Annotated in this window: 52 protein-coding genes (1 of these 52 running past the window's edge); 29 read left to right on the top strand and 23 right to left on the bottom strand. The window is 43.5% G+C overall.

The window, feature by feature from the left end; genetic code table 11:
- The 4 genes from M1L62_RS28135 to M1L62_RS28120 all read right to left on the bottom strand — a co-directional run.
- Positions 1 to 940 carry the 5' portion of a DUF6056 family protein gene (locus M1L62_RS28135; RefSeq protein ID WP_254562973.1) on the bottom strand. 476 nt of this gene lie to the left of the window's left edge, so 940 of the gene's 1,416 nt are visible here — the first part of the coding sequence; its start codon is at positions 938 to 940; its stop codon lies off the left edge, out of view.
- The gene (locus tag M1L62_RS28130) at positions 933 to 1,883 is read right to left on the bottom strand and encodes a glycosyltransferase family 2 protein (RefSeq protein ID WP_254562972.1); all 951 of its coding nucleotides are present in this window, start codon (positions 1,881 to 1,883) and stop codon (positions 933 to 935) included. The genes M1L62_RS28135 and M1L62_RS28130 overlap by 8 nt, the downstream gene beginning before the upstream one ends.
- Positions 1,884 to 1,998: 115 nt before the next feature.
- Positions 1,999 to 3,075, bottom strand: coding sequence for an LptF/LptG family permease (locus M1L62_RS28125; RefSeq protein ID WP_254563021.1), 1,077 nt, complete (start codon positions 3,073 to 3,075; stop codon positions 1,999 to 2,001).
- A 19-nt stretch (positions 3,076 to 3,094) separates the two neighbouring features.
- Complete coding sequence (locus M1L62_RS28120) at positions 3,095 to 3,757, bottom strand: metal-dependent transcriptional regulator (protein WP_254562971.1); 663 nt, start codon at positions 3,755 to 3,757, stop codon at positions 3,095 to 3,097.
- Positions 3,758 to 3,907: 150 nt separating this feature from the next.
- Between M1L62_RS28120 and M1L62_RS28115 the strand changes: the two genes are divergently transcribed.
- The 3 genes from M1L62_RS28115 to M1L62_RS28105 all read left to right on the top strand — a co-directional run bounded on the left by M1L62_RS28115 (position 3,908) and on the right by M1L62_RS28105 (position 9,605).
- Positions 3,908 to 5,257, top strand: a complete 1,350-nt coding sequence (locus M1L62_RS28115; RefSeq protein WP_254562970.1) for an Nramp family divalent metal transporter — start codon at positions 3,908 to 3,910, stop codon at positions 5,255 to 5,257.
- 94 nt (positions 5,258 to 5,351) lie between these two features.
- Positions 5,352 to 7,295, top strand: coding sequence for a KUP/HAK/KT family potassium transporter (locus M1L62_RS28110; protein WP_254562969.1), 1,944 nt, complete (start codon positions 5,352 to 5,354; stop codon positions 7,293 to 7,295).
- Between the two features lie 108 nt (positions 7,296 to 7,403).
- The gene (locus tag M1L62_RS28105; protein ID WP_374760329.1) at positions 7,404 to 9,605 is read left to right on the top strand and encodes an alpha-galactosidase; all 2,202 of its coding nucleotides are present in this window, start codon (positions 7,404 to 7,406) and stop codon (positions 9,603 to 9,605) included.
- A 75-nt stretch (positions 9,606 to 9,680) separates the two neighbouring features.
- Here M1L62_RS28105 and M1L62_RS28100 read toward each other — a convergent pair whose 3' ends face one another.
- Positions 9,681 to 10,202 carry a phosphoribosyltransferase family protein gene (locus tag M1L62_RS28100; protein WP_254562968.1) on the bottom strand — a complete coding sequence of 174 codons (522 nt, stop codon included), beginning with the start codon at positions 10,200 to 10,202 and terminating at the stop codon, positions 9,681 to 9,683.
- A gap of 115 nt (positions 10,203 to 10,317) precedes the next feature.
- The gene (locus M1L62_RS28095; RefSeq protein WP_254562967.1) at positions 10,318 to 11,025 is read right to left on the bottom strand and encodes a glutamine amidotransferase-related protein; all 708 of its coding nucleotides are present in this window, start codon (positions 11,023 to 11,025) and stop codon (positions 10,318 to 10,320) included.
- A gap of 272 nt (positions 11,026 to 11,297) precedes the next feature.
- Between M1L62_RS28095 and clpB the strand changes: the two genes are divergently transcribed.
- From clpB to M1L62_RS28055, 8 genes are all read left to right on the top strand, one after another.
- Complete coding sequence (gene clpB, locus M1L62_RS28090; protein ID WP_254562966.1) at positions 11,298 to 13,904, top strand: ATP-dependent chaperone ClpB; 2,607 nt, start codon at positions 11,298 to 11,300, stop codon at positions 13,902 to 13,904.
- Positions 13,905 to 14,138: 234 nt separating this feature from the next.
- On the top strand, positions 14,139 to 14,690 hold the full coding sequence (locus M1L62_RS28085; RefSeq protein ID WP_254562965.1) for a type 1 glutamine amidotransferase domain-containing protein: 552 nt from the start codon (positions 14,139 to 14,141) through the stop codon (positions 14,688 to 14,690).
- 180 nt (positions 14,691 to 14,870) lie between these two features.
- Positions 14,871 to 16,376, top strand: coding sequence for an ATP-binding cassette domain-containing protein (locus M1L62_RS28080; RefSeq protein ID WP_254562964.1), 1,506 nt, complete (start codon positions 14,871 to 14,873; stop codon positions 16,374 to 16,376).
- 126 nt (positions 16,377 to 16,502) lie between these two features.
- On the top strand, positions 16,503 to 16,850 hold the full coding sequence (locus tag M1L62_RS28075; RefSeq protein WP_254562963.1) for a type II toxin-antitoxin system RelE/ParE family toxin: 348 nt from the start codon (positions 16,503 to 16,505) through the stop codon (positions 16,848 to 16,850).
- Positions 16,834 to 17,136 (top strand): helix-turn-helix domain-containing protein, encoded by a 303-nt coding sequence (locus tag M1L62_RS28070; protein ID WP_254562962.1) that lies wholly within the window; start codon positions 16,834 to 16,836, stop codon positions 17,134 to 17,136. The genes M1L62_RS28075 and M1L62_RS28070 overlap by 17 nt, the downstream gene beginning before the upstream one ends.
- A 38-nt stretch (positions 17,137 to 17,174) precedes the next feature.
- Complete coding sequence (locus M1L62_RS28065) at positions 17,175 to 17,636, top strand: pyridoxamine 5'-phosphate oxidase family protein (RefSeq protein ID WP_254562961.1); 462 nt, start codon at positions 17,175 to 17,177, stop codon at positions 17,634 to 17,636.
- 10 nt (positions 17,637 to 17,646) lie between these two features.
- Entirely contained in the window at positions 17,647 to 18,360 is a 714-nt protein-coding gene (locus tag M1L62_RS28060) for a hypothetical protein (RefSeq protein WP_254562960.1), read from the top strand.
- A 22-nt stretch (positions 18,361 to 18,382) separates the two neighbouring features.
- Positions 18,383 to 18,979 (top strand): HEAT repeat domain-containing protein, encoded by a 597-nt coding sequence (locus M1L62_RS28055; protein WP_254562959.1) that lies wholly within the window; start codon positions 18,383 to 18,385, stop codon positions 18,977 to 18,979.
- On the opposite strand, the gene M1L62_RS28050 is transcribed toward M1L62_RS28055, so the two are convergent.
- Both M1L62_RS28050 and M1L62_RS28045 read right to left on the bottom strand, forming a co-directional pair.
- Positions 18,980 to 20,947 carry a cytochrome c peroxidase gene (locus M1L62_RS28050; RefSeq protein WP_254562958.1) on the bottom strand — a complete coding sequence of 656 codons (1,968 nt, stop codon included), beginning with the start codon at positions 20,945 to 20,947 and terminating at the stop codon, positions 18,980 to 18,982.
- Positions 20,948 to 21,040: 93 nt separating this feature from the next.
- Positions 21,041 to 22,519 (bottom strand): hypothetical protein, encoded by a 1,479-nt coding sequence (locus tag M1L62_RS28045; protein WP_254562957.1) that lies wholly within the window; start codon positions 22,517 to 22,519, stop codon positions 21,041 to 21,043.
- Positions 22,520 to 22,657: 138 nt separating this feature from the next.
- Here M1L62_RS28045 and M1L62_RS28040 point away from each other — a divergent pair, with 138 nt between their 5' ends.
- Together M1L62_RS28040 and M1L62_RS28035 are read left to right on the top strand one after the other, a co-directional pair.
- Positions 22,658 to 23,461, top strand: a complete 804-nt coding sequence (locus M1L62_RS28040) for an AraC family transcriptional regulator (RefSeq protein ID WP_254562956.1) — start codon at positions 22,658 to 22,660, stop codon at positions 23,459 to 23,461.
- 58 nt (positions 23,462 to 23,519) lie between these two features.
- Positions 23,520 to 24,047, top strand: a complete 528-nt coding sequence (locus M1L62_RS28035) for a dihydrofolate reductase family protein (RefSeq protein ID WP_254562955.1) — start codon at positions 23,520 to 23,522, stop codon at positions 24,045 to 24,047.
- Position 24,048: 1 nt separating this feature from the next.
- Here M1L62_RS28035 and porQ read toward each other — a convergent pair whose 3' ends face one another.
- Complete coding sequence (gene porQ, locus M1L62_RS28030) at positions 24,049 to 25,068, bottom strand: type IX secretion system protein PorQ (protein WP_254562954.1); 1,020 nt, start codon at positions 25,066 to 25,068, stop codon at positions 24,049 to 24,051.
- A gap of 122 nt (positions 25,069 to 25,190) precedes the next feature.
- Between porQ and M1L62_RS28025 the strand changes: the two genes are divergently transcribed.
- From M1L62_RS28025 to rbp, 10 genes are all read left to right on the top strand, one after another.
- Entirely contained in the window at positions 25,191 to 26,750 is a 1,560-nt protein-coding gene (locus M1L62_RS28025; protein ID WP_254562953.1) for an acyl-CoA carboxylase subunit beta, read from the top strand.
- Positions 26,751 to 27,019: 269 nt separating this feature from the next.
- Positions 27,020 to 27,892, top strand: a complete 873-nt coding sequence (locus M1L62_RS28020) for a cytochrome c (protein ID WP_254562952.1) — start codon at positions 27,020 to 27,022, stop codon at positions 27,890 to 27,892.
- Positions 27,893 to 27,992: 100 nt separating this feature from the next.
- The gene (locus tag M1L62_RS28015) at positions 27,993 to 28,997 is read left to right on the top strand and encodes a ScyD/ScyE family protein (RefSeq protein WP_254562951.1); all 1,005 of its coding nucleotides are present in this window, start codon (positions 27,993 to 27,995) and stop codon (positions 28,995 to 28,997) included.
- Between the two features lie 299 nt (positions 28,998 to 29,296).
- Positions 29,297 to 30,934, top strand: a complete 1,638-nt coding sequence (locus tag M1L62_RS28010) for an aminopeptidase P family protein (RefSeq protein WP_254562950.1) — start codon at positions 29,297 to 29,299, stop codon at positions 30,932 to 30,934.
- Between the two features lie 304 nt (positions 30,935 to 31,238).
- Positions 31,239 to 32,189: a DUF2167 domain-containing protein gene (locus M1L62_RS28005; protein WP_254562949.1), complete on the top strand. Its 951-nt coding sequence runs from the start codon at positions 31,239 to 31,241 to the stop codon at positions 32,187 to 32,189.
- 95 nt (positions 32,190 to 32,284) lie between these two features.
- On the top strand, positions 32,285 to 32,788 hold the full coding sequence (locus M1L62_RS28000) for a rhomboid family intramembrane serine protease (RefSeq protein ID WP_254562948.1): 504 nt from the start codon (positions 32,285 to 32,287) through the stop codon (positions 32,786 to 32,788).
- 274 nt (positions 32,789 to 33,062) lie between these two features.
- Entirely contained in the window at positions 33,063 to 34,337 is a 1,275-nt protein-coding gene (locus M1L62_RS27995) for a Gfo/Idh/MocA family oxidoreductase (RefSeq protein ID WP_254562947.1), read from the top strand.
- An 82-nt stretch (positions 34,338 to 34,419) separates the two neighbouring features.
- Positions 34,420 to 37,869, top strand: coding sequence for a DUF1080 domain-containing protein (locus M1L62_RS27990; RefSeq protein WP_254562946.1), 3,450 nt, complete (start codon positions 34,420 to 34,422; stop codon positions 37,867 to 37,869).
- Between the two features lie 145 nt (positions 37,870 to 38,014).
- Positions 38,015 to 38,848, top strand: a complete 834-nt coding sequence (locus M1L62_RS27985; protein ID WP_254562945.1) for an SMP-30/gluconolactonase/LRE family protein — start codon at positions 38,015 to 38,017, stop codon at positions 38,846 to 38,848.
- 45 nt (positions 38,849 to 38,893) lie between these two features.
- Positions 38,894 to 39,406 (top strand): RNA-binding regulator, encoded by a 513-nt coding sequence (gene rbp / locus M1L62_RS27980; RefSeq protein WP_254562944.1) that lies wholly within the window; start codon positions 38,894 to 38,896, stop codon positions 39,404 to 39,406.
- Positions 39,407 to 39,837: 431 nt separating this feature from the next.
- On the opposite strand, the gene M1L62_RS27975 is transcribed toward rbp, so the two are convergent.
- From M1L62_RS27975 to M1L62_RS27945, 7 genes are all read right to left on the bottom strand, one after another.
- Positions 39,838 to 40,206: a DMT family protein gene (locus M1L62_RS27975; RefSeq protein ID WP_254562943.1), complete on the bottom strand. Its 369-nt coding sequence runs from the start codon at positions 40,204 to 40,206 to the stop codon at positions 39,838 to 39,840.
- Positions 40,203 to 41,393, bottom strand: a complete 1,191-nt coding sequence (locus tag M1L62_RS27970; RefSeq protein WP_254562942.1) for a nucleoside permease — start codon at positions 41,391 to 41,393, stop codon at positions 40,203 to 40,205. The genes M1L62_RS27975 and M1L62_RS27970 overlap by 4 nt, the downstream gene beginning before the upstream one ends.
- Positions 41,394 to 41,447: 54 nt before the next feature.
- The gene (gene mutS, locus M1L62_RS27965) at positions 41,448 to 44,069 is read right to left on the bottom strand and encodes a DNA mismatch repair protein MutS (RefSeq protein WP_254562941.1); all 2,622 of its coding nucleotides are present in this window, start codon (positions 44,067 to 44,069) and stop codon (positions 41,448 to 41,450) included.
- 95 nt (positions 44,070 to 44,164) lie between these two features.
- Positions 44,165 to 44,725, bottom strand: a complete 561-nt coding sequence (locus M1L62_RS27960) for a pseudouridine synthase (protein ID WP_254562940.1) — start codon at positions 44,723 to 44,725, stop codon at positions 44,165 to 44,167.
- Positions 44,726 to 44,846: 121 nt separating this feature from the next.
- Complete coding sequence (locus M1L62_RS27955; RefSeq protein ID WP_254562939.1) at positions 44,847 to 45,176, bottom strand: Uma2 family endonuclease; 330 nt, start codon at positions 45,174 to 45,176, stop codon at positions 44,847 to 44,849.
- A 78-nt stretch (positions 45,177 to 45,254) separates the two neighbouring features.
- Positions 45,255 to 46,019 (bottom strand): exodeoxyribonuclease III, encoded by a 765-nt coding sequence (locus M1L62_RS27950; RefSeq protein ID WP_254562938.1) that lies wholly within the window; start codon positions 46,017 to 46,019, stop codon positions 45,255 to 45,257.
- Positions 46,020 to 46,040: 21 nt separating this feature from the next.
- Positions 46,041 to 46,676: a hypothetical protein gene (locus M1L62_RS27945; protein ID WP_254562937.1), complete on the bottom strand. Its 636-nt coding sequence runs from the start codon at positions 46,674 to 46,676 to the stop codon at positions 46,041 to 46,043.
- 350 nt (positions 46,677 to 47,026) lie between these two features.
- Here M1L62_RS27945 and M1L62_RS27940 point away from each other — a divergent pair, with 350 nt between their 5' ends.
- Complete coding sequence (locus M1L62_RS27940; RefSeq protein ID WP_254562936.1) at positions 47,027 to 47,527, top strand: DUF4494 domain-containing protein; 501 nt, start codon at positions 47,027 to 47,029, stop codon at positions 47,525 to 47,527.
- Between the two features lie 11 nt (positions 47,528 to 47,538).
- Here the strand turns inward: M1L62_RS27940 and M1L62_RS27935 are convergent, their stop codons facing one another.
- Both M1L62_RS27935 and M1L62_RS27930 read right to left on the bottom strand, forming a co-directional pair.
- Positions 47,539 to 48,276 (bottom strand): hypothetical protein, encoded by a 738-nt coding sequence (locus M1L62_RS27935; protein WP_254562935.1) that lies wholly within the window; start codon positions 48,274 to 48,276, stop codon positions 47,539 to 47,541.
- A gap of 58 nt (positions 48,277 to 48,334) precedes the next feature.
- The gene (locus M1L62_RS27930; protein ID WP_254562934.1) at positions 48,335 to 49,705 is read right to left on the bottom strand and encodes an OmpA family protein; all 1,371 of its coding nucleotides are present in this window, start codon (positions 49,703 to 49,705) and stop codon (positions 48,335 to 48,337) included.
- A gap of 169 nt (positions 49,706 to 49,874) precedes the next feature.
- On the opposite strand from M1L62_RS27930, the gene M1L62_RS27925 reads away from it, so the two are divergent.
- On the top strand, positions 49,875 to 50,684 hold the full coding sequence (locus M1L62_RS27925; protein ID WP_254562933.1) for a UDP-2,3-diacylglucosamine diphosphatase: 810 nt from the start codon (positions 49,875 to 49,877) through the stop codon (positions 50,682 to 50,684).
- Positions 50,685 to 50,696: 12 nt separating this feature from the next.
- Here M1L62_RS27925 and M1L62_RS27920 read toward each other — a convergent pair whose 3' ends face one another.
- The 5 genes from M1L62_RS27920 to M1L62_RS27900 all read right to left on the bottom strand — a co-directional run bounded on the left by M1L62_RS27920 (position 50,697) and on the right by M1L62_RS27900 (position 54,557).
- A complete protein-coding gene (locus M1L62_RS27920) occupies positions 50,697 to 51,431 on the bottom strand; it encodes a carboxypeptidase-like regulatory domain-containing protein (RefSeq protein WP_254562932.1) in 735 nt (244 codons plus the stop codon).
- Positions 51,432 to 51,575: 144 nt separating this feature from the next.
- Positions 51,576 to 52,325: a carboxypeptidase-like regulatory domain-containing protein gene (locus tag M1L62_RS27915; RefSeq protein WP_254562931.1), complete on the bottom strand. Its 750-nt coding sequence runs from the start codon at positions 52,323 to 52,325 to the stop codon at positions 51,576 to 51,578.
- 183 nt (positions 52,326 to 52,508) lie between these two features.
- Positions 52,509 to 53,342, bottom strand: a complete 834-nt coding sequence (locus M1L62_RS27910) for a phosphatidate cytidylyltransferase (RefSeq protein ID WP_254562930.1) — start codon at positions 53,340 to 53,342, stop codon at positions 52,509 to 52,511.
- Positions 53,314 to 53,535 (bottom strand): putative signal transducing protein, encoded by a 222-nt coding sequence (locus M1L62_RS27905; protein WP_254562929.1) that lies wholly within the window; start codon positions 53,533 to 53,535, stop codon positions 53,314 to 53,316. Before M1L62_RS27905 ends, M1L62_RS27910 begins: the two co-directional genes overlap by 29 nt.
- Before the next feature lie 68 nt (positions 53,536 to 53,603).
- Positions 53,604 to 54,557, bottom strand: coding sequence for a CPBP family intramembrane glutamic endopeptidase (locus M1L62_RS27900; RefSeq protein ID WP_254562928.1), 954 nt, complete (start codon positions 54,555 to 54,557; stop codon positions 53,604 to 53,606).
- Positions 54,558 to 54,678: 121 nt separating this feature from the next.
- On the opposite strand from M1L62_RS27900, the gene dusB reads away from it, so the two are divergent.
- From dusB to frr, 4 genes are all read left to right on the top strand, one after another.
- The gene (dusB, locus tag M1L62_RS27895) at positions 54,679 to 55,668 is read left to right on the top strand and encodes a tRNA dihydrouridine synthase DusB (protein ID WP_254562927.1); all 990 of its coding nucleotides are present in this window, start codon (positions 54,679 to 54,681) and stop codon (positions 55,666 to 55,668) included.
- Positions 55,662 to 56,189: an acyl-CoA carboxylase biotin carboxyl carrier protein subunit gene (locus M1L62_RS27890; RefSeq protein ID WP_254562926.1), complete on the top strand. Its 528-nt coding sequence runs from the start codon at positions 55,662 to 55,664 to the stop codon at positions 56,187 to 56,189. The genes dusB and M1L62_RS27890 overlap by 7 nt, the downstream gene beginning before the upstream one ends.
- A 63-nt stretch (positions 56,190 to 56,252) precedes the next feature.
- Positions 56,253 to 56,972, top strand: a complete 720-nt coding sequence (gene pyrH, locus M1L62_RS27885) for a UMP kinase (protein WP_254562925.1) — start codon at positions 56,253 to 56,255, stop codon at positions 56,970 to 56,972.
- A 27-nt stretch (positions 56,973 to 56,999) separates the two neighbouring features.
- Positions 57,000 to 57,560, top strand: a complete 561-nt coding sequence (gene frr / locus M1L62_RS27880; protein ID WP_254562924.1) for a ribosome recycling factor — start codon at positions 57,000 to 57,002, stop codon at positions 57,558 to 57,560.
- The last annotated feature ends 111 nt before the right edge of the window (positions 57,561 to 57,671 follow it).

Raw genomic sequence — 57,671 nt, 5'->3', positions numbered from 1 at the left:
ATACCCCGATGTAAAGTAGCACCGCAAACCATACGGGCATTGAAAAATATTTCCGCGCTCCGACAGATATCTTGGAAAGCACGATAACCCATGCCAGAGAGAAAATCAGTAAAGGCGTTTTAAAAGTCCAGTCGAAGCTCAGCAAAGCCAGTTTTTTAAACGAAGAAACCACAGAAAAAACAATATTTCTGCTTAAAGGATTTCCATCCAGACGTGCCTGATTTCCGGGAGCGGTAAAAAAGATATAACTGGATACCGCCGCTACGATCAGCAAACTGACCATTAAACCGTCGATTTTTTTATGAAATACCAACTTGTAAAACCAAAGTGCTGCAATGAGTAAAAGGATAATCAGCAGGTTGGTTTCACTGCTTCCGATGATCGCAAAAACAAAGAAATTTGCCAGTATGGCAAGCAGCGGTTTTTTGGTATCCTGACGGTACCAATCCAAAACCACAGCCACCCACAAAAGCGTGAAAATATTGGGAACTGTGTAGGTAACAAACGAAGCCATCCAATAAAACCCTTCCACGATACTGGCCATTTTCAGGATATACAGGAAGAAAATCACCCCTGCAAAACCCAGATGGGCAATGCGTGACAGTGTTGGCGTTAAATGCCTGAACAGGTTATACAGTGCAAACAGCAGGCCGGTAAACAAAACCACCGGTATTACTTTAAACCCGGTAATAGAATGAAATAACAGCGGATTCGAGTGGTTCAGGAAGATACCGAAATACCGTCCGGTCCATCCTGAGTAATAAAAATTCATCGCTTCCAGCCAGCTGTATTTGAACACCGTATCGATATAACAGTAGTCGTCGGCGGGAGAAGGATGATTGAAATAGGAAAGTGCCAGCAAAGGCAAAAGCACGCTCAGTAAAAGCAGCGTGTTGATGTAGTTACCAACGGTTCTGTATTTCTTATAAAATCTATTCATTAACTGTTTTTTCAATAATGTAACGTGGACGGCCCTTTACTTCTTCGTAAATTTTGCCAATATACTCTCCTATCAAACCCAGGGCCATCATATTGGAACCGCTGAAAAAGGTAAGAGGCAGCATGGTTGACGTCCAGCCCGGAACAGTATGCCCGATTAAAAATGATAAAAAGATATAAGCCACGATCACCATCGCGACCATAAAATTGAAAAAGCCAAAATAAAGCACAAGCCGCATCGGAAAGGTAGAAAAGGATGTAATCCCGTTCCACGCAAAGAGCAACATTTTACTTAACGGATATTTGGTTTCGCCGGCTACACGTTCCAGACGGTTGTAAACAACCTTATCATTTCTGAAACCTACCAACGGAACAATGCCACGCAGAAACATATTGATCTCCTTGAAATTGCCCAGTTCCTGAAGAACCCGGCGGTCCATCAAACGGAAATCTGCGTGATTGAATACAACCGGAACGCCCATTTTCTGCATTAAAACATAAAATCCTTCTGCCGAAAACCGTTTGAACCAACTGTCAGAACTTCTGTCACCGCGCACACCGTACACCACCATAGCACCTTCCTGATGTTTTTCGATCATGGAAGTGATCGCATTGATATCGTCCTGCAAATCGGCATCAATGGTAATAAAGCAGTCAAAGTTATCTATATGTTTTTCAAGACCGGCCATGATAGCACTCTGGTGGCCAAAATTTCTTGAAAGTTTGACACCGATGATCGTGTCGTCCTGTTGGCATAAGTCTTCAATGATATCCCAGGTTTTATCCCGGCTTCCGTCATTGACAAAACAGATTTTGCTGTCCGCAGCAATAAGTCCCCGTTCTTTAATACCAGCGTAGTAGGTTTTGAGCGTCGAATAGGTAAGATTCAAAATCGCTTCCTCATTGTAACATGGTACTACTAAAAGCAGACGAGATGGATTCATGTTGTGTGGTTTGTTGACGCGACAAAAATAGTAGTAATAAGTTAATTAAGTAGTTTTCGGCTGTTTTTGAAAAATTCTTCCACTTTTTAGCTTTACATCGTTTCCAGTAAAACCATCACCGAGGCAGTGTTTTGTAAAGTAAAACCCCAATGCTTGCAAACACCATATTAGGCAGCCAAACCGCAAACAGCGTGCTTACCGTTCCAGCTTCCGCCACTCCTTTCGACAAGAGGAAAAACAGGATGTAAACGAAGGCAAGCATGAAACCGAGGGCAATCTGCCAGCCCACTCCGCGCCTGCTTTTACGCCCCGAAACGATTACCCCTATGGCCGTAAGGATCAGAATCGCAAAAGGCTGGGTAAAACGTACATATTTTTCAATCAGATAAACTTCAAGTCCATCCGCTCCCCGGCTTTTCAAAAGATCGATATACGCATTCAATTCGGGCAGCGTGAAGGTCTCATACAAATTGTAATTACTTTCAAAATCCTTCGGATATAAATTGATCGTAGTATCAATATCTTTGGGATAACTGATGGATTCACGCAGACTGTCGATGGTCCTTACCTGGATATTCTGAAGTGTCCATTTCTGCTTTTTAGGCTGCCAGACGATCTTATCCGCTGAAAGTTTCTGCAAAAGCTTGTTGCCTTTGATGGTTTCCATCGTGAACTTATTCCCGGTTTTTGTCGCATTATTATAACTTTCCAGATAGGCGTACACATCCGGTGCAATGGTGATATGCACGTCTCGCCCGCTGAAAGTAAATTCATTTTTCACATAAGCTTTTTCGAAGGTATTCCGGATTTTATTCGCTTTTGGAAGTATCCAGCCAACCTGAAGAAAAGTAATGCAGCCGAGTACGGTAGCACCGACCAGATAAGGCAGTAAAATTCTGCTGAAACTCATCCCACTGCTCAGCATGGCCACGATTTCAGTTCGGGCAGCGATCCTCGACGTGAAGAAAACCGTGGCAATAAATACCATCAGCGGACTGATATAATTGATCCAGTACGGTATCAGGTTAAGATAATAGTCAACCAGGATTTCGTTGATAGGCGCTTTCTTTTCAAGAAAATCATCCACCTTTTCTGTATAGTCGATCATACAAATGATCAGTACGATCACAAAGGCAACGAAGAAATAAGTAATCAGGAAATTCTTGATCAGATAACGATCCAATATTTTCAATCTCATGGCTGGGTAAGTCTCATCGGCGTTGTACTAATAAATTTTTGGAAACCTCAAGACTTATAAACAACGTATGGTTTTCATTAATCTGTACAGACGCTGACTTATCATATTCGTTAATTTCTGTTATTTCTATCAAACAGCCAAGTGTTATGCCGGCTCTGTCCAAATGCTGAAGAAACGAGGGCGCGTGGTCAAGCACACCCATCATCCGCACTTTTTCACCAATCTGAGCTTCGGTCAATATGAAATAATCCGGCTCGGTAAGGTTCCCTTTTGCATCAGGGATGGGGTCTCCGTGCGGGTCAAACCGCGGATGTCCCAGAAATGCATCGAGTCTTTCCACCAGATGATCCGACGGGATATGTTCAAGTTCTTCTGCAATGTCATGTACCTCATCCCAGCCGAAACCCAGTTTCTCAACCAAAAACACTTCCCATAACCGGTGTTTACGGATTACATTGATGGCAACTTTCTCACCAGCTTCCGTAAGTCTTACACCCTGATACTTCTTGTAATGTATCAATCCTTTCTCTGCGAGCTTGCGCAGCATATCCGTAACGGACGCAGCGCGGGTTGAAGTACTTTCCGCCAATGCGTTTGTACTCACCTCTAGCCCTTCACGCCCTGAAAGAGCGTGAATAATTTTCAAATAATTTTCTTCTGTGAAGGAGTTCTGCATCGTATGTTTATCCCAAAACCTCAATATTTCAGCAAAAGTACAATTTACTAATCGTATTTAAAAAAATTTAGATTAACCTAAAAATAGATTTAAAGTTTTACATATCTTTGTTTTCAATAAACCAAATTGTTTATTTTAGACATTCGAAAAATGTTTGACAATTTAATAGCCAAGGATTCATTGCTTAAAAATATCACGGACGACTCCAATAAGCTTGCTTCATTATCGGAAGTACATTCTTCAATCGAAGTGCCGGAAGGTGCTGGTTTTTGGAAAAAGTTAATGGCTTTCACTGGCCCGGGACTCATGGTTGCCGTCGGATACATCGATCCGGGCAACTGGGCTACTGATATTGAGGGGGGTTCCCGTTTTGGCTACACATTGCTGACCGTTATTCTGATCTCCAATTTGTTTGCCATGTTATTGCAGCACCTGGCGCTGAAACTGGGTATTGCCTCCGGGCGCGATCTTGCACAGGCCTGTCGTGATTACTACTCCCGCCCCGTTTCAATGGTATTGTGGGTGCTGTCAGAAATTGCCATCGCAGCGACAGACCTTGCCGAAGTGATCGGGTCGGCCATTGCGTTAAATTTATTATTCGGTCTGCCTTTGACCGTCGGAATTGTCTTTACTTCACTGGATGTACTGCTCGTTTTATATTTTCAGCAAAAAGGTTTCCGGATTATTGAAAGTATCGTGGCGGCACTGATGAGCATCATTTTGTTAAGTTTCCTATACGAAATGATCGTTTCGCAGCCATCACTTCCGGGTATTTTAACAGGACTTTTGCCAAAAACAGAAATCGTCACCAATCCCGGAATGCTTTACATCGCTATCGGTATCCTTGGCGCCACCGTGATGCCTCATAACTTATACCTGCATTCAAGTATCGTCCAGACCCGGAATTTCAAACGTGACGAAACAGGGAAAAGAAGCGCGATCAAGTTCGCAACCATTGACTCTACCCTGTCGCTCGGACTTGCCTTTTTTATCAATGCCTCCATTTTAATTCTTGCAGCTGCGGCCTTCCATCAAAATGGCCACAAAGAAGTCGCAGATATCACCGACGCCTACCACCTGCTTGACCCGGTTTTAGGGGTTAGCCTGGCCGGAATTTTCTTTGCACTGGCCTTATTGGCGTCCGGACAGAGCTCCACACTGACAGGAACACTCGCCGGGCAGATCGTTATGGAAGGATTTTTAAATATTCGTCTAAAACCATGGCTGCGGCGACTGATCACACGAGGAATTGCTATCGTTCCGGCACTGATCGTAACCTCATTTTACGGTGAAAAAGGTATGGCCGAATTGCTGGTTTTCAGCCAGGTCATCCTCTCCCTTCAATTGAGTTTTGCAGTAGTGCCTTTGGTGCTTTTTACGGCAAACCGCTCCATTATGGGGAATTTTGTAAATTCAAGAAGCATGACAATCCTTAGCTGGGTTATAACGCTAATTATCATATTATTAAACGGTTACCTCCTTTTCCGGACACTTTTTTAAGTATACGTAACTTGGGTTAAATTAAATTTCGGCTTACAAGTATCTACTTTGCCTGCGGTTTCCTAACTTTCGCCGATTTTAAGAAACGAAATGAATGGAATCCAAACACAATTTTGACAAAATTTCTGCTGCCGGTATTCTTATTGCATTCGGAATTATTTATGGTGACATAGGTACATCTCCGCTTTATGTAATGCAAGCCATTATCGGCAAAGAAGTAATCACAGAAGAAATAATTTACGGTGCACTTTCTTGTATAGTCTGGACACTGACCCTGCAAACCACTGTAAAATATGTAATCCTGATTCTTCGTGCAGATAACCGGGGTGAAGGAGGGATTTTTGCACTCTACGCACTTGTTCGTAAACACGCCCGCTGGCTTACTGTTCCGGCTATTATCGGGGGAAGTACATTGCTCGCTGATGGTATTATCACACCGCCTATTTCAGTTTCATCTGCCGTTGAAGGACTCCGCATTCTTTACCCGAACATCCAGACTATCCCCATCGTAATCGCGATCCTTACGCTTATTTTCATGATTCAGGCCTTCGGGACTAAAATCGTGGGACGTGCATTCGGGCCAATCATGATCACCTGGTTTTCAATGCTGGGCGTTTTGGGACTATATCAGATTTTGGATCATCCCGGGATTTTCAAAGCCTTAAACCCGATCTACGGTTACGATCTGCTTACAAAACATCCGGGCGGATTCTGGATGCTTGGCGCCGTTTTTCTTTGTACCACGGGGGCAGAAGCACTTTATACGGATCTTGGACACTGCGGCCGCGCAAACATACGGATCAGCTGGATTTTTGTTAAAATATGTCTCGTTCTGAATTATTTCGGACAAGGTGCATGGCTGCTTTCAGAGGTTGGTAATTTGCTTGACGAACGTAAACCATTCTACGAAGTAATGCCCGACTGGTGGTTGCTTCCTGGTATCACGATCGCCACATCAGCCGCTATCATAGCCAGCCAGGCTTTAATTTCAGGATCTTTCACGTTAATATCCGAAGCCATTCGTCTGAATTTCTGGCCGAAAGTTCGTCTTGTTTATCCAAGTGATCAAAAAGGACAGTTATATGTGCCGAGCGTCAACTGGCTTTTGTGGCTGGGCTGTATGGTCGTTGTATTTTATTTTAAAGAATCTTCCAACATGGAAGCCGCATATGGTCTGGCCATCACGATGACGATGGTCATGACAACGATTCTTTTCTCCTATTACCTCTACTTAAAACGGGTAAATCTCTGGATCGTGATCGGTTTCATGCTGCTTTACTTGTTCATTGAAGGTCTTTTCCTTGGTGCCAACTTATTGAAATTCACACACGGCGGCTGGTTCACAATTCTGGTGGGCGTATTGGTTGCCGGTTTGATGACCGTTTGGTTAAGAGCATTTTACATTAAGTTACGTTTAACGGAGTACACAAAGCTGGAATCCTATCTTCCGGCCCTGCGTGAGTTAAGTCGCGACATCAGTATTCCAAAATATACCACACACCTAGTTTTCATGACCAACGCGTCGCGTGTTTCGGAAATTGAAACCAAAGTGATTTATTCGATCTTCCAGAAGCGCCCCAAACGTGCTGATATTTACTGGTTTATCCACGTCGACACCACCGATGATCCGTACACAATGGAATACAAGGTGAACACGATCGACGACGACGAAACGGTTATTAAAGTTAATTTCAAACTTGGTTTCCGGGTCGAGCAACGGATCAACCTTTTCTTCCGGAAAGTTGTGGAAGATATGGTGATGAACAAAGAAGTGGATATCACCAGCCGTTATGAATCGCTCAGCCGCCAAAATGTTACCGGTGACTTCCGTTTCGTTGTTTTGGAGCGTTTCCTTTCCTTCGAAAACGACCTGCCTTTCATTGAGCAAATGATCATGAAAGCCTATTTCTTCGTGAAAGACTTCACGACACCGGAAGACAAATGGTTTGGTCTGGATAGCAGTTCGGTGAAAATCGAAAAAGTACCGCTGATCATCCGTCCGGTCGAAAATGTCAAACTAAGAAGAGTTTACAGTTAGATCATCAGGCCTTTTTTATAACTTGAAGGACCAATATTTCTCAGTATGATTGAGAATATTGGTCCTTTTGTTATTTCATCCGTTTTTTCTTTATTAATCTTAACCGTTGTGCATAAAAAAATTGTCCGCGCCCTGCTTTTTGTCTCCATGGGAACAGGGGCCTTTGCCCAAAATCAGCCTGCTATTATCCCGATAGAAACCAGTCAAAATGCGCTGGTACTGCAAACAGATAGCGAAAACCATCTTGGCATTACCTATTTCGGTAAAAAACTAAGTAATACCGCAGAATATAAAAGCATCCCCCTACAAAGCCGCCAGCGCGACAGTAATGCGGGAATATACAATTCGGCCTACACCCCTTCCGGAACCTGGAGTGTTTCAGAACCAGCCCTTCAGCTTACGCACGGAGATGGGAATAAGTCACTGGATCTGGTTTATGTAAGTCATAAAACGACTAAACAGGATAACAATGTGAGCATTACCAGCATTGTCCTGAAAGATCCCGTTTACCCGGTGGAGGTAACATTATACTATAAAATCTACGCCGCAGAAAACGTGGTTGAGCAATGGAGTGTGATTAAAAGTGAGGAAAAAAATCCGGTAACCTTGCAGAAATATGCTTCTGCAAACCTTTATTTTAACGCAAAAGACTATTATCTGACACATTACAACGGAAGTTGGGCAAAAGAAATGGGACCGGAAGAAGAACTGCTGACGGCAGGCATCAGGGTATTGGATTCCAAACTGGGAACACGTTCCAATCTTTTCCAGCCACCAAGTTTTTCATTGTCTTTTGATAAACCTGCCACAGAAACGGAAGGCAAAGTTTTGCTGGGCACACTGGCCTGGTCGGGAAATTTCAAAATGGAATTTGAAGTAGATTCTCACCATAACCTGCGCCTGATTGCGGGAATCAATCCCTACGCGTCAGAATATCCGCTGGCTTCCAAACAGGAGTTTAAAACACCTTCATTCATTTATACTTTCTCTGAAAACGGGAAGGGCGAAGCCAGCAGAAATTTACATAACTGGGCGCGAAAATACAGGATTCTGGATGGTGAAGGATCCCGGCTTACCCTTTTAAATAACTGGGAAGCCACCTATTTTGACTTCAACGAAGAGAAATTATCGGAGCTTTTTAAAGACGGTAAAAAACTGGGTGTCGATCTGTTTTTGCTGGATGATGGCTGGTTTGCCAACAAATATCCAAGAAACAACGATAAGGTAGGGCTCGGCGACTGGCAGGAAAACGTTAAAAAGTTACCGCACGGCATCGGTTATCTGGTAAAGGAAGCCCAAAAAACCGGGATAAAATTCGGGATATGGGTGGAGCCGGAAATGGTGAATCCCAAAAGTGAATTGTATGAAAAACATCCGGACTGGGTTATTAAACAGCCTCAGCGCCCGGAACATTACATGAGAAACCAGCTTCCGCTCGATTTGTCCAACCCCGAAGTGCAGGATTTTGTATATGGTATTCTGGATAAATTATTTACCGAAAACCCGGATATCGCCTACATCAAGTGGGATTGTAACGCCATTACCTTCAATGCTTATTCGCCTTATCTTGAAAAAAGTAAACAAAAGCAGTCGCAGCTATATGTTGATTATGTGAAAGGATTGTATAAAGTCCTTGATAAAATGCGGGCTAAATATCCCAAAATCCCGATGATGCTTTGTTCGGGCGGCGGCGGCCGGGTAGACTATGAAGCGTTAAAATATTTCACAGAATTCTGGCCGAGCGACAATACGGATCCTTTGGAAAGAATTTTCATGCAATGGGAATATTCCTACTTCTTCCCCGCCATCACGCAGAGCGCGCACGTAACGGACTGGGGAAAACAACCGCTGAAATTCCGTACGGATGTTGCCATGATGGGAAAACTGGGTTATGATATTGTGGTAAGCCATTTGAATGAAAAAGACCTCAAATTCAGTCAGCAGGCAGTCTCGACTTACAACACAATCAAAGATGTGGTTTGGCAAGGCGACTTGTTCCGCCTGGTTGACCCGAAGAAAAATGAATACGCAGCGCTGATGTTCGCAACAAAAAACAAAAACCGTGCAGTACTTTTTTCGTATCTGGTGAACAACCGTTACGGAGCGGGCTCAGACACACCCTTCAGGTTACAAGGTCTGGATGCCACAAAAAAATACAAGGTTAAAGAATTGAATTTATACCCCGAAACGAAGACAGCTATAAAAGAAGATCAGGTTTATTCGGGAGAGTATTTGATGACGGTCGGTTTCAATCCGGCTGTAAATGCGAGAAGAACAAGCGTAATTGTTGAGCTACAGGCAACGGAATAATCTTATTTGAGTCTCCCCCCGATTTGCAATCGGGGGGAAATGGTTTCGCGTTTATAACGCGCTTCAATGGTTTTATTACTTTAAATAAACCCCCTCTTCCGACGGACGGCTCAGTATCACCTCTACTCTTTCGCTGATCGTCGTGCTCAAAGAATATCCCACATAATCCGCTGAAATTGGAAACTTATGGTGTTCACGGTCTACAATTACAGCCACCTGCACCTTTTTCATCTGAACTTTCAGAAACGGTTCCAGCGCAAATGCCAGGGTACGGCCCGTGTTCAGCACATCATCCACAACCACGACAACCTGGTTTTCCACCGGAACGGACTGGTCGTCAAAATGGATTTCACTTTGCTGGTTCAGGGACTTATCAAATTTCAGTTCGATCAGTTTTACTTCAAGCGGCGATATCGACCGCAGCTCCTGATTCAGTTTTTTAGCAAACTCATACCCCTCACCGGCGATCCCGGCCAGAATGATACTGCTTTCTTCAAAATTCTGTTCGTATATCTCAAAGGCAATCCTGCGGATTTTCTGCTGCGTTTGTAACGAAGTTAATATCTGCCGGTGTGTGATTTCGTTCGTATCTATCATGTGAATGTTGGGTTCTAAATCTCGGATTGTACTATAACTTGTTACTGTTTGTCTATTCTTTTGTAAAAATCCTATAATCTTATGTGACAACAAAAAATTATAGCATGTTTCACAATTATTTATTCGCTTCTGCAAAATTGACGATCCATTGGGCCACGGCTTTTTCTGCCGTCGGCAGTTCCAGACTCATGATACCCATTTCGACTTTTCGCTCTCCGATCCTGTCCACACGCAGTTCCATCAGTGCCTTATCATAACTTTTAGGAAATTCCGGGTGCGCCTGAATACCAAGCATATTTTTGCCAATCTGAAACATCGCGTGCGGACAATCCGGTGTCTGCGCCAATAAAGTACTTTCGGCCGGTAAGGTCAAAACCTGGTCCTGGCACATCATCAAAAGATTGAACGACGCCATAGCAGGACGCATCCAGCTTGCCTGTACAAGGGTTTCGAAAGGGTGAACGCCAACACACCAGCCAACCTCAGATTTTTGCACTTTTCCACCCAAAGCTTCGCCCAGCATCTGATGCCCGAAACAAACGCCTACGAAAGTTTTTCCAGTTTTGTGCAAATCCTGAATAAAGGTTTTCAGCCGTGTAATCCATGCTTCATCGTCATAAACAGAGAATTTCGAACCGGTGCATAGGTAAACATCACAGGCGTCAGCGGATTCGGGAAAATGGTTATTGCAAACATCAAAAAATTCAAACTTCCAGTGTGGGGCTATCGGGGCAAACAAGGCAGGGAACATTTGCCGGTAATCTCCCGCAATATGCAGTAATTCTTCGCGAACATGGTCGCATTCCAAAAGACCGATTTTCATTAAAATTTATCTTAAAAATTAACTTTTCCCGCAATTTCAGGCTCCAATATTTTGTTAAATTTATAACATTTAGGGCTAATTAAATAGACGGCGGAAGTGGAAACAGTTTCAGCCATTTCTGGTGAGCGTTTCACTAAAATCATCTCCCAAACTGACTATTTGACGTATACTCACCAAAAAACTTATCAAACAGCGACATAATTTCCGGTTTTTCTACCCGGCATACTGTTTGAGAAAGAATACATGTTACCAAATTTCAACTAAATACCGCCATGAACTTTAACCAATATACCATCAAGGCGCAGGAAATTATACAACACGCCGCCCAAATGGCGCAGGGAAACCAGCAGCAGGCTATTGAAACGGGGCACGTTGTTAAATCCATTTTGGAAGAAGATCCAAATACGTCGCAGTTTATTCTTAATTATTTAAACATAAGTGCAGATATTTTAAATAACCGTTTGCAAAAAATACTGGACAGTTATCCGAAGGTGACAGGTTCAAGCCAGTCTTTTCTTGGAAACGACCTGGCTGCTGCCACGGCCAAAGCACAGCAATATCTGAAAGAATTCGGCGACGAATTCATCAGTATTGAGCTTCTTTTATTGGGGATTGTAAGTGGAAAAGATTCCACAGCCGCCATGATGAAGGAAGTCGGGTTTAAAGAAAAAGAGCTTATTAACGCCATTAAAGAACTTAGAGGAAAAAATAACCCCGTGAAAGATCAAAACGCAGAAGCAAAATATCGTTCTCTGGAACGGTACAGCAAAAATTTAAATGAACTGGCAAAGGCCGGAAAGATAGATCCCGTTATCGGCCGGGATGAAGAAATCAGGCGTGTTTTGCAGATATTAAGCCGCAGGACCAAAAATAACCCGATTCTCTTGGGTGAACCGGGTGTTGGTAAAACGGCGATTGTCGAAGGACTTGCTCAAAGAATTGTTCAGGGTGATGTTCCGGAAAACCTTAAATCAAAAATTATCGCTTCCCTGGATATGGGTTTGCTGATCGCTGGTGCCAAATATAAAGGTGAATTTGAGGAACGTTTGAAAGCCGTTATCAAGGAAGTGACAGATTCGGAAGGTGAGATTGTGTTGTTCATTGATGAAATTCACACGCTTATCGGAGCTGGTGGCGGTGGCGAAGGAGCCATGGATGCAGCCAATTTGCTAAAACCGGCATTGGCCCGTGGCGAATTGCACGCGATTGGTGCGACCACGCTGAAAGAATATCAGAAGTACATGGAGAAGGATAAAGCTTTGGAACGTCGTTTCCAGGCTGTTATGGTCGACGAACCGACGATCCCCGACGCCATCAGTATTTTGCGCGGTATCAAAGAAAAATATGAATTGCACCATGGTGTGAGGATCCAGGATGACGCTGTGATTGCAGCGGTTGAACTTTCGACACGTTACATCAGCGACCGTTTCCTGCCCGACAAAGCGATTGACTTAATGGACGAAGCGGCTTCTAAACTTCGTCTGGAAATGGATAGCGTTCCGGAAGAGCTGGACGAGCTGAACCGTAAGATCATGCAGCTTGAAATTGAGCGCGAAGCAATTCGCAGAGAAAACAACAAGGAAAAAGAGTCGATTTTAAATAAAGAAATTGCTGACCTAAGCGAAAGAAGAAACAGTCTGAAAGCGCTTTGGGAAAATGAAAAAGGTAAGGTAAACGAAGTGCGTTCGCTGAAAGAACAAACCGAACAGTTGCGCCTCGAAGCTGAACAGGCTGAGCGCGCCGGGGATTTTGGCAAAGTAGCCGAGATCCGGTACGGACGTATCCCCGAAGTAAACAAACGACTGGAAGAATTGCAGGCTTCTGAAAATGAAGAAAGTCTGATGCAGGAGGAAGTTACGCCGGAAGAAATTGCGGAAGTTGTGGCAAAATGGACCGGTATTCCGGTGAGCAAAATGCTGCAAAGTGACAAGGAAAAACTCTTGCACCTGGAAGATCACCTGCATCAGCGCGTTGCCGGTCAGGAAGAAGCGATTACGCTTGTTTCGGATGCGGTTCGTCGCAGCAGAGCCGGTTTGCAGGATTCCAAACGTCCGCTGGGCAGTTTCCTTTTCCTGGGTCCGACCGGTGTTGGTAAAACAGAGCTTGGAAAAACCCTTGCGGAATACCTGTTCAACGACGAAAATGCGATGGTGCGGATCGATATGAGTGAGTATCAGGAACGCCATGCAGTAAGCCGTCTGGTTGGAGCGCCTCCGGGTTATGTGGGTTATGATGAAGGCGGTCAGCTGACTGAGGCCGTTCGTCGCAAGCCTTACAGCGTGATCCTTCTGGACGAGATAGAAAAGGCGCATCCGGATGTCTGGAATATACTTTTGCAGGTTTTAGACGAAGGTCGTTTGACTGATAACAAAGGGCGTGTGGCCAATTTCAAGAACACGATTATCATCATGACCTCGAATATCGGAAGTCATATCATTCAGGAAAAATTTGCCGAGGATGAAGGATGGAATCATACACTGGTAGTGGAAGAAGCGAAACAGGCCGTTTTGGATCTTTTGAAAGCATCGGTGCGTCCTGAGTTCCTGAACCGGATTGACGAGATCGTATTGTTTGAACCGCTTTCGATGAAAAATATCCGCAAAATTGTGGATATCCAGTTCAAAGGAATTCAGAAAATGTTGCAGGAACAGGGCGTAACCCTGGATGCAACCGACGAAGCACTGACGAAACTTGGCGAAGATGGTTTTGATCCCGCATTCGGTGCACGTCCGCTAAAACGTGTGTTGCAACGCAAAATTTTGAATGAACTTTCAAAAGGCATTTTAAGCGGTCAGGTCGCAAAAGACTCGGTGATTATGATGGAATTAAATGCCAATGGCGAGCTAATTTTTGAAAACGTCGGGAGCGTAGAGATTTAAATTTCTGAATAATATTTTTTGCCGCGGACAGCCAAAATTTATGGCTGTCCGCTTTGTTTTACCATGAAAAATTTGTAATTTAACAACAGAGAAATTCTGCACCACACTGTGGTTCGTTCACCACGTTCCAATTTCAATTAAGTCTTTTTGGGGAGCCTTTCGCACTGGCATATTATTTGTATTTATATATTTTATTAAAGAATATCCGGTAATAATTCAAAAACTATCCACAACATGGACTCGACATCAAATGCAATGAGAGTGGCTATTTTAGTAGCAGATGGATTTGAGCAGGTTGAAATGACTTGCCCGCGTGAAACTTTAAATCAGAATGGTGCGACAACCCATATAATTTCTCCCAACAAAGACAGTGTTAAAGGTTGGAACCATGTTGATTGGGGCGTCACACATAAAGTGGATGTGCCCATAGAAAATGCAAGAGCTGATTATTATGACGCTTTGGTTTTGCCTGGCGGTGTGATGAACCTTGATACCTTGAGAACAAATCCCAAGGTGGTTCAATTTGTCCGTTCATTTTTTAAAAATCATAAACCCGTAGCGGCAATCTGCCACGGTCCGCAAATCTTAATCGATGCAGATGTAGTACTTGGCAGAACGTTAACGTCGAACGCAGCAATAAAACTTGATCTTGAAAATGCAGGGGCTATCTGGATTGACCAGGACGTGGTCACTGATAATGGTTTGATAACAAGCAGAAAAACCGACGATCTTCCATCTTTTATCAGACATATGATGAAAGAATTTAATCTCGAACTTCATCAATAATATTTTATAAAGAATAAGTGTTACTTATACGTCTGTTATTCGCGTTAAACCGGATAGCAGACGTATTTTTTTATCTTATGCCAGTCTTTCGATTCCCGCCAAAGTTCACAATCTTTGTTAAATGAATGTAACCGGCAGCTTATACCACCGATTTTAGTAACACCGATTGAGTAAATGAGTATGAATCAGATAACACTTGAAAATGTTTTTGTCAGAAAATACGATACAACCGTTTTAAGCGGAATAAACTGGGAAATAAATACGGGACAACACTGGGCTGTTATCGGTCCGAATGGATCGGGAAAAACAACGTTGCTCGACATTGTTGCAGGAAAATGGCCGGTCTGGAAGGGCAAACTGCACTATGGATTTACAGGACCGGTTCGCGAAGCCATTGAATTTGTACCCAATGATTATTCCTTCAACCGCATCGTAAGCGCCGGTGCAGAATATTATCAGCAGCGTTTTCATGCCTATGAAGCCGAACGTGCTCCGACTGTGCGTGCCATTTTAACCGACCAGTTAAAACCGGTGGGAACAGTCAATGAAAATTCTGTGCATCTGGAACCTTCAAAGGTGGATCATACGCAATTGGAAAAAGTCAGTGCGCTGTTATCCATCACCCATTTACTGGATCACCCTTTTGTAACCCTGTCTAATGGAGAAACCCGCAGGATGCTGCTGGCCAAATCGCTTCTAAAACATCCAAAAATACTTTTACTGGACAATCCTTTCAGCGGACTCGACGTGCATTCACGGGAGGTTTTGAGAAATGCATTAAGTGAGCTTGCCTTATCCGGTGTGACCATAATCATCGGAACGATCGCAACAGAAATTCCGAGTTGTATTACCCACGTGTTGGAAATGAATCACGGCAGCATCGAAAGGCTTTCTCCGGTCACAGACTTTAAAACAACAAACCACCAGAGCCCGGAAGCTTTTCCCCAGCCAGATCCGCAAAAATTGGAACATTTCGGGGAACCCAATTTTATTGATTTTGAAACGGCGATTGACCTCCGGAATATCAAAGTAAAATACAACGAGGACGAGATTTTAAAAGGCATTAACTGGACGATCAAAAAAGGAGAGAAGTGGGCCTTATCAGGAGCAAACGGATCCGGTAAATCTACTTTGCTGAGCATCATTACGGCCGATAATCCGCAGCGTTTTGCCAATGATTACGACCTATTTGATAAGAAACGAGGTGGTCTGGGCGCTTCCATCTGGGATATCAAGCAAAAAATCGGACACGTTTCACCGGAGCTGCATTTGTATTTCCCGAAAAACACTACGGTTTTTAAAACCATCGCATCCGGCTTTTTTGATGCTACCGGAATATTTTTCAAAAAACTAACCGATGTCCAGGTTGAGCGTGTGCATGAAGTGGCGGAATTATTACATGTGCATCCTCTAATCGAAAAAGACTTTTCGCAGTTATCCAAAGGAGAACAAAGGTTGGTTTTGCTGGCAAGAGCTTTGGTGAAAAATCCGCCGCTGTTGATTCTGGATGAACCTTGCCAGGGATTGGATACCGTATCCATCGAATATTTTAAATCCGTTGTCGACTCAGTTTGCAAAACACCTGAAAGAACATTGATATACGTATCACACTACCTGAACGAAATTCCCTCATGTGTAACCCGGTTTTTGAAACTGGAAAAAGGAGAGGTTTTGGAGAATAAGTAGACCTTTTTAGCTTCCGTCGTTTTACGTTACCTAATCAGCCAATAAACGTCTGATAAACAGCGGGTAATTAATCAATCATCGATTACCCACTGTTTCACTTTCGGACAACTTTCCTTATCTTTGCTGGTGAAAGAACAACCTAAATATCGAACGGTAATTTTCTATAAAGATTATTTCAGAAAATTCTTTGCAAAGCAACGGGATAAAGTACAGAACAAAATTGTCTGGACCTTAACGTTAATCGAAGAAGTTCAATCCATTCCTGAAACATATCTCAAACATATTGAGAGTACAACCGGGTTATTTGAAATCAGAGTGCAGCAGGGCAGCGATATATTCAGGATATTTTGCTTTTTCGACGAGGGAAATCTGGTTGTTTTAATGAACGGATTTCAAAAGAAAACGCAAAAAACACCGGCCAAAGAAATTGAAAAGGCACTTAGGGTAAAATATGAGTATGAAAACGAAAAATAACACGATATCGCTGAGCCAGTTTAAAGACGAGCACTACGGGAAGTCAGGCACATCCAAACGGGATGACCTTGAAGCCGGGTACGAAAGTTTCAAAATCGGTGCGTTAATTCACGAAGCCCGGTTACAAAAAGGCCTGACCCAGGACCAGCTAGCCGCAAAAGTGGGTACAACCAAATCGTATATTTCAAAGATCGAAAACAATGTCAAGGAAGTCCGTTTCTCCACTTTACAGAGAATAGTTGAACTCGGTCTGGATGGACAATTACAACTTTCGATCAAGCTCTGATGAGCCATTGCATTTGATACTATATTTTCGTTTTCGACATGCTTACCCCGGAAATCAAACAATACATCGACAAAAGTGTGTTATGCTGGCTCGCAACTTCCGGCCATGACAACATGCCCAATGTCTCTCCGAAAGAAATGTTCACATACCTGGGAGATAACACATTTCTGATTGCCCATCTAGCTTCCCCCAACAGCATTGCCAATATTCTGGAAAACCCGTTGGTTTGTGTCAGTTTCGTAGATATTTTTATTCAGAAAGGTTTCAAAATAAAGGGAACTGCATCGCTGTCTTTCAAAAGTGATCCGGATTTTGACGTTTTCCTGAAACCCATTACCGACCGTTTTAGTGACAAATTCCCCGTCAAAGCAGTAATTCGTATTAACGTGGAAAAGGCAGAGCACATCAGCGCACCAAGCTATTTCCTGTTCCCGGAAACAACCACGGAAGAAAGCCAGATCGGCAGTGCGATGAAAACTTATCGGGTGCGGCCGGTGTAAAATTTAATTTGTGGAGTCTCACGATATTAAAACGAACCTAACAATAGGTAAAAATATCTTTGAAAATATCCCTGTCGATATCCAGCCAGGATGGAGTGGGCTTGTCCTGTCCCGTTTTGATCATCATGTAAATTCTGTTCCATCCTCAATTAAGGCATTGCATCAGATAATTGATAATCAAACAAGATGGAAAGAAGCGCACGCTCAGTTCAACAGAATACGCAAATTTAACCTCGCCAATCCGAATTATGTTTCAAATTGTTATCTGAGGCTGGCTGAACAGGTAGCGAAAGTAACATATAATGCCTCGGGAGACCCCGCTCCTTTTGATATGGACAGCGGATGGTATATTCCCTCAATTGCACTGAAATTGGCTGCCGGTTTTGAAGACGATGTATTGGAAGAAGAAGTAAAATCAACGGTTTTAATCTTTAACCGAAACAAAAAGATGAGAAAATATCCTGGTTCGGCAAAAGACTTTTTATTGTACAAAAAAATTGATGACATCCTGTGGTTTGACTGGGATCCACTAGGTATCAATGGCTTTGCTCCCCGGGATGAATATCAAAGTTATGTACCTCAGATTTTACGACTAAAAATTGCAGATGCACCGTTACAACAAATTGCAGATCTGCTTTTTAAATTAGAAAAAGATGTGATTTCTATGGGAAAAGGATCGGTTCATTGTTACCAGGTAGCAGAAAAGATTAAAAACATTACTTGATAAAATTGTTATCATATTCAATATGCAACAAATCCTCTCCCACCTAACCCAAACCGAACACGGCTTCAAGCATATCATCGCTGCCGGGGATGATATGCTTGGGGACAATAGTCTCAATCATTTCGATGTAGCCCAACAGCTTATCAAGCACGAAACGTACCAGGGCAGAATGTTGGGAACGTATTTACTGGGTGACATGGCTGCCCGTAATCCTTCTGCGTTTGATGTGTTGAAAACAACCGTTTCACGAGATGATAACTGGCGGGTTCAGGAGATGCTTGCGAAGGCATTTGATCGGTATGCCAAAACAATGGGTTACGAAGAAGCATTACCAGCAATTGCCAACTGGCTTTCAGACAGCAATCCCAATGTCGTAAGAGCCGTTATCGAAGGGTTGCGAATTTGGACAAGCCGTCCTTACTTCAAAGAAAATCCCGCGGTTGCCGTAAGCCTGATCAGTCAGCATAGCGCTCATGAAAGCGAATACGTCAGAAAATCTGTTGGCAATGCACTCCGGGATATCCGACGAAAGTATTCTGATATTGTCAAACAGGAAACCAGGAACTGGGACATTGCCGATCCCCGGGTTCTATTTACACACAAACTCGTATACAAGTAATTACATAACCTTCATAAAAGCCACCAAAGCCTTTTTCTCCCGATCTGTCAGATCCAGTTTATCAAATGGTAATGTCTGGTTTTCCAGATTAAAACCAAGACCATTGCCTCCACCCTTGTTATAAAAATCGACAACCTCTTCCAAAGTTTTAAAAACACCGTTGTGCATGTAAGGTGCTGTCTGGGAAATATGTCTTACGGTTGGCGTTTTGAAAGCATAACGATGCGGCTCGCGTTTGGTAAGGATAAACTTGCCAACATCGGAATCAACTTCCTTGCCNGTTTTAAAAACACCGTTGTGCATGTAAGGTGCTGTCTGGGAAATATGTCTTACGGTTGGCGTTTTGAAAGCATAACGATGCGGCTCGCGTTTGGTAAGGATAAACTTGCCAACATCGGAATCAACTTCCTTGCCTTCAACCGTTGCAGGTGTGCCCAGTACTTCGCTTTCGGTTTCCTGATAAGCCGGCGGAACAGTGCCATTGAACAGTGGAAAAAAGTGGCAGGTAGCACATTTCCCTTTCCCCATGAATACATTAAATCCAAATTTCTCCTCAATCGTCAGCGTCCGATCATCACCACGAAAATATCCGTCCAGTCTGGAATCGAAGGTATTCAGAGAACGGATATAACTGGCTATGGCATTTTTAAGCGTATGTTCCGTGATACCATCTTTGTACGAGCCGGCAAACAATTTCTGATATTCAGGAAGTTCTTTTAATGCTTTCACCGCCTCGGGTAGCGAGCCGTGCATCTCCTGCTGATTTTGGATAACGTCACTGGCCTGATCTTCCAGAAAAGCAACGCGGGAATCAGCAAATTGAACCGCCTGAAAAGCTGCATTCAAAAGTGTAGGCGCATTCCGGTTGATCCTTTTACCATCAAAACCGACAGCAAAACTCTTCGTTTCCCCATCCGTAAATGCCTTATCAGGCTGGTGACAGGTGGCACAGGTTCTATCACCATTGCCAGACAAAACCGGATTAAAAAACAACATTTTCCCCAATGCAATACGATCGGCAGTGGAATGCTGCTCGTCAAGATTTACAAAATAGTCAGGATTGAAAACACCTGAATCAGTTAACGTCCTGGCGGATGGTGACAGCAATCGATTTTCAGTAAAAACCGGGATTTTTAGTGATTTTTGGGCATCAAGCAACAAACCGCTTATGGTATTGGCATGCTGACGAATAAATTCCAGACGGTCAAATCCGTTAAAATCGTCCGCCTGTTTCAGCTTGTTAATGGCCAGATCAAACGCCTGCGTGAGTTTCTGCGCGAGGTTATCATCACGCTCCTGCAAATCGTAATGCGCCAGTTGGTCCCTTACACTTTCCAGAGAACCGGCCGCTTCCGGCAAGGAATGAAACGCAACCGGCGAATCAAAGCCGGTAATCCCCTGCGATACAATGCGAAAAATTTCCAGACGCATCGCGTCAAAAACGTGACTATCCGTAAGTTCATTACCTGCTGATATTTTCCGAAGGCGATTGACATTCGATCGGATCACCGCTGCCAGCTCTATCGCTTCCGCATGCCCTGCCGAATCAATTTCCGGAAAAACCAGCTCTTCCAAAACCTGAAATCCCTGCGGCGGATTAACCCGGAGATCATCATCAACTTCGGGAATGTTGGGACCATTAAGCGCCTTGGTGGTTTCCGGGCTGTAATAGGCGGAAATAAATTCAACACGCTTATAAGCCAGTCGGGCTTCACGAAATGACGATTGAATGGCCGACGCAGATTTGTTTGCCTTTAAGTCGCGCTGCAACTGGCTCACGGCACTATCCAACCCGTCAATGTCCTTCATAAACGTTTGCTTCACAACTTGAACAGGCAGCGTATCCGGTTTTGAACAGGACCAGAATAAACCACTCGTCATCAGAACCAGGGAAGACAAGGTTAACCACAACATATTTTTCCGTCCGGACGGGCGGATAATGGCACTTGATTTTTGCTCAAAAAACATAACAGTATGGACGCAGAAAAGCGGATTATAAATTCATGCAAAAAACGCCTGACAGGAATTTTGCTCCCATCAGGCGTTTTGTAAAGAGTTAAATTAACGAGGTAACCCTTCGATCAGGATCAGCTGACTGGCCTGGTCTTCCGACTTACGAACCGAACCGCCGTCAACACCCTTATATTTGGCGCCTCTCCACGTATGTGCCTGTATGCCCAGCATGAATGTATTCGGACGGCCTGTTACATCAGACACGTCGATCATACCACTGCTTTCCCATGAACCCAGCTTTGAAGTACCGCCAACGTTGTATTTTGCTGCATCAGCTTCTGTTCTGCGGTGATCGATTTCAATAACCGGCGTTAACTGTCTTGTATTCAGGTTAAACTGATAAACATAACCATCGTGTTTCTCATCACCATATCCATTCGGATCTTCCATGATGTACACATAATTTGTTGTAACACAAACGTTATCAGGATCCTGGAATGTTTTAGCGATACCCGTACGATCATCACCATCCAGCAAAACTTCAAGTTTACCTTTTGTCGGATCTTTTTCGTCCATTACCAAACGATAAACGCGGCCATATTTTGAACGCGAATAATCTGCATTAGCGCCGGAGTTATCCTGGCCAGTTACGGCGAAAATCACCTCGCGACCGTTCGCACCACCACCTTTACGGTAATCAACGTCTTCAACGCGACCAAATTTCATACCTTTTAAGTCATTTACTTTTGCGTTGATCTGCGCTCCCGTCAATGTTTTATGGTTCTCGATTTTGGCAAATTCAATATCATAAATTGAACCCACTTTCATATCCATTTCCTTCTGATTGTTGTCAGCGCGTTTCAGCATGTACAATGAGCCATTGTCAAGATCACCAACCGTGTTCGAAACATACATGGCCAGCTGACCGCCGTTTACATCCGAATCATCATCTCCGATCATGATAATCGTCTTTCCAGGAAACGCTGTTTTTGGCAGAGGAAGCGCATTCTCTGCACTCCAGCGACCAAGTCCTGCCATCTCACGGGAGATATTGGCCTGGCTTACATTGGCATCAACTTTCAATGCATGCGTACGTGACTCTTGTCCGCTTTCACCCGAAGTAAGGAAAACCGGCCCAAAACCATGTTCCAGCGGCGTAGCAAGCGTTGCCGAACACAAACGCCAGGTTCCACCATCTGAATTCAATACGTATTCTCCCTTTACCGGCTTGAAAGTTTTGTCCAATGTGATGCGGGAAACCGCGAAGTTATCTTCATTGTTCACAAGAATCGTGTAATTTCCGTCAGGATTCTGGAAAAGACCGGCTCCATCGGCAGAACCACCGAAAACGAAACTTGGCGATTGTTCCAACACATCATCACTGCTTAGCAACGAGTACATTTTAACGCTGCTCGCACCGATGCGGCCGTTTGTAGCACCCGGCAGCAATTTTGCCAGAACAGGCGTCACCGAACGGTTTGTTACTGTAATGTCAGGACTATCAGACATACGATGGTCCTCACAGCCTGCCAGCAAAAGCAGACTCAAAAGAGAAGAAGATGATAGTAAAAGTTTTTTGCTCAACATGGTCATGGTGTTTGAATAATTTCTACAAAGAAACCTTTTTGCCATGTGTTGAATATGAAGCCATTGTTACCAGATTATTAAAATTAAAATGAGATTAAAAGCTGATTAACAAATTATTAAAGTAAAGTATCTTTGTTTATGCAGACAAGAATCCATACACCCTCGGAACCTGTCGAAAGCCGGGCAATCGATTTTATTTGGCACACACACGCTGAGCATCAGCAAATAAATTCTATCACTTTGCCGTATCTGAAACATGAAATCATTTTCAATTTCGGCGATCATTTTTCTGTCAATCAGCATCATGTAAAAGACGCTGTTTTTTTATCCGGTATGGGCCCCGGCCCGATATCCACGAGTGTTTCAGGTACGTACCACACGCTCGGGCTTATGCTGGCACCCGCGACTTTTTACAGAAGATACGGAATCCCGGTAGCCGATATCAGTATAACTGAAAATCTGACTGATGTGCTGGGAAAAGATTTTGCATACTTATGTGAGCAAATTGGCGACGAAAAGTTACCCGATCACAAAATATCGCTGGCAAAAACATATTTTTCTCCCCGGCATTTTAAGAAAGAAATACCCGCATCCATTCTCAATTTCATCGATAACGCCCATGCCGAATTTATTCAAAAAGGAAGTTTAAAAGCAGCAGCAAAAAAGGCCGGTATCACTGCAAAACACTTTATCAATACTTTCAAGAATATTTACGGGTGCACACCGCACCGCTACCTTCAGCTCCTGTTCTTCAATCAGTCGATCCGGGCATTGGTACACGATCAGGATTCAAAAGCATGTATAAACGGCTTTTACGATCAGTCTCATTTTGCAAAAATATTCCGGCAATTTTCCGGACTGACGGTTAAAGAATACAGGATGGCTCTTTCGGATAACCTCGTTGTGCCAAATTTCGCCAATACCATTTTGCAGCGAGGTTAATTTCATCCTATCTTTTGCGAGCGGCACCGTTTTATTTTGCAGTTCATTAATAAACAATATGGAACGGAAAGTAATTTTATACATCGCTGCGAGCATTGACGGCTATATTGCCACACCGGATGACAACCTCGATTTTCTTTCCACCGTCGAACAGGAAGGCGAGGATTATGGATATTCGGAATTTGTAAAAACCGTTGACACCGTCATCGTGGGCAGGAAAACGTATGACAAAGTCCTCAATATGGGCTACGATTTCCCTCATGCCGACAAGGAAAGTTACATCATCACCCGAACGCCAAAACCTCCCATTGGCAATATTCAGTTTTATATCGGAAGCCTGAGCGAACTGTTGACAAAGCTAAAAAACCAGCCTGGCAAAAATATTTTTATCGACGGAGGTGCTGAAATTGTCAACCTGCTCATGAAGGACAACCTCATTGATCAGTTTTGTATTTCTGTAATCCCGGTATTTCTCGGTGAAGGTATCCGATTATTTAATGACGGGAGACCGCCATTGTCTTTGAAGTTTATTAAATCGCAATCCTTTGCGTCCGGGCTTGTACAAACCTGGTATGAAAAACAATGATTTATTGCTGAACCGGCTTTTTTAGATTCATCACAAGGGATAGAGAGCTGCTGCCAAAACCGGGCGTGTATTGTGCCCGGCCATAACTGATCTCAAATCGTTTGACGCGGAGCCAGGCACCAAAGGAAAATCCTGCGAGTGCGCCGCCATCGTTCAACCGAAGTTCCTGCCTGCGCAGGTGGTCATAACCTAGCAGTATCCGGAACTGTTTATGGATCAGCAGCTCGGCGCCCAGCGAAACATGGCGTCCCAGTTTCTCGGCAATGCCTACTTTCCGGGGAATTCGGGTACCGCTTAAATCGTATGTAAAAAACAGGTTCGGATCATTGTAAACCATATCAAAACGGTTCAGATGATGAATGGTTGCCGAAAATCGGATGGGCATGTATTTGGGCTTGAATGTCGTTCCAACCCGAAGGTCCACCGGCAAAATCGGCTCATTAGCCCCGACAAAATTCTGCTTTAAAAACCCGAGATTCTTAACGACAAAACCAATGGTAAAATCTTCCTTTGGATGTTTAAAAACGCCTCCCCAGTCGACAGCCAAACCCCATACATGATAAGATTCAATGGATGAGCCCGCCACTTTCACAGTGCCGCCAAGCGAAAAAGCACCGATGGTTTGGCCGTAACCCACAGATAAGCCATAATCTGCCGCCCTGAATTCCCCGATCACATTGCCTATGTCATCGGTTTCGGTCATGTTGCCATAATTTAGATACTGCAATCCCACACCCCAGGTTCCGCCCGTGCGTTTTACGCCATTGGCATAGGCAAGATTTAAAAATTTGGTATCGGCCAGATAAGGCATCAGATTCGAAGAGACCTGATCTTCCTTCGTAGAATCCAGGAGCGCAGGATTTTGTAAAAACAGTGCAGGATCGCTGCCCGAAATCGTCATATGATTTGCTCCCAGGGCTGTACTTTTTGCCTGTGCAGGGAGTTGCAGGAAATTAAGTCCGCTTCTTCCGCCGGTTGTTTGTGCGATAATTCTTACCTGCAAAAGGCTAAAAATCATCATCAAAAAAGTAAAGCGCGTACCATTCTGCCTCATAGAAATGCAAAAATTTCCCGATTCCGTTAAAATGACATTATATTTATGAATCTGTTCAAAAACAAATGTAACTATATCGTCCGTATTACATGGAATCAAGATTTGCCGCGACTTCGAAAAAAGACCTTTTAGATAAAAAAAATGCAGAAGCTGACCTTGGAGGCGGTGAAAAAAGGATTAAAACCCAACATGCAAAAGGAAAACTTACGGCGCGCGAACGAGTTTTGATTTTACTGGACGAAGGTTCTTTTGAAGAGATTGGCAAGTTTGTCATGCACAGAAGCCGTGATTTCGGGCTGGACAAAGAACATTATCTCGGCGACGGTGTCGTGACAGGATATGGAACCATCAACGGAAGACTGGTTTACGTTTTTGCACAGGATTTTACGGTTTTCGGCGGTTCGCTTTCGGAAACTCATGCCGAAAAAATCTGCAAGATCATGGACCTGGCGATGAAAAACGGGGCTCCTGTGATCGGATTAAATGATTCTGGAGGCGCTCGTATTCAGGAAGGTGTGCTTTCCCTGGCGGGTTATGCCGATATCTTTTACAAAAACACGCTGGCTTCCGGCGTTATTCCGCAAATTTCAGCCATTATGGGCCCCTGCGCCGGTGGTGCGGTATATTCGCCTGCCATTACAGATTTTATTCTGATGGTAGAAAACAGCAGTTATATGTTTGTGACCGGGCCTAACGTGGTCAAAACGGTTACACATGAAGACGTGACTTCGGAGGAATTGGGGGGAGCCATGACGCATGCCACCAAATCCGGTGTGACACATTTTGTGGCCGCCAATGAAGTTGAGTGTCTGTTATACATCAAAAAACTGCTGAGTTATCTTCCGCAAAACTGTGAAGATGATGCGCCCCGCCTGCCCTATCAGGCCGAAAATGAGTCCAGGCCGGTGCTCAATACGATCATTCCCGACAATCCGAACCAGCCCTATGATATCCGCGAGGTTATTGAAGCCCTGGCAGATACCGAAACTTTCTTTGAAGTACATAAAAATTTCGGAGAAAATATAGTCGTCGGTTTTGCACGCATTGCCGGCAGAAGCATCGGCATCGTAGCCAATCAGCCTGCTGTACTGGCCGGCGTTCTTGACATTAATGCAAGTCAGAAAGCGGCGCGGTTTGTCCGGTTTTGCGATTGTTTCAATATCCCCCTTCTCGTTCTGGAAGATGTTCCGGGATTTCTTCCGGGAACCGATCAGGAGTGGAATGGCATCATCACAAACGGAGCTAAGTTACTTTTTGCGTTTTGCGAAGCGACGGTTCCCCGCATCACGGTGATCACCCGCAAGGCTTATGGCGGCGCCTATGATGTGATGAATTCCAAACACATCGGCGCTGATATGAATTTTGCCTGGCCAACAGCGGAAATCGCAGTGATGGGCGCCAGTGGTGCGGCAGAAATTATCTTCAAGAGGGAAATTGCCGAAGCGGAAAATCCTGCGGAAAAATTACAGGAGAAAATAGAAGAGTACACCCGGAAATTCGCGAACCCTTATCGCGCAGCGCACCGGGGTTATATCGACGAAGTTATTTATCCGGAACAAACCAGAGAAAAACTGATCCGCGCCTTTGCGATGCTGGAAAACAAAGTAGCAACGCTGCCAAGAAAAAAGCACGGTAACATTCCTTTATAAATCACTTTTTAACGGTTATTCAATAATCCAGCTGTGCCCTGTTTGTACTTTTCAGAGTTATCTGATAAGTAAAAACAGGGCACAACCGTTTACTCAAAACCGTCACCACTTAATCAAATTCAGTTGACTGATTATCAGACATATATTAACTTAGAAGTAAGTTAACTCTGCTACGTTATTTTCTCATTAAGTCGTTATGGTACCTGCAAACACTTTGTGAAGACCATGCAAGGTGCCACGCCATTGATTTACATTTAACGTGTACAGCTATGATCAGAAAACTACTTAAATGGACCGGTATCACATTGGGTGGTATTTTGGTCCTGCTCGGGATTGTTTATCTCTATGTTTATTACAGCACAGAAGCCCGCGCCGACAAAGTGTATGAAACAAAACTTCAAAAAATAACCATCCCGGATGATAGCCTCTCCCGCTCTAAAGGAGAACATATCGCCGAAATTCGCGGCTGCAAGGGATGTCACGGACATGATCTTTCCGGTGGACGTGCTTTCGCTGACGAGCAATCACCCATCGGCATCCTGTATAGCGCCAACATTACTTCCGGCAAAGGTGGTATCCAATACGCCGACGAAGACTGGATACGCGCGCTCCGCCACGGTCTCGGAAAAGATAACCGTTCGCTGTGGTTTATGCCTTCCCATGAAATTTATCAGATTTCGAACCAGGATATGGCCTGTCTGATCAGTTTTGTAAAAAGCCGTCCGCCGGTTGACAAAGCCAATCATCAAAAATCCCTGAAACCACTGGGCCGGATATTGACATTTTTGGGCGAATTTCCGCTTTTCCCGGCTGAAAAAATTGATCACAACGCCGTTTATCCCGATGTTGTGACGGCCGATACAACCCCGAAATATGGCGAATACCTGGCTTTAACCTGTAAGGGATGCCACGGCGACAATTTTAAAGGGGCACCAGCCCATAACCCGGACGAACCACCGATTCCCAATATAAGCTCGACGGCCAATCCTGGAAAATGGACAGAAGCCGATTTTATCAAGACCTTACGAACCGGCAAAACGCCCGAGGGCCGGCAGCTGAGTGACGCGATGCCCTGGAAGGAACTTACCTATACGGACAATGAATTAAAAGCCGTGTATGCCTATCTGCATCAGCTTCCTTAATGACCGAATAATAACAAAATCAGGCAGTTACGAAAAGAAATGAATTTGTTTATTAATATCGTATAGTACTTTGTTTATCAACGATATAAATATTACCATTATGAAAACTTCATTTCTATTAAAACTCACTCTTTTGCTGCTCTTTTTTATCGCCGGTTGCACCGATCACGCAATTATCGAAGATCCTAGACAATTCAAATCCGACGAATTTTCGAGTGGTCTTCTGGCGCCGCTGGGCATAACCCAGGGAGCAAACAACTATCTGTGGGTGACAGAACAGGGAACCGGGCAGGGAAATTCGGGAAGAGTTTCGGTCATTACGCCTGACGGAAAAACCTGGCCTGCCATTACAGGTTTCAAATCCGACATCAGTCCCGAGCAAACACCGAGCGGCCTTACCCATTTGAGCTACAAAGACGGAAAACTTTACATTCTGCACGGCGTATTGGGCAAATTATTTATTGCCGATGTGTCTAACTTCAAACCGGGTGTGACGCCTGCGATCGATGCTTCGTCTTTGCCTAATGAAACAATTAACTTGTTTGTGCTAGGATCAGCTTTTAAAGTCCACAAGCATGAATCCAACATTTATAACCTGACCTGGGGACCCAACGGCGATCTTTACATAACAGATGCTGCTGCCAACGCAATCGTAAAACGCAAGCCGGACAAGTCTCTGGCTATTTTTGCCGAATTTCCTCCATACGATAACCAGGGACAAAAAATTGACTTTGTGCCAACAGGCATTGTTTATGACGGGACCAAGTTTCTGGTATCGTCTCTCAGCGGATTCCCCTTCCTTCCGGGGCTGGCAACCATTCAGCAGGTTGATAAAACCGGAAATGTATCTCTTTATAAAAGCGGATTTACAACACTCGTTGACATTGTGCTAACCCCGACCAACAACCCGTTGGTATTATCATTCGCACAATTTTCGTTTACGCCAACACCCGGTTTCGTGCCTAATTCCGGTAAAATTTCCAACGGAGACGGAACCACGATACTGGACGGCATCATGATGGCAACCGATATCGAACGTACCGACGACAAAACCTACGTTGTGTTATCCATGGCGCAGGGGAAAATTTTCAAGCTGACTTATTAACAAAAATTACAACCAGATTAAGCGGGACATTCTTTTAGATGTCCCGCTTTTTCATACCCTTTGGACACGTGCCGCATAACTGTTGTCTCCCGAATTCATCGAAAACACGAACCTAATTATTAATAATAAGCACACCATAACAATTGACCATTCCTCTCAAAACATTGAAACGTTTGATCTAAGGGAACATTTAAGTATTTTCGAAGTAGTGCTTTCTCACAACACAGAGTCGTTTGCAGAAGGCGACAACATCTTTAATAATTTACACATCAATCAATTAACTGTAACCAAGCCAGAATTTGAAAAATTTTTTAGCCAGAAAAAATGCGGTAAAAGGACTTTTGTCGCTTTCGTCAGTAACGATTTTGATAGGAAACTGCCTCGCACAACTACCCACACCAACGGATTATCTGAGCAAAGATTTCCATAAAGGACGCCGGGAAGCGTTGAGAGCTTTACTGCCCTCTAACTCTGTGATGGCGGTTTTTGCGTTTCCAACAAGGAATTTTTCCAATGACGTGGATTATAAGTATCACGCCAATCCCGACCTGTATTATTTCAGCGGTTATACCGAGCCAAATGCAGTGTTACTTATTTTTAAAGAAGCGCAAAAAGACTCTGCCAACCGGTCATTCAACGAGCTGTTTTTTGTACAGAAAAAAGATGCGCTGCGTGAACAATGGACTGGCAAAAGACTCGGTATTGAAGGGGTTAAAGCAATGGGATTCTCACATGTTTACAACGCCGAAGATTTCGATCGTTATGCACCCAACCTGTCTGGTTTCGACAAAGTAATTTTTGAATTCCCTCAGGATGTTTCGGACAAAATCACACAGTCCGATGACGTTCACGATCTGATCAACAGTTTCAGAAAAAAATCAGCCATGCCGGATGATTTCGACGACGAAGTGATGGCAGATATCATGTCCATATCCCAATATCCGATGCTGCTGGGCTCCATTCCACGGCTGACACAATATTACAAGGATCTGGCAGAAGACAGTGAAAGGTATAAAAGAAATCCGTTCATCAAGAAGGTGATCCAGTTGAAAGACTCCACAGAAGCAAAAACATGGCTCAAAGAAATGGATAACACCAAATGGGACCCTGCGCTTTACAGTCTGTATACCAAACAGTTGAGACAGATCAAAACCAATGAAGAACTTGGATTGATGCGTAAGTCTATCAATATTTCTGCACTTGCGCACAACGAGGCCATGAAGGCTGTAAAACCGGGGATGTCGGAACTGGAATTGCAGGGCGTTCAGGAGTTTATCCATAAGAAACTGGGTGCCGAATATGTCGGTTATCCATCCATTGTCGGGGCGGGGGCCAATGGATGTGTGCTGCATTATATTGAAAATAACGTAACCAGTGTTGGAAATAAAATGGTGCTGATGGATGTCGGCGCCGAATATCACGGTTATTCTGCTGATGTGACGAGGACTTTCCCGGCCAATGGCAAATTCACTGCCGAGCAAAAACAGATTTATGATATAGTTTACGAAGCGCAGGAAGCTGTTTTTAAAATTTGTAAGGAAGGAACAAGTTTTCAGGAAATTGAAAAAACAGCGCGGGACGTTGTAGCGAAAGGCCTAGTGAAACTTGGAATCTTGAAAGACGAAAAAGAAAGCAGGTTGTATTATCCCCACGGCTGTTCCCATTTCCTTGGTCTGGACGTGCACGACAAAGGCATTTATTCGACGCTCAAAGAAAACATGATTATCACCGTAGAACCCGGGATATACATTCCTGAAAACAGCAATTGCGACAAAAAATGGTGGGGAATTGCTGTTCGTATCGAAGATGACGTGCTCATTAAAAAAGACAGTTACGAAAACCTCTCCCACCTCGCACCCAGGAAATCAGAAGATGTAGAAAAGATGTCGGCCCAGAAGAGTTTTGTTGATGATCTGAAGGTTGAGTTGAAGAATTAAAATAACAAATTTCAAAAACAGAAAGCCGAAAATATTTGCAAGATTTTCGGCTTTTCTGTTTAACGCTACTAGGTTTTATTGTCTTTGAAACTCAGCACAATAACAATCTATTAATCAGCTATTTGATCTAGCAAATTGTAACCAATAGCTACTTTTATAGTAAAACGTTCAAGATTACAACAGCTAATTTTCCATAATTCCCGTCTCCAATGTGTCTGTTATAGATTTTTTGAAACTTAATTTTTTCCTTAATATTACTGCAAACCCATAAAAATCCTCATCTATCAACTCCCTTTCACCTCTTATGAGAAAGCTATTACTGTACTTCATTTTGTTGTTTTTGACCCATTCATCATTTTCACAAAACACTGACACCAGTTTAGTTGCGCAAGAAAAAGCCCTTCAAAAAATTCTAGACCGCGATAAAGAAATTAAATATCAAACCGGTAATGTTGAAGTTAATGCTGACGTTAAGCTTTCTGTTCCGTCTGGGTATAAATTTATGCCTCAAAAAGATGCTGAATTTGTCGTTTTCGATTTTTGGGGAAATCCCAGACAAGATGGCTTGTTGGGTATGATTGTAAAAGATGATTACTCAATCGCCGATCCGAATAAGTGGGCATTTATTATAACTTATGACAATTCAGGATTTGTGAAAGACGAAGACGCAGCAGATATCGATTATGATGAAATGATGGAAAGTCTGCAAAGCGAAGAGGAGGAAGGAAACAAAGAGAGGGCAAAAGAAGGTTATGAGGCAATTCATATGCTGGGTTGGGCAGCCAAGCCATATTATGATCAAAAAAACAATATTCTACATTGGGCCAAATCCATCAAATTTGGTGAAAGTGCAGATACAACCCTCAATTATGACGTGAGAATCCTGGGTAGAAAAGGTGTATTAAGCTTAAACGCCGTGGGAACAATTGATCAGATTGCCGACATCAAAAGCCATATCCCGGATATTATTCACATCGCAAAATTCAAGGACGGAAGTAAGTATACCGATTTCGATCCCGAAGTGGATAAGGTTGCTGCATATACCATCGGCGGACTCGTAGCAGGTAAATTGCTGGCGAAAGCGGGACTGCTTGCACTTTTACTAAAAAATATAAAGCTTGTTCTTCTGGCCATCGGACTAGCATTTGGCGGTCTTAAAAACAAAATTGCTGCGCTCTTTAGCGGAAAGAAAAAACCAGAAGAAGAAGCGGTTACAAATACAGATAATACTGACACTGAAACATCTGAAAGTTGATAACATTTGGAATAATCGCCCTGAGTGTCATCCTTTCTTTATTCTGCTTTTCTAATAAAGAAAGTTTCGACAAGTTATGCCTTGCTCCCGAAAAAATGGCAAAGGACAAGACTCAAATGTATCGGTTCATATCGCATGCATTTATCCATGGAGACGTGGGGCACCTCATTTTCAACATGCTGACCCTCTTTTTCTTTGGGAGAGAAGTTGAAAATGGAATATTGTCACCCGCCGAATACATTGTGTTTTACTTGACAGCAATACTATTTGCGAGTTTACCATCTTATCAGCAAAACAAGGACAACCCAAATTATTCGGCAGTTGGCGCAAGTGGGGCCATTTCTGCGGTAATGTTTGCGCTGGTTTTGTTTTCTCCCTGGTCTGTGATTTACATAAAGTTCATCATACCTGTTTACTTCATATTATTCGCTATGGGTTATCTCGGATATTCCTATTATCAAAGCAAACATAGCACCAGCAATGTCGCTCATGATGTGCATCTTTGGGGCGCACTTTTTGGTGTGGCATATATGTTCATTTTCCATCCGTCAAGCCTACGTACTTTTTTGGATCAAATTAGTAATGCCCCCTTTTTGTAATCCACAGGATAGGAAACAATCAGTTAAAAGCTGCAACCCTGAGAACCCGGTTGCAGCTTTTACTTTATGTTATATGCGCAAATCCAGCCCGTAGTTTTTGACAAAGCGCTGAAACCTCCCAAGACAATTGTCGGATAAGAAGTTAAACTGAAATATTATCCCGAATCGCGGAACTCCTTTTGCTACATTCTAAATAATGTCATAATTTCACACGTATTTAATAATATTATTTACAATCCTATACTTTTCAAATTCCTAAATTATCCCTTAACTAATGAAAGAAAAGAAAGGCACTTCTTCGTCCAGGCGTAACTTTATTAAAGGTTCGCTGGCGACGCTCGCCACATTTTCCATCGTACCCCGCCATGTATTAGGCAAAGGCTTTATTGCTCCCAGCGACCAGCTTACCAAAGCCATTGTGGGCGTAGGCTCCATGGGGCGCGGCCACATTCCCTATGCCGGCACCAAAGTAGTAGCACTTTGCGATGTTGATAAAACCCACCTTCAGAAGGCCGTTGATCTGGTTGACAAAGGCGTAAAAACTTTTTCAGACTACCGCGAATTAATCCAATTACCCGAAGTTGATATCGTTCACGTAGCTACGCCTCCACATTGGCACGGGATCATCGCAGCCGACGCTGCACGTGCTGGGAAAGACGTCTGGTGTGAAAAACCAATGACACGGACCATCGGTGAAGGAAAACGTTTGGTTGAAGCAGTTCAGCAGCACGGAAGAATTTTCCGTCTGAATACCTGGTTCCGTTTTGAAGATAATTTTTATGGTATGAAAACAACCGTGAAACCAATCAAGAAATTGGTTCAGAGCGGATTGTTAGGCTGGCCGTTGAAAGTGACGGTGAGCAAACATACCGGTTTTGACTGGAAATTTTACTGGGTTGGAAAAACGGTTAATGAACCTCAGCCTGTTCCGGCCGAACTTGACTACGATATGTGGCTCGGGCCGGCACCTTACAAACCATACAGCGCACACCGCGTACACCAGACTTTCCGTGGCTATTGGGATTATGATGGCGGCGGACTGGGTGATATGGGACAACATTACATTGACCCGATCCAGTATTTCCTTGGCAAAGATGACACTAGTCCGGTAAGTGTGGAGGTGGATGCCCCACAGCAGCATACGGAAGCCGTTGGCACGTGGAGACGCATTACATATACTTATGCAGATGGTTGCCAGATCGTACTGGATGGCGAGGCAAAGGACGAAAACGTCGCTTATATTGAAGGACCAAAAGGCAAACTATATCCAAACTTCCGTTCGGATATCCCGGATCTTGAAAAGAAACTGGCTGCCTTCCCGGATCCTGAACCACAGGTTACCGATTTTGTTGAAGCGGTAAAAAGCCGTCAGAAATTTGCATTGAATGAAGAAAACGGACACCGTTCCTGTACGTTGGTCAACATGGGACTGATCGCGCTACGTTTGGGCCGGTCGTTGAAATTCGATCCTGTGAAGCAGGAATTTATCGACGATGAAGGTGCAAACCGTCTGATCGACCAGCCTATGCGTGGTCCATGGACAATGTAAATAGTATGAAAGCAGAAACCTCCCGACCTGGTAAAAGATGTGGAGAAAAATGCGAAACCGTTTCATTCATTTAAAACAAATCATGAAAAAAATTATATATGCGCTGCTTGCCTGCTGTATGCTGAATACGGGCGCAATGGCTCAATTGGATAAAAACAGGACCCTATCAACCCGGATCGCCGATTTGTTGGCGCAGCTTCCGGCTGATAATGCAACACAGTTAAAGAAAAGCATGGATGAACTGGCCGAACTTGGAAAACCAGGTCTGGTTCAGATTGCGACGATGCTGGCAGCCCCGGGCAAAGGAGACGATAGCAAAGTGCAATATGCTTTGGGTGGTTTTACTTATTATTCCGCACAGGCTGGAAAAGAAGCATGGCGTAAAACAGCCGCCGAAGCCTATGTTGAGGCTTTGTCAAAAGTGGAGGCTTCGGAAAGTAAGCAGTTTTTGATTTACCAGCTGCAAACAATTGGTAAAGACGAAGCGGTTCCGACATTAGCAACATTTTTGACTGACGAAAAATTATCAGGACCTGCCGCCAGAACGTTGGCAAGAATCGGATCGGAAGCTGCCGGAAAGGCATTATTGCAAGGTTTGGCCAATGCAAAAGGCAATCCGCAAATCTCGATTACGGAAGCATTGGGCGCAAGTCGCTATAAAGATGCCGCCTCAGCCATTGAAAAAACAGCTGTAAGCGAAACGCTTAACCTGCGTAAAGTAAGTTTATTCGCGCTTTCTGAAATCGGCGTTCCTTCTTCGGAAACGATATTAGCCGCTGCTGCAAAAAAAGCAAATTATGGTTATGATGAAGCCAATTCCACTGCCGCTTATCTGAATTATCTGTCGCGTTTGTCTTTAACAGGCAATGCACCGATTGCAGAAAAAGCGACGCTGACACTTACAACCTCTTTGGTTGATCCAAAACAGACCGATGCGCGTTCGGCTGCTTTGAAAATTTATGCAGACAGCAAAAAACGTGAAAGTGTTCCTGTTTTGGTAAAAGCACTGGAAAGTACTGATGCTGAGTATCGTGCTGCGGCATTGAAACTGGGACAAAAATACACGATGGCAGACGGCACTACGCCTTGGTTGAATGCTTTGAAAAAAGTAAAGCCGGAAGTTCAGTCTGAGATCATCTACATGTTGGGACGTACCGAGTCGAAAGACGCTTTGCCGGCCGTAACCAAATCTTTGTTATCGAAAGATCCAAAAGTAAAAACCGCGGCGATCTGGGCCGCCGGAAAAATCGGTGGGGAAAGCAGCCTGCCTGCATTACTTCCCATCTTGAAAAAAGGAACTGCTGACGAAATAAAAGCCGTTAAAAATACGCTTTTGACTTTGAAAGGAAATACTGTGGTTGATCAGCTTGCTGCGGCATTGCCGGCTTTACCTGCAACTGCACAACCGGCTGTCATTGATGTGCTGGCCGCAAGAGCTGCCAGTTCTAAAATGAGTACTGTTTCGGCATTACTGACCAGTGCAAATCCGGAAGTGAAAACGGCAGCTTTCAGCGCATTAAAATCATTGGCTACTTCAAATGACCTGCCTCAGTTGTTCACACTTTTGAACTCAGTAAACAGTGCTGACGAAGTTTCTGCTGTTCAGAAAGCGGTTATAACCGGTGTGAAAGGTTCAGGCAATGCCTCTGCTCAGAGCGACCTTATCCTGAAACAAATCACTGCTTCTCCTGCCGACAAACAATCGCGTTATCTTGCGGTTTTGGCTAGTATCGGTGGTGCCAAAGCTTTAACTTCTGTTGTTTCTTCTTACAATTCTGGCGATGCGGTTTCTAAAAAAGCAGCCATCGCTGCACTTTCCAACTGGACGGATGCAAGCGCTGCTAACGAACTTTTAGCGATCGCCAAAAAATCAAGCGACAGCGAAGATTTCAATCTTGCGTTAACGGGTTATGTGTCAGGCATTACAAAATCGCCGAAAACGCCGGTTAATAAAGTTTTGATGCTGCACAATGCGCTTGATATCGCTAAAACCGATGCACAGAAAGAACTGATCCTGAAAGAATTGCCGAAATATAAAACCTTTGGTTCCTTACTTTTAGCCGGTAAATATCTTGACGCAACCGGTGCTGTTCAGCAAGCTGCGGCTCAGGCTGTGATGAGTGTTGGCCTGGCTAATAAAAATTTCACGGGTGAAGAAGTTCGTTCACTTCTGACAAAAACTTCATCGGTTTTAAAAGGACAGGATGCTGAATACCAGAAAGAATCGATCCGTAAGCACTTGTCTGAGATGCAGGCGGGAGACGGATTTGTTTCGTTGTTCAACGGAAAAGATCTTTCAGGCTGGAAAGGTCTGGTTGAAAATCCGATAGCACGCGGTAAAATGAGCGCCGATACTTTGGCATTTAAACAGAAAAAAGCGGACGAAGTGATGCGTTCGGGCTGGGCTGCTAAAAACGGCGAGCTGGTTTTCTCAGGTCATGGCGATAACCTTTGTACTGTAAAACAATACGGAGATTTTGAAATGTTTGTAGACTGGAAAATTGAGTCAAAAGGTGATGCGGGAATTTATCTTCGCGGAACGCCGCAGGTTCAAATCTGGGATACTTCGCGTGTGGAAGTTGGTGCGCAGGTGGGTTCGGGAGGTTTGTATAACAATGCAAAAAATCCTAAAAACCCGACCAAACTTGCTGACAACGCCATCGGCGACTGGAATAATTTCCACATTACCATGATCGGCGACCGTGTGACTGTGGAGTTAAACGGGGAAAAAGTAGTTGATAACGTAATTCTTGAAAACTACTGGGACCGTAAATTGCCAATTTTTGTAAAAGAACAACTGGAATTGCAGGCACACGGAAACATCATTTATTACCGTGATATCTATGTTCGCGAAATCCCTCGTCCGGAACCGTTTGTTCTTTCAGAAGAAGAAAAGAAAGAAGGTTACAAAATCCTTTTCGACGGCACCAACATGCACGAATGGACCGGCAATACCACGGATTACACAAGTCAAAATGGTGAAATGGTATTGAATCCTCACGGCGGCGGAAAAGGCAATCTTTATTCAAAAGACGAGTACAGCGACTTCGTTTTCCGTTTTGAATTCCAACTTACGCCTGGTGCGAACAACGGACTAGGAATTCGTACACCGCTGGAAGGCGACGCTGCTTATGTCGGAACGGAGATTCAGATTCTGGATAACGATGCTGACATTTATAAGGATTTGAAAGAGTATCAGTATCACGGTTCAGCATACGGGATTATTCCTGCAAAACGCGGATATCTGAAACCTTTGGGCGAATGGAACTACGAAGAGGTTTATCTGAAAGGTTCTAAAATCAAGGTAACCTTGAACGGAACAGTGATCACCGAAGGGGATCTTGCGGAAGCAAGCAAAAACGGAACCGCAGACCACCGTGAACATCCGGGCTTGAAAAATACCTCGGGGCATCTTGGTTTCCTTGGACACGGTTCTCCGCTGAAATTCAGAAATATCCGCATCAAAGACTTGACGAAAGTCGTAGAAGAGCCTGTTACTACGGGCAAGAAAAAAGCCAAAAAGAAGAAGTAACGCTACTTTTGCAAAAAATTTAAAAAAGTTCGGTCAGAAACGACCGGACTTTTTTTGTATTTTTTTATTTAGCTTTGGTATAACAAATTTATGTTCAGTTAATATTCCTATCTATTTCTTAAAAGCTAACCAAAACAAAGGCCGGATGAAAACCAAAAACATTTTATTAACTGCATTACTAGCCACTTCTGCTGCTTTGACCGCGCAGGCTCAAAATACCTTGACACAAATCTGGGCAACAGAAGCCACGATTCCCGTGCCAGAGTCTGTGTTTTACAGTGCAACAGATAAACTGCTGTATGTAGCTCAAATTGACGGAAAATCTGGCGAAAAGGATGGAAAAGGAGCGATTGGAAAAGTAGGGCTGGACGGGAAAATCATTGATCTAAACTGGGTATCGGGACTTAATGCGCCAAAAGGAATGGGCAAATTAGGCTCTAAATTTTATGTTGCGGACGTTACAGACATCGTAGAAATTGACTTCAAAACCGGAAAAATTCTTCAAAAGTATCCGGTCGAAGGAGCTAAATTTTTAAATGACCTGACCATTGATGCGAAGGGAAACATTTACGTGTCTGACTCCGATCTTCATAAAGTTCATTTGTTGAAAGACGGTAAAATTTCTACGTATTACGAAACACTGACGCGCCCGAACGGGTTACTGGCGGTTGGCTCGGATTTGCTGATCCTCGACAGCGGATCATTGATCAGACTGGATGCCAGCAAAAAAGCAACGACCATTGCCGAAGGCATGGAAAAGAGCACAGACGGCATCGAACAGGTAAAACCAGGTGAATATATTGTGTCTTCCTGGGCAGGTGCTGTTTATTATGTAAAATCGGACGGATCGAAAGAACTGATACTGGATACACGGCCTGCAACGAGCAATACAGCAGATATCGGCTATGATCCGGTTAAAAAGATTGTATATGTACCAACATTTTTCAAAAATAGTGTGGTAGCATATCAGTTAAAATAAATATATTTAACAGAACAAAACAAAATTAAAAAAACAGGCATTTCTATGGACATTTTTGTTGGGAGTCTTTCTTTTAAGTTAAAAGAAAGCGAGTTGCGTGAAGCTTTTGAGAAATTTGGTGAAGTAAGCTCCGCAAAAATTATTATTGACAAAATTACACGTCAAAGCAAAGGGTTTGGGTTTGTAGAAATGCCTGATGAGGAACAGGCTAAACTAGCCATAAGTGAGTTGAACGGGGTTGAAATGTACGGTAGACCTTTAGTAGTTAACGAATCGCAGAAAAAAGAAAGAACGTCGGGTGATCAGCCAAGAACGAGTAGCGGAGGAGGCGACAGAAGTTCCAGCTTTGGAAGAAACAAGCCTGCCGGTGGTGGATACAGTGGAGGCGGTGGAGGATATAGCGGTGGTGGAAACAGCGGTGGCGGAGGTTACGGCGGTGGCAGCGGCGGATATGGAGGAAAACCTAAATCTGATTATGGCCGCGGCGGCAGAGATGGAGATTACAAAAAAGGCGGCGGCTCTAAAAGAGGTGATTCCAGAGACAGAGATGACTGGTGATAATTGAAAATACGACCAATTTCTGAAATTATATTTTTAACATAAGACAGGCCATGAAGTTCGCCTCATGGCCTGTCTTATGTTGGGCGTAGGCTGCTGTTCTGTTAAGTCGTTAGGCGTAACCTCCAGACTACGTCTGTGTGTCACACGGTCTCCGACCGCAGAAACAGATTATTATTCCATAAATCAATTTTAATCTTATCGTTTCGGTCGGAAACCGATGACGCTCGGACGTAGTCTGGAGACTACGCCCAACAGCTAACAATCCAACAGCTAACTGCTCAACAGCTGACTATCCAATAATACACTATACCAACAGCAAATCCCGATAGCCTTCAAATTAATTGAATTTTACTAAAAAACGCAGAGGCAGCAAATCAACTTTGCGACCTCTGCGTTTTATCTTTTTTGCTTTGCGTGAAACCCGAAAACTATTTCTTAAAAATAAAATAGACAGCCAAAACCAGAAATATGAACCCAATTAAATGATTCAGCCTGAATGTTTCATTTTTGAAAAACAGCGTTGAAAAGATAATGAACACGACCAGCGTAATAACCTCCTGAATCACTTTCAGCTGTAATAACGAAAACGGTCCGCCGTTTTCATCAAAGCCAAGTCTGTTTGCAGGCACCTGAAAACAATATTCAAAGAGAGCGATTCCCCAACTAATCAGAATAATCGAAACGATACCCAGTTTACTAAACCAGGCAAGCTCCTTGAATTTCAAATGTCCGTACCAGGCCAATGTCATAAAGGCATTGGACATGATCAGCAGGCCGATGGTCAGTATTCCTTTCACGCTTCCGCTTTAACTTTGTTGTCCTGGAAGAAAAGTATAAACAACACAAGAACGATCGCTGCAATGCCTGCGGGCACCATCCAGATGCTTGTCCAGTTTTTCACACCCTCCACGGTATACATATCGGCAACGATACCTGCAATCCAGGAACCGATCCCCATACCAATACCATAAGTTGCGATGGCAATCAAACCTTGTGCAGATGAACGATATTTATCTCCCGCTTTGCTGTCTGTATAAATTTGCCCTGTCACAAAAAAGAAGTCATAGCAAACACCGTGTAAAACAATTGCCAGATACAATAACCATTCGCTTGAAGCATCACCGTAACCGAATCCTACAAAACGGACAATCCAGGCAATAAGCCCTACGATAAGCATCCATTTCACACCCAGACGAGAAAACGCCAGAGGAATCAGCAACATAAATACAACCTCGGAAGCCTGTCCAAGGGACATTTTGTTCTCAACATTAGTCATTCCTGAATCTGTCAGAGACGGATTGGCCATTGCATAGTAAAACGACAAAGGAATACAAATCAGCAGCGATGAAATAAAGAAAATCGCAAAGGAACGATCTTTAAAAAGCTTGAAAGCATCCAATCCTAAAATCGCAGAGAAAGAGGTATTCGTGCTTGGTTTTGGAGGCGTGTTTGGAAGGAAAAAAGAATAAACACCCAGAACAGCCGCCGTAATCATCGAGATTTCAAAAATCCGTACGCTGTTTCCAAGACCATAGTAACCGATGATATTCGAAACCACAATCCACGCCACTGTTCCCATCACACGGATGGTTGGGAAATCTTTTTCCGAATCCTTTACGTGAGACATCGCAATGGAAGTAGTCAAGGCCATTGTTGGTGCAAAAGTGATGCAATAGGCCAAAATCACCCAGAAGAAAGTATCCGCATCTTTAATCCCGGTGAGGACATATAACAACACAGCGCCGGCCAAACTCAATACACCCAAAACCTTCTGCGCAGCGAAGTACCTGTCGGCAATTAAACCTACAAAAAACGGCGCAATGATCATGGCAATTGAAAACGCCGCATACGCACTACCCACCTGCACACCTGTGGCATGCAGCTCACTAAACATGTACTTACTCATTTGGCCATACCACGATCCCCATATAAAATAAAGGAGAAACATCATGGCCATTAACTGATAACGCGTCAGATTTTTCATAAAAAAGATTAGGAGTTATTAATACAAAAAGGTGCAGCTTTCACTGCTGGTTTATTATTTTTTCTGAACCATCTTTTGAAACTCGTTTAGTTTCAAAAGTGCTTCAATTGGCGACAATGTGTTAACATCAAGCAAAGACAAACTTTCTTTCAACTGTTCAAGTCTCGGATCTGCCGGTTCGAAAATGCTCAGCTGAAAATTATTCTTTGGCATTTCCTTCACCTTTTTGTTATGCTTTTCTGCCACATGGTCCTTTTCCAGATGGTGCATAATTTCGCTTGCACGCAATACGATCGGCTGGGGCATCCCCGCTATTTGCGCCACATGGATACCAAAGCTGTGCTCGCTGCCACCCGGTTTCAGTTTCCGCAGAAATATCACTTTGTTGTCCACTTCCTTTACGGCAACATTGAAGTTTTTGATGCGCGGAAAGTCGTCAGCAAGCTGATTTAATTCATGATAATGCGTAGCAAAAAGTGTCTTGGGTTTTAGTGAGGGTTGATTATGCAGATATTCTGTGATCGCCCAGGCAATCGAAACACCGTCATACGTGCTCGTACCACGCCCGATTTCATCCATCAAAACCAGACTCCTGTCGCTTAAATTGTTAAGAATACTGGCCGTTTCGGTCATTTCCACCATAAACGTACTTTCTCCCCTGCTCAGGTTGTCGCTCGCTCCTACCCGTGTAAATATCTTGTCAACAATCCCGAGCGTTGCGGCGCTGGCAGGCACATAACTTCCCATTTGTGCCATCAGCACGATCAGCGCCGTTTGACGCAGCAATGCAGACTTACCCGCCATGTTTGGCCCGGTAATAATGATGATCTGCTGGGTTTCATTGTCAAGAAAAACATCGTTGGGTACATAACTTTCGCCCAGCGGCAATTGCTGCTCAATTACAGCATGACGACCGTCCTTGATATCCAGTATCTTGCCATCGTTGATAACAGGCTTGACATAGTTGTTTTTCCGGGCCGTTGTTGCAAAAGAACCCAACGCATCCAATGTCGAAATAACGACCGCGTTTTGCTGGATCGTACCCACGTACTCAGCCGCTGTCAGGATCAGTTCTGAGAAAATACGGAATTCAATCGCCGAGATCTTGTCTTCCGCATTCAGAATTTTCTCTTCGTATTCTTTCAGTTCGGGCGTAATGTAACGTTCGCAGTTGACAAGTGTCTGCTTACGGATCCACTCTTCGGGTACCTTGTTTTTATGCGAATTGGTAACCTCCAGATAATATCCAAAAACCCGGTTGTAAGCAATTTTTAGAGAAGGAATTCCCGTACGCTCCGTTTCCTCGTTTTGCAGTTTTAGCAAGAACCCTTTTCCTTCTCGGGAAATCGCATGCAGTTCGTCCAGTTCGGCATCGATGCCGCTCTTGATCATCCCACCCTGGTTAATCAGCAATGGCGCGTCTTCTCTTAGCTCATTTTCAATTTTGTCAACCAAAAACGTACACAGATTAAGCTGATCTGCATATTTATTCAGAACCGCGTAACTGTTGTGTGTTGAAGATATCTTGCCCAGTATTTCCTTGATAGGCCCGATCTGTTTCAACGATTTTTTCAACTGTACCATTTCGCGCGGACTGATCCGGCGAACCGCCACTTTTGAGATCAACCGTTCGAGGTCACCGATCTGTTTAAGATATTGGGAAATGGATTCATGAAGTTCATCATTCTGAAGAAAAAACTCAACCGTATTAAGCCGCTCTTCAATCGGCAATTTTTCCTTTAACGGTAATACCACCCAGCGTCTCAATAACCGCGCGCCCATTGGCGTCACCGTTTGATCCAGAATCTGGATTAAGGGTACGCCGCCTTCCTGTTGCGGAAAAACGAGTTCAAGGTTACGGACCGTAAATCTGTCGAGCCACACATATTTTTCCTCTTCCAGGCGCGTAACACGGCTGATATGACTTACCTCCCTGTGTTCCGTTTCTTTCAGATAGTGCAGAATCACACCCGCAGCAACAATTCCCAGCCTGAGATTTTCAATACCAAAACCTTTTAGCGTGGTGGTGCTGAAATGCGTTGTAAGTTGTTCATAACCGTAGTCATAACCAAAACACCAGTCTTCAAGCTGAAACGTATGAAACTTTCCGCCAAACAGCTGGTTGAATTCCTGCTTATGTTTTTTACAAAAAAGTACTTCGGACGGCGTAAAACCCTGAAGCATTTTGTCGACATACGCAGCATTTCCCTGAGAGGTCATGAACTCACCCGTCGAAATATCCAGGAACGCAATACCGTATGAATCATCTGCACCCACATGGACTGCCGCCAGATAATTGTTCCTCCGCGTGTCCAGCACGTTATCGTTCATGGAAACACCGGGAGTTACCAGTTCCGTGACGCCGCGTTTTACAATACCTTTTGCCTGAGAAGGATCTTCCAGCTGGTCACAAATTGCAACACGTTCGCCGGCGCGAACCAGTTTGGGAAGATAATTGTCCAGTGAATGATGCGGAAAACCCGCCAGCTCTTCATGCGATCCGCCATTGTTACGGCGTGTGAGTACAATACCAAGAATTTTGGATGCACGAATAGCGTCTTCTCCGAATGTTTCGTAAAAATCGCCAACCCGAAACAGTAGCAATGCGCCGGGATACTTGGCTTTTATCTGATTATACTGTTTATTAAGCGGAGTTTCTTTTTGTTCCTTTGCCAACTAATAATTATTTTGAAAACAGGATAACTACAAAATTAACCCTTCTATCCGGTTTGGCAAGTCCAAATAGTTGTTTTATCAAGTAAGATTTTTGGTCATAGAGTGAGCCGCCTGACTTCTTTTTCTGTAACTTCCCATACGTCCCCCGGTTTAGCTCCCTCGGCGCTAAAATCGGCAAGATTAATTTTTCCAATCGCCCAGCGCACAAGGCGTAAGGTTGGAAATCCCACAGCAGCGGTCATGCGCCGAACCTGCCGGTTTTTCCCCTCATGCAATGTCACCGATACCCAGGAAGTAGGAATATTTTTACGAAAACGGATAGGCGGATTTCTTTCCGGAAGCGCAGGCTCATCCAGTCTGGAAGCTGATGCCGGCAGGGTCTGATATGCTTTCCCATTGATCGAGATTTTCACACCATCGGCCAGCTGATGACAAGCTTCACTAGTAATTTCACCCTCCACCTGCACATAGTAAGTCCGCTTATGGCGGTTTCGGGGTTCGAGCAGTTTTGTTTTGAGGTAGTTATCATTGGTCAGCAAAAGAAGCCCCTCGCTGTCGGCATCCAGTCTGCCAACGGGATATATATCTTTTGGAAAACTGAAATCAAGGTCAGCGAGTGTGGTATGGTCACCTTCACGACTGAATTGTGAAAGCATTCCAAAAGGTTTGTAGATTAAAAAGTAGCGAAACAAAGGTATGCTGGTTATGGACGAAGAGAAGTCCAAATTTTATTTAATAAGTGATTCCAGATCAAGGACGAACCCGGGAAGTATCAACTCACCGGATAATTTTGTTCAATTGAAGATTCCATTTTTCATGTTTAATCCAGGACGCATCAGGAGAACGAACGGCTCCGTTTGGCAAAGTAAAACCGGTTGACGAATCAAACGATTCTCCTAAACGTGATTTTTCATTCCAGACAAACAAATTACCTAAAACCCGAGAATTGAAGTTACTGGCAAAAGCACCTGTCGGTGACATAAGTATAATATTTCCATGCGCGTCTCTTTCGAACTCTAATGTGTCGTTCATCTGGCAAAACTGAAAGAAGTCTTCATCGCTCATCAGTTCTCCCATTTTCAAAGTTACAGGCATGGAGATATTCATAACTTACTTTATTTTCCGTCTTAATCAAAAATACAAAATATTTATTGATAAAGACAGATATGATTCGGCTCTGTTAACCTATTCAATTTCCAGCCAAACCGGACAGTGATCTGAATGGACGGCATCGTTAAATTGTCTGCTTCCGACAATTCTGTCTTTAAGCGTATCTGCAACCGAAATGTAGTCGATGCGCCAGCCCTTGTTATTGGCTCTTGCCCCCGACCGGTAAGTCCACCAGGAATACTCCTGCAACTCCGGGTTTTTAAATCTGAAAGCATCCGTATAACCGCTCCCAAACCATCTCGTCATCCACTCTCTTTCTTCCGGCAAAAAGCCCGAAGACTTCTTATTTCCTTTCGGGTCGTGGATATCAATCTCGGTATGCGCAATGTTATAGTCTCCGCAAATAATCAGGTTCGGACGCTCGATACGAAGCATATTCACCCAATTATTAAAATCTTCCAGAAAACTCATTTTTACACTCTGGCGGATTTCTCCGCTCGTCCCGGATGGGAAATAACAGTTCAGTAACGTGATATTTCCAAAATCAGCACGAAGAATCCGGCCTTCCGTATCGTAAACCGGTAAATTCAATCCTACCGAAACAAGATCCGGCTTGATTTTGGAAAAAATAGCCACACCGCTATATCCTTTTTTTTCAGCAGCATGCCAACCGATCAGCTCATAACCCAACTCCGCGAATCCCGACAAATCCACCACATCCGGTGTCGCCTTTACTTCCTGAAAACACAAGACATCAAAGGATTTGTCCTTTAACCATTCCAATAAGCCATTTTTTAACGCTGCGCGGATTCCGTTGAGGTTATAAGTGAGGATTTGCATGCTGATTTTTGTTGTTAATATTTATTTGTTGATGCCTAAAATCATATCTGTTGTAATTTCCTGGTCGAAAGTAAGGTAACCAGGATAATTGATCTGCTTTCCGGCAAGATCAAGTGTTGGTTTAACTTTCACAGTAAATTTGGTCGGTTTTGAACCCGATTTTCCGGACAAAGCCAGAACCATATTGATAAATTCGTCTCTCGTGGCGTCGTTCGTCAACAACTTATACACGTTAGCGCTCAGTTTCACAGGAACGCGTGTACTGCCACTGCCCGGATAAACCTCGATTTTTTCGTTCAAAAAGCCATTGAAAATCTCGCTGTTAGTCAGCAAAACCTTATACTCCAGCTGATTAATTGCCGCCTTTTTACGTGTTGGATTGTTGATATCCAGATTGACACGTAAGTCAAGCGGAACATCTTTTCTTAGAAGCGCAAGACCTAACCGTGGATATCTGGCCAGATCCAGATCACTGATGCTTTTAATATTTCTGAACTCACGGACATCAACTCCAGCCAGATAAATACTGTCGGCTGAGGCAATTTTATATTTACAATCACCGAATGCTTTCGCTTCCGAAACCTGACGACTTACACCACAGCTTGTAAATAATCCAACCGTAGCCAAAATCGCGATAACCCAAATTTGTTTTTTCATTGTGTGTTTAAAATTTTTTGCAAGATAAACAGTAGCTACTACAACGCGCATACCTGTTCAGCATTATTCTTTTGTAATTACTTTTTTGCATAAAGGCTTATTTATTGAATTTCCTGGCTCAAAACAGGAAATAAGCTTCCGGTTATCTGAAAATTATTGCCGAAACATTTCCTGGATACCCGTCTGATGGCAGAGAAGCCATCAGACGGGCGATTCCGTCCGACGGTTTTTTCACCGTCGGACGGATAATCAATCCGAATGTTTTTTGATAAAAATCTTGTTGCAAGCCTTACTTCCAGCACCTACCTTTGCAGACTTTTACAACCACTTTAATTCAAAAACAGACTACAATGGCAAGCTGGTATTTAGGAAAAATACGTTACCAAAAGGAAGACGAAGCAGGGAGTCTTAAAACAATTAATGAAACATATCTTGTAGATGCAGTTTCCTACACCGAATCGGAAGCGAGACTTTACAAGCAGATCGTTACCGGCGCCAGTGATTTCAGTGTAATGGCTATTTCAAGAATGCGTCTTGCAGATTTGTTTTCTTATGAAGACGGAGAAAAGTGGTTTAAAGCCAAAGTGGTGTATTTCTCTGTGGATGAAAAAAGCGGCAAAGAGAAAAAGGTGGTGAATTATATGCTTGTGAACGCTGACGGGATCGATCAGGCATTGCAGCGCATCACAGAGAGCCTGCGCACCATGCTTATTCCTTACGAAACGACAGACCTGAACCTAACGCCTATTCTGGATGTATTCCCATACACCGCAGAAGAGGAAGAAGTGGAAATTCCGGCAAATTTACGCCCCCTTTCCGAAGTAATGGCGGAAAGAGAAGCGTTGCAATAAATATTTTGAGCCTAGTCCCCAACTTTTACCTCGGGATATCCCCGGGTAATGGCCAGGAAGGGATTAGGCTCATAACTTTTGAGTTTCAGCACGGCATCCTTCGAATTCATTTCTGTGAGCAACTGGCGGTTTCCGAAGATATAGGTGTAGTCGAATGAAACCGGCAGACTGGCCACATTTTCAATCAGCTCAAAACCATACAAAGGGTAAATACCGAACGGCGTTGTCGTCAGCCACAACTTATCCTTTTCCTCCGACCGGGCGTACGACAGTTCGTATTCGATACTCTCCCATCCAAAATCTTTTCGTTTGTTGCCCGTTGGAATGCAATAGGTATTGAAATCCTCTTTCTGCTGTTTCAGTGTTTCAGCATCTGGTTTTACCTCTTCTACTTTCTCGATAATTTTCATCTTCTTACCCGCTTCGTCAGCGCCGCAATAGATATACTTCCCATCCTGGAACGCAATGATAAAATCAAAGTTTTTTCCCGTCTGCCCATAACTGTCTTCACGTTTGAAACACATGGTGCCAGTCACAGGATCTACATAAATCACAACCTCACCCTTCTTTTTATCCGATTTGTTTTCGTACTCAAAGGTGAGCGCATGGGTAAAATAATACTGCCCTTTTTCAGGTTTCCATTGGGTAGCTCTTTGCAAGACCGGCTTTTTTGGCGCCTGAGCAAGTAAAATATTGGTTCCTGAAACCAACAAAACGAGGAAAAGATAACTGGAAATTTTTCTTAGCATAACATAAATAATTAATGCCCGCAAGCTAAAAAGAGACCGTCAAAAAACCATGATTACTTCATAATTTGACAAACTCAACCCGGCGGTTACTGGCTTTCCCTTCGGCCGAAGTATTGGGCGAAACCGGTTCACCTTCACCTTTCCCGTCTGTTTCAAGCCTGGCCTTATCAATTCCAAAATCCCGGATTAAAGCTTCCTTTACCGACTCAGATCTTTTTTTGGATAATGCCAGATTGCTGCCATCTTCCCCATCAGCATCTGTATGTCCGATAATTTTAACCTTTACTGCGGCATTTTCATTTAACACTGCCGCAATGTCTTTCAGCACACCAAACGATTCCGGCTTTATCGTTGCAGAATTCACGTCGAACAATATCCCGGTCGTTGAAAACTTGCCCTCGGTAATTAATTTGTTGCGCGTATCCGGCGCCCCCACGGCAAGGCGTAGATTTGAAACAAAAAAACGATCCGTCTCTTTATGATAACCCTGATTACTGAAAGCAATGAAATTATAGTTCGTTGCAGGATTAAATGCCCTCGGCAAATCCCACACTTTGTAATCATCCACATACAATCTCAACCTGGACTTTTGCCTCCAAACAGAAACTTTGACAACATTGTGTTCAGGAACGTGGAATGCCGGAATTTCCTTGTCATTTTTCATGATGGATTCTGCCCGATTTTCAAAAATGTCAAAAGTGGCAGAACCTTGTTTCCCACCCGCAGAATAAGGATGAAGGCCAAGTTCCAACCCCTTGGCTTTATCGCCGTCATACCATTTCCAATTCGAAAAACTTTTAGCAGGATTTTCCAGTTCAGCAATGACCGTTCTTAATGCGCCGGAATAAAAGCTAAACTCAGAAGTCGTAGCCAGATTAAATTCAAACGTAAAATTTTCGGGTAGTTTCGTGATAAATTCAGGATAAAAAACGCCTTCCGGCCCCAGCATCAGCCATTTGCCTTCTGTCCCGGCAATCGTCACGATCTCTCCTGAGGAATTGGTATTCCATTTGGCAGGAAAATCCCCTACGGCATCCTGCGAAAAATCTTCGACTGCTACAATTTTTTCTCCCGGAATGAAGTCGAATTTGCTGTATGATTGCAGCGTAGGTTTCCCGGCCTTAGCTGCCACATTTTCGCTTTCTCCATCAGCTCCCTTACTTCCACTATCTTCACCGCCATTGTTTTGTTTTTCGCTCTTATCCGACGCCTGACCTTCTTTTGCCTTTTTATCTTTTTTCTTAAACAAATTCCCAATCCCCTCTTCCATTTTATCCAAACCCTTGTCCACAGCCTGGTCAACCTTCCGGTTTGCACGGTATTCAGCCTGCCTTTCTGCAACTTTTCCCGGATCATTGATACGGATCTGCGCTTTTAGCCCCCATGAAAAGCAAGTGAAAACAATCAAAAGCGATATTTTTTTAAACATGATTGTCAATGAATTAAGTGAATGAACTTTGACCCGTCTTGTATAAAATTACAAAATATCTTACTTGAATACTACATCAACTGAGTTACCGGCAAACACATATTCACGTGCGTGAAGGCGTGTCATTTACGCGGAAGATTGTAAATTGCGGAGCATTTGTATACATCGCATGAATTTCAATTTCGAAACAAAGTCAGTCACATTACGCGAAGGTCGCCGTGTTTATTTTTCCTCAGATTTCCATCTTGGCGTTCCCTCGGCCGAAAAAAGCAGAGACCGTGAAAGACTGATCGTTAAATGGCTGGAATCCATCGAACATGATGCTCAGATCATTTTTCTGGTCGGAGATATTTTCGATTTCTGGTTTGAATACGGGCACGTTATCCCAAAAGGATTTACAAGACTTCTAGGAAAACTTGCGGAACTTTCCGATCGCGGCATTGAGCTGATCCTTTTTACCGGAAATCATGATATGTGGATGTTCGGTTATCTCAAAGACGAGATCGGTGCGACGATTTATCGTAATCCTGTAAATTTTGAAATTACCAACAGTGCAGGCTTGAAGAAATCAATTCTTGTCGGGCATGGCGACGGCCTGGGGCCGGGTGATAAAGTTTACAAAATCCTGAAACGTATTTTCGAAAATTCCTTTTTCCAGTGGATTTTTAGAATTGTGCATCCGGACGTTGGCATGTGGATCGCTTCCGAATGGTCAAAACGAAGCCGTATTGCCAATATTAATAAGGGAGAAGAACAATTTATGGGTGACGATCACGAATGGCTTCTGATCTATTGTAAAGAAGTTGAAAAAGAAACACACCATGATTATTATATTTTCGGGCACCGGCATTTAATGCTGGACCTCACGGTGAACGAGCGGAGCCGGTATATTAATTTGGGAGAATGGGTAACAAAGCAAGCACACCAGGCTTATGCAGCTTTTGACGGGGAAGCAATGAAATTAAATCAATTCAAATAGAGACTCTTCCCGTCAGGGCGTTCCAAACGCATCATTTTTATTGAATACATCCTGTTTGTTGATCCTTTCCAGCGGCGAATCATTCAGTTCTTTACGCCATTCTTTTGGTTTCAAATCACCATTTTTCACCGATTTGATAAATTTCGCCCAGGCAAACGGATTCAGGAATTGAAATGTAGGAGCAAAACTTTTTCCCGCCGCAGATTCCCGACCAAAAAGCTGCTGGTCTATGGTGTAACGGTAATTGGTTTGCGCATTATTGGGCACCTGCGCCGCCAGTTTTTTAATATATTCAGACTCTGTACTTTTTGCCAGTGCATCCCGATCCGCCTGATCCGGCAATTTTAAAGCCAAAAGGGCTCTTTTGAAATCTTCCTCCGTGGAATAAGGATAAATTTTAACTTCCGAAAGCATCATCACATCCTCATGCAGGGAAACAATGGCCGAATAAGTTCCGGCATTGTAATTTCTCGGAATTACATGATATTGTTTTTTATAACCCACATAGCTATACACAATACTATCGCCGGGAAATACATTGATCGTAAACGAACCGTCATTGCCAGCCAACCTGCCAGTTCCGGCTTTGGGAATAAATATATAAGCTCCCGGCAAACGGACGGTGGTTTTCCCTCCCACTACGACGCCCGTAAAAACAATCGCCTTCTGTTCTCCCTGCGCATACAGATTGTGTACACCCATAACACAGATAAAAATGATGAAATATTTTAAAACTGTGTTTGCCATATTTTTTCCGTTGTTGGTTGAGATGTGACTTACGGGAGTCAGAACTTTTTTTCAAACTTAATCAATCTGTACCCGAAAAACAGATAACAAAAAAATCCAGCCCTTTCAAGGATGGATTTTAAGGTTTTTTAACAAATTCCGGAATTACTTCTCCTCCTTTTTAGGATTATCAAACTCCTCATTTTTCTTCAGAATATCTTGTCTCGTTATACTTTCGCGAGGCGCATTATTTAGTTCTTTCCTCCATTCTTTCTGTTTAAGATCACCTTTTTTAACAGATTTGATAAAATTTGCCCAGGCAAAAGGATTCAGGAATGGAAACGTTGTTGCAAAACCTTTTCCTGCTGCTGATTCGCGGCCAAAAAGCTGTTGATCGATCGTATAACGGAAATTGGTCTGTGCATTGTTAGGCACCTGAGCCGCCATACGGTTAATATAGTCAGGATCGGTGCTGCGCGCCAGGGCATCACGATCGGCCTGATCCGGCAATTTAAGTGCCAAAAATGCCTTTTTGAATTCTTCTTCGGTTTTCCACGGATAAATTTTAACCTCGGAAAGCATCGTCACATCTTCCTGCATCGCTACAATGGCGGAATATGTATCCGCGTTATAATTTCGGGGTATGACGTGATATTGTTTTTTATAACCTACATAGCTGTAAATGATACTATCGCCGGGAAAAACAGGTATTGTAAAGTTACCTCTGCTATCCGCCAAAGTCCCTTTTCCAGCCTTTGGGATAAAGATATAAGCTCCGGGTAATCTGTCGGTACTTTTTCCGCCCACAACCACACCATTGAAAATAATCGCCTTTTGCTCACCCTGTGCCAAAACCTCCTGCCCACATAGTACGCTTGCAAGTATTACAAAATATATTAAAAATCCTTTTTTCATTCTTTACAGGTCGTTATTCAGTACCGGCATCCTCATATTCAGGCACTGTAAGGGTTATAGTTGATTAAAGCCGACTTTAATATATTTTAAATTTTTCTCAATACAAGTTAAAAAAAGCGTTCCTATTATTCAAAAACGACTGAACATGGGATGCATTGCCCGGACAAGCTATTAATACGCTGGTTATGAAAACAATTTCAGGAATGTCACGATGAACGGTGCCGAAAGCAATAATCCATCAAAACGATCCAAAAACCCACCATGACCGGGGATACTATTCCCCGAATCCTTGATGGCAATACTACGCTTGAACAACGACTCAACAAGGTCGCCGTAAGTACCGACCACCACAATGATCGCACCGATGCAATACCATTTCCAGGGCTCGAAAGTACGGAAATAATGCCCGAGGACAAAAGCGATCACTGCTGCGAAAGCTGCACTGCCCATCGCACCTTCCCAGGATTTTTTAGGAGAGATACGCTCAAAGAGCTTACGTTTACCAAATTTTGTTCCTGCGAAATATCCTCCGATATCCGATGCCCAAAGCAAAAGCAAACTGCCCAATACGATCTCGTAGTTATAAATCCCGCCGCGCATTGCCATCACAATAATTAAAGAAAAAGGCAACGCCACGTAAATTATCCCTAAAAAAGTAAAGCCAATATTCGTAAATGGTTTTAAATCATTCTTTTTATAAAGTTTGATAAAAAAGATCATCGACAATAAAGGACTGATAATGAAATAGTTTTCAAAAGAAACCAGATCCTGTTCTATCAGGTACGCCAATAACATCATAACTGTGCCACAGAAGGTACCATAATAAGTCAAAGGCTGATTTCCGTCCAGGCCTAACAGCTTGTAGAATTCCAGTTGCGTTAATGAACTGATCGTACAGAAAAGCAGCAAAAAGCTCCATTCGCTGTAAAGTATACACCCAAGAATGATAACGAATCCTATGAGTCCGGTGATGGTGCGCTGTTGTAAATTACTCAGATTCTGCAAGGGAGTCTTCATTAGATAAAATGGTTTGAGCCCGAACAAGATCTGTCATAGGAACGTGCACCTCACACATCCCGAAAATTGGATAGCTACTATCCTGCTTATTGACAATGACAGCCGCAATTCCATTTTGTTCCAATATTTCTCTGGCTATTTCCGCCCGAATCATCTGCCTGGTATGATATACCTTTCCCCAATTTTCGTCCATAAATGTTACTCTGTGCAAGTCCTGTGACTTCGCTATTCTGAGTGTTTTTAATTGTTACTTATAATTTTCTAAGCCAGAGTTTTCTGCTTCAGCCCGGTTTTTCTGATCTCGAATAAAATGGCAGTCGTCAAAACAATTGAGGCCAGGATTGTCGTCCATGGCATCGTCTTGATTTCTTCAATATTAACTTTCAGCACTTTTGTGTTGTATAAAAACATCATCACCAACACGAATCCGTTGTTGACAAAATGTGCCAGTATCGCTACCGATAACCTGCCAGACCAATAATACAAATATCCGAATAGTGCCCCGAGTATCATGCGCGGCAAAAATCCGTAGAATTGAAAGTGAATTGCACTGAAAACCGCAGCCGAAACCCAAATTGCAACATGTACATTGGCCCAATGTTGTGCAAGTTTACGTTGTATAATGCCGCGAAACAATACCTCCTCGCCTAAAGCAGGAAGAAGCACCACAACAGTCAGCGCAACGACCAACTGGCCAACCTCCTGATAATTGGTCATAAAACGCGTCAGCATGGCATTCTGATCCTCTTTGTCGCGCATCCATGTTTCCAGCCACGACCAGGATTCGGGAAATACCATGTTGGAATTCCATTCAATAAACTGGCTGTTGATCGGAATAAAAACCAGAACCACGATCGCCGAAAGAAACCAGGTCGCAAGCGCCGGTTTTTTCCTGAAATTAAAATCCTGCAAATCTTTGCGCTCCATATAAAACCAATACAGAAGCGAGGGCAGCAGATAAGAAAAAAAGTGCACTGTCCCCTGCAGAACCATCATGGCAATCCACCCGTTGGGAATATTTTCAGGATGAATAAACAATTCTGTCATCAAACCTGTGATACTATCTGCATCAGAAGAAGTTATCAATGCGAGGATAAGAATTGCCAATACATTACCAACAGCCATTCCAATAAGCACGAAACCAACCAAGACCAACAAACCTCCCAATGTACCGGGCACTCGTGTATGTACCAAATTTGAATAACTTTTTTGCATAATTGGTGTAAATTTACAGCTAATTATGAATTTAAAAATATCGGGTGACTGTTGATGGATAAGAATAGGTGATTAAAACCTTTATAAATTCTGTTCTCAGGCATATCCTGACACATAATAAATGGTAAAAATAGGTAAAATAGAACTGAGCGATTTTCCGCTGCTGCTTGCGCCGATGGAGGATGTGAGTGATCCGCCCTTTAGGGCTGTATGCAAGGAAAACGGTGCGGATTTGATGTACACAGAATTTATTTCTTCGGAAGGATTAATTCGTGACGCAGCAAAAAGTGTGCAAAAGCTGGACATTTTTGAATATGAAAGACCTGTGGGTATCCAGCTTTTTGGCAGCGATGTGGAAACGATGGGTTCCTGCGCAGAAATTGCGTCGAAGGTTAATCCGGATCTGATCGATATTAATTATGGTTGTCCGGTAAAAAATGTAGCTTGCCGCGGAGCCGGCGCTGCGCTGTTACAGGATGTGCCTAAAATGGTTCGGATGACAGAATCTGTTATTAAATCCACGCATTTGCCGGTGACTGTGAAAACAAGGCTGGGATGGGATGAAAGCACTAAAAATGTTCAGGAAGTCGCAGAAAGATTACAGGATATCGGTATTCAGGCACTTTCCGTACATGGAAGAACCCGTGTGCAAATGTACAAAGGGGAGGCTGACTGGACCCTGATATCCAGAATAAAAGATAATCCGCGCATCACGATTCCTATTTTTGGAAATGGCGATGTGGACAGTCCTGAAAAAGCGCTGGAATATAAAAACCGCTTTGGTGTGGACGGGATCATGATCGGCCGTGCTACCATCGGTAATCCGTGGATTTTTAATGAGATAAAACATTTTGTAAAAACCGGCGAAAAACTGGCTCCTCCCACCCTGGCTGAGCGTGTGGCTGTCTGCCGCCGCCATCTGGAATTTTCCATTCGCTGGAAAGGGCCGATTGCCGGAGTTTTCGAAATGAGACGTCATTATACCAATTATTTTAAAGGACTGGAACATTTCAAACCCTTCCGCATGCGCCTGGTAGAGGGTATGACTTTTGAAGAACTGGATGAAATACTCAACGAAGTCGTACTGGAATACAGCGAAGCCTTATGCTAAAAATTAAAGTAGGTGGTAAAAACAGCGGCGATACCGCGACGCAGGATGAATCTTTTGAGTTAACCCAAAAGGATAACCAGTGGCAGATCGGTGAGGATATTTTTGACGGAGACATCATAAAGCTAAGCGACAGCCTGTTTCATGTACTCTGGCAAAACCGTTCTTTCACCGTCGAGGTAGAAGAAGCCAATATCGCCGACAAAACTTTTAAACTGCTGATCAACGGTCAACCTTACGAAACATCGGCAAAAGACCAGTTTGATCTTTTGCTGGAAGGACTTGGTATGCAGGCAACGGCCACAAAAAAAATCAACAATCTTAAAGCGCCCATGCCCGGACTTATCCAGTCTATTGCGGTAACACCAGGCCAGGAAGTGGAGAAAGGCGACACCTTACTGGTTTTGGTAGCGATGAAGATGGAAAATATTATTAAGTCATCCGGTAGCGGCGTTGTAAAAACCGTAAAGGTCATACCGGGCGAGATTGTGGAAAAAAACCAGGTATTGATAGAGTTTCAATAAATTCCTTGGTAATCTGAACTGCCTACCCTTATTTTTACAAAATAAAACACCAACAAACAAATCATGCCCGAACCAAAATACAAACGTATCCTTCTCAAACTTAGCGGAGAAGCACTCAACGGTGGAGATAAAACACAAGTAATCGATTTTAACATTCTGGACAGCTATTCAAGTGAGATCAGGAAAATTGCGGATGCAGGTGTACAAATAGCAATCGTTATTGGAGGAGGAAATATTTTCCGGGGAGCGTCGGTAGAAAAATCCGGTATTGACAGAGTTCAGGGCGACCATATGGGCATGTTAGCTACTGTTATTAACGGGATGGCCATTCAGAGTTCTCTTGAAAAACACGGCATGCGTACCCGTCTGATGTCAGCGATCAAAATGGAGCAGGTTTGCGAGCCATTGATCCGCCGCCGCGCAGTACGTCATCTGGAAAAGGGCCGTATCGTAATCTTTGGAGCAGGTACGGGAAATCCTTATTTCACAACCGATACAACAGCCGGTCTTCGTGCCATAGAATCTGAATCGGAAGTTGTATTGAAAGGTACACGTGTAGACGGTGTTTACACAGCCGATCCTGAAAAAGACCCTACTGCGACAAAATATACGCAGCTTACTTTCGACGAAGCATTGTCCAAAAATCTTAAGATCATGGACCTGACCGCATTCACACTTTGTAAAGAAAACAATGTCCCGATCATCGTTTTTGATATGAACAAGCCCGGCAATCTTTTTGACCTGGTGATGGGTGGAGAAGTTGGGACTTTGATATCGAATTAATAGAAAAACAATACCACCAAGTAAATCATGGAAGAAATAGAATTATATCTGGACGACGCTAAGGACACAATGGAAGGTGCGATTAAACACCTTATTATTGAACTCGGAAAAATACGCGCCGGAAAAGCCTCTCCTCAAATGCTGGACGGCCTCCAGATTGAATACTACGGCTCAATGACGCCTTTAGCCAACGTAGCGACGATCAATACGCCGGATGCAAGGACGATTGCCATTAAGCCGTTTGAAAGAAAAATCATCAATGACATTGAGAAAGCGATCCGTAACGGAAACCTGGGTTTTGCTCCTTCTAACGACGGGGAAATGATCCGTATCTCTGTTCCGCCTCTTAATGAAGAACGTCGTCGTGAGCTTGCGAAACGTGCGAAAAACGAGGTTGAGACAGCCAAGATCAACATCCGCAACATTCGTCAGGATGCGAACAATGCGCTTCGTAAATTAACGAAAGAAGGCGTTGCAGAAGATTTGGTAAAACTTAGTGAGGACCGTGTTCAGCAGCTTACCAATAGCTATGTTTCAAAAGTTGAGCAAATTCTTTCTGCCAAGGAAAAAGAAATTATGGAAGTTTAAGCCAGCGGTTGGCGATTAGCTGTTAGTAAAAAGAGGGCGTCTCAAATTAGTCTTGAGGCACCCTCTTTCATTTATCTAAACTTCTCAGAGAATTAATCGTGAAAAAAGCTC

The organism is Dyadobacter diqingensis (assembly GCF_024220585.1).
GTDB lineage: Bacteria > Bacteroidota > Bacteroidia > Cytophagales > Spirosomataceae > Dyadobacter > Dyadobacter diqingensis.
The sequence above is the reverse complement of the archived record's forward strand: the minus strand, read 5'-3'. Positions and strand labels throughout refer to the sequence as shown.

Excerpts from the sequence above, each read along its gene's own strand:
- M1L62_RS27930 (WP_254562934.1), bottom strand. The coding sequence starts at position 49,705 with ATGTTTAAAAAAATATCGCTTTTGATTGTTTTCACTTGCTTTTCATGG.
- M1L62_RS27950 (WP_254562938.1), bottom strand. The coding sequence starts at position 46,019 with ATGCAAATCCTCACTTATAACCTCAACGGAATCCGCGCAGCGTTAAAA.
- M1L62_RS28035 (WP_254562955.1), top strand. The coding sequence starts at position 23,520 with ATGGAACGGAAAGTAATTTTATACATCGCTGCGAGCATTGACGGCTAT.
- M1L62_RS28065 (WP_254562961.1), top strand. The coding sequence starts at position 17,175 with ATGCTTACCCCGGAAATCAAACAATACATCGACAAAAGTGTGTTATGC.
- M1L62_RS28000 (WP_254562948.1), top strand. The coding sequence starts at position 32,285 with ATGGCAAAGGACAAGACTCAAATGTATCGGTTCATATCGCATGCATTT.
- M1L62_RS28025 (WP_254562953.1), top strand. The coding sequence starts at position 25,191 with ATGGAATCAAGATTTGCCGCGACTTCGAAAAAAGACCTTTTAGATAAA.
- M1L62_RS27905 (WP_254562929.1), bottom strand. The coding sequence starts at position 53,535 with ATGGACGAAAATTGGGGAAAGGTATATCATACCAGGCAGATGATTCGG.
- M1L62_RS27900 (WP_254562928.1), bottom strand. The coding sequence starts at position 54,557 with ATGCAAAAAAGTTATTCAAATTTGGTACATACACGAGTGCCCGGTACA.
- M1L62_RS27915 (WP_254562931.1), bottom strand. The coding sequence starts at position 52,325 with ATGAAAAAAGGATTTTTAATATATTTTGTAATACTTGCAAGCGTACTA.
- M1L62_RS28095 (WP_254562967.1), bottom strand. The coding sequence starts at position 11,025 with ATGAAAATCGGTCTTTTGGAATGCGACCATGTTCGCGAAGAATTACTG.
- frr (WP_254562924.1), top strand. The coding sequence starts at position 57,000 with ATGGAAGAAATAGAATTATATCTGGACGACGCTAAGGACACAATGGAA.
- M1L62_RS27925 (WP_254562933.1), top strand. The coding sequence starts at position 49,875 with ATGAATTTCAATTTCGAAACAAAGTCAGTCACATTACGCGAAGGTCGC.
- M1L62_RS28100 (WP_254562968.1), bottom strand. The coding sequence starts at position 10,202 with ATGATAGATACGAACGAAATCACACACCGGCAGATATTAACTTCGTTA.
- M1L62_RS27955 (WP_254562939.1), bottom strand. The coding sequence starts at position 45,176 with ATGAATATCTCCATGCCTGTAACTTTGAAAATGGGAGAACTGATGAGC.
- M1L62_RS27940 (WP_254562936.1), top strand. The coding sequence starts at position 47,027 with ATGGCAAGCTGGTATTTAGGAAAAATACGTTACCAAAAGGAAGACGAA.
- M1L62_RS28040 (WP_254562956.1), top strand. The coding sequence starts at position 22,658 with ATGCAGACAAGAATCCATACACCCTCGGAACCTGTCGAAAGCCGGGCA.
- M1L62_RS27890 (WP_254562926.1), top strand. The coding sequence starts at position 55,662 with ATGCTAAAAATTAAAGTAGGTGGTAAAAACAGCGGCGATACCGCGACG.
- M1L62_RS27985 (WP_254562945.1), top strand. The coding sequence starts at position 38,015 with ATGAAAACCAAAAACATTTTATTAACTGCATTACTAGCCACTTCTGCT.
- M1L62_RS28080 (WP_254562964.1), top strand. The coding sequence starts at position 14,871 with ATGAATCAGATAACACTTGAAAATGTTTTTGTCAGAAAATACGATACA.
- M1L62_RS28020 (WP_254562952.1), top strand. The coding sequence starts at position 27,020 with ATGATCAGAAAACTACTTAAATGGACCGGTATCACATTGGGTGGTATT.
- M1L62_RS27910 (WP_254562930.1), bottom strand. The coding sequence starts at position 53,342 with ATGAAGACTCCCTTGCAGAATCTGAGTAATTTACAACAGCGCACCATC.
- M1L62_RS28005 (WP_254562949.1), top strand. The coding sequence starts at position 31,239 with ATGAGAAAGCTATTACTGTACTTCATTTTGTTGTTTTTGACCCATTCA.
- M1L62_RS28045 (WP_254562957.1), bottom strand. The coding sequence starts at position 22,519 with ATGTTGAGCAAAAAACTTTTACTATCATCTTCTTCTCTTTTGAGTCTG.
- clpB (WP_254562966.1), top strand. The coding sequence starts at position 11,298 with ATGAACTTTAACCAATATACCATCAAGGCGCAGGAAATTATACAACAC.
- M1L62_RS28085 (WP_254562965.1), top strand. The coding sequence starts at position 14,139 with ATGGACTCGACATCAAATGCAATGAGAGTGGCTATTTTAGTAGCAGAT.
- M1L62_RS27995 (WP_254562947.1), top strand. The coding sequence starts at position 33,063 with ATGAAAGAAAAGAAAGGCACTTCTTCGTCCAGGCGTAACTTTATTAAA.
- M1L62_RS27990 (WP_254562946.1), top strand. The coding sequence starts at position 34,420 with ATGAAAAAAATTATATATGCGCTGCTTGCCTGCTGTATGCTGAATACG.
- M1L62_RS27970 (WP_254562942.1), bottom strand. The coding sequence starts at position 41,393 with ATGAAAAATCTGACGCGTTATCAGTTAATGGCCATGATGTTTCTCCTT.
- M1L62_RS28115 (WP_254562970.1), top strand. The coding sequence starts at position 3,908 with ATGTTTGACAATTTAATAGCCAAGGATTCATTGCTTAAAAATATCACG.
- M1L62_RS28110 (WP_254562969.1), top strand. The coding sequence starts at position 5,352 with ATGGAATCCAAACACAATTTTGACAAAATTTCTGCTGCCGGTATTCTT.
- M1L62_RS27960 (WP_254562940.1), bottom strand. The coding sequence starts at position 44,725 with ATGCTTTCACAATTCAGTCGTGAAGGTGACCATACCACACTCGCTGAC.
- M1L62_RS27920 (WP_254562932.1), bottom strand. The coding sequence starts at position 51,431 with ATGGCAAACACAGTTTTAAAATATTTCATCATTTTTATCTGTGTTATG.
- M1L62_RS28055 (WP_254562959.1), top strand. The coding sequence starts at position 18,383 with ATGCAACAAATCCTCTCCCACCTAACCCAAACCGAACACGGCTTCAAG.
- dusB (WP_254562927.1), top strand. The coding sequence starts at position 54,679 with ATGGTAAAAATAGGTAAAATAGAACTGAGCGATTTTCCGCTGCTGCTT.
- M1L62_RS27945 (WP_254562937.1), bottom strand. The coding sequence starts at position 46,676 with ATGAAAAAACAAATTTGGGTTATCGCGATTTTGGCTACGGTTGGATTA.
- pyrH (WP_254562925.1), top strand. The coding sequence starts at position 56,253 with ATGCCCGAACCAAAATACAAACGTATCCTTCTCAAACTTAGCGGAGAA.
- M1L62_RS28015 (WP_254562951.1), top strand. The coding sequence starts at position 27,993 with ATGAAAACTTCATTTCTATTAAAACTCACTCTTTTGCTGCTCTTTTTT.
- porQ (WP_254562954.1), bottom strand. The coding sequence starts at position 25,068 with ATGATGATTTTTAGCCTTTTGCAGGTAAGAATTATCGCACAAACAACC.
- rbp (WP_254562944.1), top strand. The coding sequence starts at position 38,894 with ATGGACATTTTTGTTGGGAGTCTTTCTTTTAAGTTAAAAGAAAGCGAG.
- M1L62_RS28120 (WP_254562971.1), bottom strand. The coding sequence starts at position 3,757 with ATGCAGAACTCCTTCACAGAAGAAAATTATTTGAAAATTATTCACGCT.
- M1L62_RS28130 (WP_254562972.1), bottom strand. The coding sequence starts at position 1,883 with ATGAATCCATCTCGTCTGCTTTTAGTAGTACCATGTTACAATGAGGAA.
- M1L62_RS27935 (WP_254562935.1), bottom strand. The coding sequence starts at position 48,276 with ATGCTAAGAAAAATTTCCAGTTATCTTTTCCTCGTTTTGTTGGTTTCA.
- M1L62_RS28070 (WP_254562962.1), top strand. The coding sequence starts at position 16,834 with ATGAAAACGAAAAATAACACGATATCGCTGAGCCAGTTTAAAGACGAG.